General features: G+C 44.2%; 53 protein-coding genes and 1 tRNA gene (1 of these 54 only partly in view). 39 read left to right on the forward strand and 15 right to left on the reverse strand.

Translation table 11 applies throughout. The features are described 5' to 3' along the window. The 3 genes from R8N49_RS16110 to R8N49_RS16120 all read right to left on the reverse strand — a co-directional run. On the reverse strand, window positions 1-657 hold the 5' portion of the coding sequence (locus tag R8N49_RS16110; protein WP_137282718.1) for a carboxyl transferase domain-containing protein. Its footprint begins 951 nt before the window's first position; 657 of the gene's 1608 nt are visible here — the first part of the coding sequence; it begins with the start codon at window positions 655-657; its stop codon lies beyond the left edge, outside the window. A gap of 114 nt (window positions 658-771) precedes the next feature. Continuing rightward, complete coding sequence (locus tag R8N49_RS16115) at window positions 772-1941, reverse strand: isovaleryl-CoA dehydrogenase (protein WP_005373245.1); 1170 nt, start codon at window positions 1939-1941, stop codon at window positions 772-774. A 45-nt stretch (window positions 1942-1986) separates the two neighbouring features. Next, window positions 1987-2373 (reverse strand): MerR family transcriptional regulator, encoded by a 387-nt coding sequence (locus R8N49_RS16120; protein WP_005373242.1) that lies wholly within the window; start codon window positions 2371-2373, stop codon window positions 1987-1989. A 209-nt stretch (window positions 2374-2582) separates the two neighbouring features. Here R8N49_RS16120 and R8N49_RS16125 point away from each other — a divergent pair, with 209 nt between their 5' ends. From R8N49_RS16125 to choV, 14 genes are all read left to right on the forward strand, one after another. After that, a complete protein-coding gene (locus R8N49_RS16125; protein WP_046264876.1) occupies window positions 2583-3761 on the forward strand; it encodes a thiolase family protein in 1179 nt (392 codons plus the stop codon). A gap of 70 nt (window positions 3762-3831) precedes the next feature. After that, window positions 3832-5325 carry a CoA-acylating methylmalonate-semialdehyde dehydrogenase gene (locus R8N49_RS16130; RefSeq protein WP_213986365.1) on the forward strand — a complete coding sequence of 498 codons (1494 nt, stop codon included), beginning with the start codon at window positions 3832-3834 and terminating at the stop codon, window positions 5323-5325. A 93-nt stretch (window positions 5326-5418) separates the two neighbouring features. Further along, window positions 5419-6573: an acyl-CoA dehydrogenase family protein gene (locus R8N49_RS16135; protein WP_053307598.1), complete on the forward strand. Its 1155-nt coding sequence runs from the start codon at window positions 5419-5421 to the stop codon at window positions 6571-6573. A 29-nt stretch (window positions 6574-6602) separates the two neighbouring features. Continuing rightward, window positions 6603-7379 carry an enoyl-CoA hydratase gene (locus R8N49_RS16140; RefSeq protein ID WP_042523591.1) on the forward strand — a complete coding sequence of 259 codons (777 nt, stop codon included), beginning with the start codon at window positions 6603-6605 and terminating at the stop codon, window positions 7377-7379. Between the two features lie 10 nt (window positions 7380-7389). Continuing rightward, complete coding sequence (locus R8N49_RS16145; RefSeq protein WP_042523593.1) at window positions 7390-8520, forward strand: enoyl-CoA hydratase/isomerase family protein; 1131 nt, start codon at window positions 7390-7392, stop codon at window positions 8518-8520. A 19-nt stretch (window positions 8521-8539) separates the two neighbouring features. After that, window positions 8540-9436, forward strand: a complete 897-nt coding sequence (gene mmsB, locus R8N49_RS16150; protein ID WP_138940142.1) for a 3-hydroxyisobutyrate dehydrogenase — start codon at window positions 8540-8542, stop codon at window positions 9434-9436. 9 nt (window positions 9437-9445) lie between these two features. Further along, window positions 9446-10204: an SDR family oxidoreductase gene (locus R8N49_RS16155; RefSeq protein WP_054576059.1), complete on the forward strand. Its 759-nt coding sequence runs from the start codon at window positions 9446-9448 to the stop codon at window positions 10202-10204. 462 nt (window positions 10205-10666) lie between these two features. Further along, the gene (locus R8N49_RS16160; protein ID WP_373921224.1) at window positions 10667-12688 is read left to right on the forward strand and encodes a diguanylate cyclase; all 2022 of its coding nucleotides are present in this window, start codon (window positions 10667-10669) and stop codon (window positions 12686-12688) included. A 607-nt stretch (window positions 12689-13295) separates the two neighbouring features. Next, on the forward strand, window positions 13296-13895 hold the full coding sequence (gene betI / locus R8N49_RS16165) for a transcriptional regulator BetI (protein ID WP_017820329.1): 600 nt from the start codon (window positions 13296-13298) through the stop codon (window positions 13893-13895). Window positions 13896-13913: 18 nt separating this feature from the next. Further along, a complete protein-coding gene (betB, locus tag R8N49_RS16170) occupies window positions 13914-15374 on the forward strand; it encodes a betaine-aldehyde dehydrogenase (RefSeq protein ID WP_025767886.1) in 1461 nt (486 codons plus the stop codon). A gap of 180 nt (window positions 15375-15554) precedes the next feature. Continuing rightward, entirely contained in the window at window positions 15555-17270 is a 1716-nt protein-coding gene (betA, locus tag R8N49_RS16175) for a choline dehydrogenase (RefSeq protein WP_318190016.1), read from the forward strand. Between the two features lie 36 nt (window positions 17271-17306). Continuing rightward, on the forward strand, window positions 17307-18245 hold the full coding sequence (locus R8N49_RS16180) for a choline ABC transporter substrate-binding protein (protein ID WP_005382646.1): 939 nt from the start codon (window positions 17307-17309) through the stop codon (window positions 18243-18245). Window positions 18246-18318: 73 nt separating this feature from the next. Continuing rightward, on the forward strand, window positions 18319-19161 hold the full coding sequence (gene choW / locus R8N49_RS16185) for a choline ABC transporter permease subunit (RefSeq protein WP_005392552.1): 843 nt from the start codon (window positions 18319-18321) through the stop codon (window positions 19159-19161). Between the two features lie 2 nt (window positions 19162-19163). Then, window positions 19164-20342: a choline ABC transporter ATP-binding protein gene (choV, locus tag R8N49_RS16190; RefSeq protein WP_042523602.1), complete on the forward strand. Its 1179-nt coding sequence runs from the start codon at window positions 19164-19166 to the stop codon at window positions 20340-20342. Between the two features lie 96 nt (window positions 20343-20438). Here choV and R8N49_RS16195 read toward each other — a convergent pair whose 3' ends face one another. Then, window positions 20439-21095, reverse strand: coding sequence for an NAD(P)H-dependent oxidoreductase (locus R8N49_RS16195; RefSeq protein WP_064354707.1), 657 nt, complete (start codon window positions 21093-21095; stop codon window positions 20439-20441). 243 nt (window positions 21096-21338) lie between these two features. On the opposite strand from R8N49_RS16195, the gene R8N49_RS16200 reads away from it, so the two are divergent. Next, entirely contained in the window at window positions 21339-21773 is a 435-nt protein-coding gene (locus R8N49_RS16200) for a globin (protein WP_017633662.1), read from the forward strand. Between the two features lie 41 nt (window positions 21774-21814). On the opposite strand, the gene R8N49_RS16205 is transcribed toward R8N49_RS16200, so the two are convergent. Both R8N49_RS16205 and R8N49_RS16210 read right to left on the reverse strand, forming a co-directional pair. Next, a complete protein-coding gene (locus tag R8N49_RS16205) occupies window positions 21815-22597 on the reverse strand; it encodes a slipin family protein (RefSeq protein WP_005373196.1) in 783 nt (260 codons plus the stop codon). Between the two features lie 10 nt (window positions 22598-22607). Beyond that, the gene (locus R8N49_RS16210; protein ID WP_186585387.1) at window positions 22608-23984 is read right to left on the reverse strand and encodes an NfeD family protein; all 1377 of its coding nucleotides are present in this window, start codon (window positions 23982-23984) and stop codon (window positions 22608-22610) included. Between the two features lie 498 nt (window positions 23985-24482). On the opposite strand from R8N49_RS16210, the gene R8N49_RS16215 reads away from it, so the two are divergent. The 3 genes from R8N49_RS16215 (at window position 24483) to R8N49_RS16225 (ending at window position 28368) form a co-directional block, all read left to right on the forward strand. Then, on the forward strand, window positions 24483-25451 hold the full coding sequence (locus R8N49_RS16215; protein ID WP_182015896.1) for a cytochrome-c peroxidase: 969 nt from the start codon (window positions 24483-24485) through the stop codon (window positions 25449-25451). Beyond that, complete coding sequence (locus R8N49_RS16220) at window positions 25444-27801, forward strand: ATP-binding protein (protein WP_186585386.1); 2358 nt, start codon at window positions 25444-25446, stop codon at window positions 27799-27801. Before R8N49_RS16215 ends, R8N49_RS16220 begins: the two co-directional genes overlap by 8 nt. Before the next feature lie 99 nt (window positions 27802-27900). Further along, a complete protein-coding gene (locus R8N49_RS16225; protein WP_025767882.1) occupies window positions 27901-28368 on the forward strand; it encodes an OsmC family protein in 468 nt (155 codons plus the stop codon). Between the two features lie 76 nt (window positions 28369-28444). On the opposite strand, the gene gdhA is transcribed toward R8N49_RS16225, so the two are convergent. Continuing rightward, window positions 28445-29797, reverse strand: a complete 1353-nt coding sequence (gene gdhA, locus R8N49_RS16230; RefSeq protein ID WP_025767881.1) for an NADP-specific glutamate dehydrogenase — start codon at window positions 29795-29797, stop codon at window positions 28445-28447. Between the two features lie 303 nt (window positions 29798-30100). Between gdhA and R8N49_RS16235 the strand changes: the two genes are divergently transcribed. Both R8N49_RS16235 and R8N49_RS16240 read left to right on the forward strand, forming a co-directional pair. Beyond that, window positions 30101-31111, forward strand: a complete 1011-nt coding sequence (locus tag R8N49_RS16235) for a DUF2804 domain-containing protein (RefSeq protein ID WP_053307607.1) — start codon at window positions 30101-30103, stop codon at window positions 31109-31111. Between the two features lie 7 nt (window positions 31112-31118). Further along, on the forward strand, window positions 31119-31976 hold the full coding sequence (locus tag R8N49_RS16240; RefSeq protein WP_005373167.1) for a sterol desaturase family protein: 858 nt from the start codon (window positions 31119-31121) through the stop codon (window positions 31974-31976). Window positions 31977-31992: 16 nt separating this feature from the next. Here R8N49_RS16240 and R8N49_RS16245 read toward each other — a convergent pair. Beyond that, a tRNA-Gly gene (locus tag R8N49_RS16245) sits at window positions 31993-32067 on the reverse strand. Window positions 32068-32438: 371 nt separating this feature from the next. Here R8N49_RS16245 and R8N49_RS16250 point away from each other — a divergent pair. The 3 genes from R8N49_RS16250 to R8N49_RS16260 all read left to right on the forward strand — a co-directional run bounded on the left by R8N49_RS16250 (window position 32439) and on the right by R8N49_RS16260 (window position 34213). Further along, window positions 32439-32957: a DUF4136 domain-containing protein gene (locus tag R8N49_RS16250; protein ID WP_005382627.1), complete on the forward strand. Its 519-nt coding sequence runs from the start codon at window positions 32439-32441 to the stop codon at window positions 32955-32957. Window positions 32958-33101: 144 nt separating this feature from the next. Then, the gene (locus R8N49_RS16255) at window positions 33102-33482 is read left to right on the forward strand and encodes a hypothetical protein (RefSeq protein WP_231972281.1); all 381 of its coding nucleotides are present in this window, start codon (window positions 33102-33104) and stop codon (window positions 33480-33482) included. Between the two features lie 50 nt (window positions 33483-33532). Next, window positions 33533-34213 (forward strand): DedA family protein, encoded by a 681-nt coding sequence (locus tag R8N49_RS16260; RefSeq protein WP_042522560.1) that lies wholly within the window; start codon window positions 33533-33535, stop codon window positions 34211-34213. 124 nt (window positions 34214-34337) lie between these two features. Here the strand turns inward: R8N49_RS16260 and R8N49_RS16265 are convergent, their stop codons facing one another. From R8N49_RS16265 to R8N49_RS16275, 3 genes are all read right to left on the reverse strand, one after another. After that, window positions 34338-34661 (reverse strand): hypothetical protein, encoded by a 324-nt coding sequence (locus R8N49_RS16265; RefSeq protein WP_042522561.1) that lies wholly within the window; start codon window positions 34659-34661, stop codon window positions 34338-34340. An 86-nt stretch (window positions 34662-34747) separates the two neighbouring features. Next, a complete protein-coding gene (locus R8N49_RS16270; protein WP_017633653.1) occupies window positions 34748-35206 on the reverse strand; it encodes a hypothetical protein in 459 nt (152 codons plus the stop codon). A gap of 328 nt (window positions 35207-35534) precedes the next feature. Continuing rightward, window positions 35535-36176: a murein L,D-transpeptidase catalytic domain family protein gene (locus R8N49_RS16275; RefSeq protein ID WP_025767877.1), complete on the reverse strand. Its 642-nt coding sequence runs from the start codon at window positions 36174-36176 to the stop codon at window positions 35535-35537. Between the two features lie 822 nt (window positions 36177-36998). Here R8N49_RS16275 and R8N49_RS16280 point away from each other — a divergent pair. Beyond that, complete coding sequence (locus R8N49_RS16280) at window positions 36999-37574, forward strand: imm11 family protein (protein WP_025767876.1); 576 nt, start codon at window positions 36999-37001, stop codon at window positions 37572-37574. A 139-nt stretch (window positions 37575-37713) separates the two neighbouring features. Here R8N49_RS16280 and R8N49_RS16285 read toward each other — a convergent pair whose 3' ends face one another. Continuing rightward, complete coding sequence (locus R8N49_RS16285) at window positions 37714-40074, reverse strand: EAL domain-containing protein (RefSeq protein WP_025767875.1); 2361 nt, start codon at window positions 40072-40074, stop codon at window positions 37714-37716. Between the two features lie 473 nt (window positions 40075-40547). Here R8N49_RS16285 and rbsD point away from each other — a divergent pair, with 473 nt between their 5' ends. From rbsD to vctC, 13 genes are all read left to right on the forward strand, one after another. Next, a complete protein-coding gene (gene rbsD / locus R8N49_RS16290) occupies window positions 40548-40967 on the forward strand; it encodes a D-ribose pyranase (protein ID WP_005382620.1) in 420 nt (139 codons plus the stop codon). A 23-nt stretch (window positions 40968-40990) separates the two neighbouring features. Beyond that, entirely contained in the window at window positions 40991-42496 is a 1506-nt protein-coding gene (rbsA, locus tag R8N49_RS16295; protein WP_005373147.1) for a ribose ABC transporter ATP-binding protein RbsA, read from the forward strand. Continuing rightward, window positions 42493-43476: a ribose ABC transporter permease gene (gene rbsC, locus R8N49_RS16300; protein WP_005382618.1), complete on the forward strand. Its 984-nt coding sequence runs from the start codon at window positions 42493-42495 to the stop codon at window positions 43474-43476. The genes rbsA and rbsC overlap by 4 nt, the downstream gene beginning before the upstream one ends. A gap of 87 nt (window positions 43477-43563) precedes the next feature. Continuing rightward, window positions 43564-44442 (forward strand): ribose ABC transporter substrate-binding protein RbsB, encoded by an 879-nt coding sequence (rbsB, locus tag R8N49_RS16305; protein WP_186585385.1) that lies wholly within the window; start codon window positions 43564-43566, stop codon window positions 44440-44442. Window positions 44443-44665: 223 nt separating this feature from the next. After that, window positions 44666-45583, forward strand: a complete 918-nt coding sequence (gene rbsK, locus R8N49_RS16310; RefSeq protein WP_017820311.1) for a ribokinase — start codon at window positions 44666-44668, stop codon at window positions 45581-45583. A gap of 35 nt (window positions 45584-45618) precedes the next feature. Further along, window positions 45619-46641: a substrate-binding domain-containing protein gene (locus R8N49_RS16315; RefSeq protein WP_025767871.1), complete on the forward strand. Its 1023-nt coding sequence runs from the start codon at window positions 45619-45621 to the stop codon at window positions 46639-46641. Between the two features lie 499 nt (window positions 46642-47140). Further along, complete coding sequence (gene pnuC, locus R8N49_RS16320; protein WP_213986367.1) at window positions 47141-47872, forward strand: nicotinamide riboside transporter PnuC; 732 nt, start codon at window positions 47141-47143, stop codon at window positions 47870-47872. A gap of 10 nt (window positions 47873-47882) precedes the next feature. Beyond that, on the forward strand, window positions 47883-48614 hold the full coding sequence (locus R8N49_RS16325) for a nucleoside phosphorylase (protein WP_017635382.1): 732 nt from the start codon (window positions 47883-47885) through the stop codon (window positions 48612-48614). 134 nt (window positions 48615-48748) lie between these two features. After that, entirely contained in the window at window positions 48749-49429 is a 681-nt protein-coding gene (locus R8N49_RS16330; RefSeq protein WP_186585383.1) for a Crp/Fnr family transcriptional regulator, read from the forward strand. 163 nt (window positions 49430-49592) lie between these two features. Then, entirely contained in the window at window positions 49593-50501 is a 909-nt protein-coding gene (locus R8N49_RS16335; protein WP_005376635.1) for a siderophore ABC transporter substrate-binding protein, read from the forward strand. 22 nt (window positions 50502-50523) lie between these two features. After that, window positions 50524-51459 carry an iron chelate uptake ABC transporter permease subunit VctD gene (gene vctD, locus R8N49_RS16340; RefSeq protein ID WP_017820306.1) on the forward strand — a complete coding sequence of 312 codons (936 nt, stop codon included), beginning with the start codon at window positions 50524-50526 and terminating at the stop codon, window positions 51457-51459. Beyond that, window positions 51452-52402: an iron chelate uptake ABC transporter permease subunit VctG gene (gene vctG / locus R8N49_RS16345; protein ID WP_005376631.1), complete on the forward strand. Its 951-nt coding sequence runs from the start codon at window positions 51452-51454 to the stop codon at window positions 52400-52402. Before vctD ends, vctG begins: the two co-directional genes overlap by 8 nt. Window positions 52403-52404: 2 nt before the next feature. Further along, window positions 52405-53160 carry an iron chelate ABC transporter ATP-binding protein VctC gene (vctC, locus tag R8N49_RS16350; protein WP_025767868.1) on the forward strand — a complete coding sequence of 252 codons (756 nt, stop codon included), beginning with the start codon at window positions 52405-52407 and terminating at the stop codon, window positions 53158-53160. A 42-nt stretch (window positions 53161-53202) separates the two neighbouring features. Here vctC and cueR read toward each other — a convergent pair whose 3' ends face one another. After that, window positions 53203-53589, reverse strand: a complete 387-nt coding sequence (gene cueR, locus R8N49_RS16355) for a Cu(I)-responsive transcriptional regulator (protein WP_005376627.1) — start codon at window positions 53587-53589, stop codon at window positions 53203-53205. 87 nt (window positions 53590-53676) lie between these two features. Continuing rightward, a complete protein-coding gene (locus R8N49_RS16360; protein ID WP_053349178.1) occupies window positions 53677-54645 on the reverse strand; it encodes a helix-turn-helix domain-containing protein in 969 nt (322 codons plus the stop codon). Window positions 54646-54761: 116 nt separating this feature from the next. On the opposite strand from R8N49_RS16360, the gene R8N49_RS16365 reads away from it, so the two are divergent. Beyond that, a complete protein-coding gene (locus tag R8N49_RS16365; protein WP_318190017.1) occupies window positions 54762-56768 on the forward strand; it encodes a TonB-dependent siderophore receptor in 2007 nt (668 codons plus the stop codon). 41 nt (window positions 56769-56809) lie between these two features. Continuing rightward, complete coding sequence (locus R8N49_RS16370; RefSeq protein WP_005376622.1) at window positions 56810-57091, forward strand: DUF2218 domain-containing protein; 282 nt, start codon at window positions 56810-56812, stop codon at window positions 57089-57091. An 88-nt stretch (window positions 57092-57179) separates the two neighbouring features. On the opposite strand, the gene R8N49_RS16375 is transcribed toward R8N49_RS16370, so the two are convergent. Continuing rightward, the gene (locus R8N49_RS16375) at window positions 57180-57431 is read right to left on the reverse strand and encodes a YgjV family protein (protein ID WP_005376619.1); all 252 of its coding nucleotides are present in this window, start codon (window positions 57429-57431) and stop codon (window positions 57180-57182) included. Window positions 57432-57671 lie beyond the last annotated feature (240 nt).

Here is a 57671-nt window from a genome sequence, read left to right on the forward strand (position 1 = left end):
TACAAGAGGTGGACCTGCCAAGAAAATCGTACCTTGTTCTTTGACTATGATGGAAACATCACACATCGCAGGAACATAAGCGCCGCCAGCGGTACATAGCCCCATGACCACAGCGATTTGCGGGATACCCTTGGCTGACATTCGGGCTTGGTTATAGAAAATACGACCGAAGTGGTCTTTGTCTGGGAAGACCTCATCTTGGCGGGGTAGGTTAGCGCCGCCAGAATCGACTAAGTAAACACACGGCAGTTGGCATTTTTTTGCAATTTCTTGTGCGCGTAAGTGTTTTTTCACCGTAAGTGGGTAGTAACTGCCGCCTTTTACCGTCACGTCATTGGCGACGATCATGCACTCGGTGCCGTCAATTACGCCAACACCCGCTACTACGCCCGCGCATGGAACGTAATCTGGATACACATCCCAACCCGCGAACTGGCCAATTTCTAAGAAGGATGAACCGGGATCGAGGAGGGCAAGAATGCGCTCACGTACCGGAAGTTTGCCTTTCTTCTGCTGATGCTCGCGGGCTTTCTCACCACCACCATCTTCTATTTGGGCAGTCACGGTATAAAGTTGATCTACAAGTGACGCCATAGAGCGGTAGTTTTCCTGATACTGCTCTGAGTGGGTATTAATATTGGTCGTCAAACAAGCCATAAATAGCCGATCTCCATTCGGTAGACGGGTGACACCACCCGCCTTTATCTATGTTGAATAAGATTTAGGTTGAATAAGGAATTTATTTAGATTCAGAACGCCTAGGTATGTTGATTAGGCGCTTTCGTTAAACAATTCGCGACCAATAAGCATGCGGCGAATTTCTGAAGTGCCCGCACCGATTTCATACAGCTTGGCATCTCGCAACAAACGGCCCGTATCAAACTCGTTGATGTAGCCGTTACCGCCAAGTAGTTGAATCGCATCCAGTGCCATCTTGGTTGCCAGCTCTGCGCTGTAGAGGATCGCGCCAGCAGAATCTTTACGTGTGGTTTCACCACGATCACAAGCGGCAGCGACGGCGTAAACATACGCTTTAGCGGCATTCATTTGTGTGTACATATCCGCGATTTTTGCTTGAACTAGCTGGAATTCACCGATGGATTTACCGAACTGTTTACGGTCGTGAATGTAAGGCACAACGATATCCATACACGCCTGCATGATGCCAAGTGGGCCGCCTGCAAGCACCACACGCTCGTAGTCGAGGCCGCTCATCAATACTTTCACGCCTTGGTTTTCTTCGCCGAGAATGTTTTCCGCAGGGACTTCGCAGTTTTGGAAGACCAGCTCACACGTATTCGAGCCGCGCATACCCAACTTGTCGAGTTTTTGTGCTTGAGTAAATCCAGGGAATCCGCGTTCCACAATAAATGCCGTGATGCCTTTGGAGTGCTGGCTTGGGTCGGTTTTTGCGTAGACAACATAGGTGTGTGCATCAGGGCCGTTGGTGATCCACATTTTGTTGCCGTTTAGCAGGAAAATATCGCCTTTACGTTCGGCTTTAAGCTGCATAGAGACCACATCAGAGCCGGCGCCGGGTTCACTCATAGCAAGGGCGCCGATATGTTCACCGGAGATGAGCTTAGGTAGGTATTTCTCTTTTTGCGCTTGTGTGCCGTTACGGTGGATTTGGTTGACGCAAAGGTTGGAGTGGGCGCCGTAACTTAACGCAACCGAAGCGGATGCTCGGCTGATTTCTTCCATAGCGATAACGTGGGCGAGATAGCCCATGCCTGCACCACCAAACTCTTCGCTGGTGGTCACACCTAAAAGACCCATGTCACCTAATTTGGACCAAAGATGGTTTGGAAAGTCGTTAGTTTGGTCGATAGATTGCGCTAGCGGCGCAATTTCTCTTGCAGCAAAACTATTGATTTGCTCGCGAAGCAAATCGGTATTTTCGTCATAAACAAAGTTCAGGGAAGAGTAGGTAGATTTCATTGCGTGTCCTTGCCTTTACGTCACCTACATCCCAGAGTTGAGGTGTTAGGTGACTTTTTCGCCTTTCATGGATCTCAGTGTGTTTTGGCATCGCAACTGCGCAGCATTTAACTCCATCATTACCGCTTGAATGTCGTTTGCTTGCTGTTGCAATGCTGCCTTCTTCTCTTCGATCAACCGAATCATATAGTTCAACTGCTCAGTACTTTGATCGGTATCGTAGAGTTCAAATAACTCTTTGATATCTGCAAGAGAAAAGCCCAATCGCTTACCTCGCAAAATCAGTTTTAGTCGAATTCGATCACGACCATTGTAGATTCGAGTGTTGCCTTTACGTTCTGGAGTTAGGAGACCTAAATCTTCGTAGAAGCGAATGCTTCGAGTAGTAATGTCGAACTCTTTCGCGAGCTCGCTGATCTTAAATGTGTTCATTCCTTAACCTTACGACTTTCGTATAACATTTACATGAATATACAATTCGTTAACGTTAAAGTAAACAAACAACATCCACTCTTGAGCCTTGATATCACTCGCATTTACTCGAAATCAAAGAATCACTCGAACAAACAATAACCTCAAACTTGACGTTAACGTAAATGTTAGTATAGTTATGACGTAAACGTCAACAAAAGGTTAATGGAATGAAAAATGAAACATGGATTGTTGCCGCTAAGCGAACGCCTATCGGCTCTTTTCAAGGTGCATTAGCTTCAACAGATGTCACGGAACTCGGTGCGAAAGCCATTCAAGGGGCGCTAGCCGAAAGCCAACTCGATGTGCACAAAATAGACGAAGTGTTGATGGGGTGCGTTTTACCCGCCGGTGTGGGGCAAGCGCCTGCAAGACAAGCAAGCCTTAAAGCTGAAATGCCACAATCGATTGGTTGTACGACACTGAACAAAGTTTGTGGATCGGGTATGAAAACCGTGATGCTGGCATATGACCTTATTCAATCTGGTAATGCGCATGCTGTCATCGCTGGTGGCATGGAAAACATGTCGTCTTCTCCTTATCTATTAAAGAAAGCGCGTGATGGTTTCCGTTTAGGTCACGAGCAAGTGCTTGATCACATGTTTTATGACGGTTTGCAGGATGCCTACCAAGGCGAGCTGATGGGTGTCTTTGCAGAACAGACGGCGCAAAAGTATCAGTTCAGCCGTGAAAGTATGGATGCCTGGGCGCAGCAGTCGGTGACTCGTGCGCAGCAAGCAATCGAGCAAGGTTTGTTCAAAGAAGAGATCGTGCCTGTTAACGTAAAAAGTCGGCGCGGCGAAACCTTGGTTGTAGATGATGAGCAACCGAGCAAACTCGACGTCACTAAAATTCCTACCTTACGCCCTGCGTTTGCCAAAGATGGCGGCGTAACCGCAGCAAACTCTAGTTCCATTTCGGATGGTGCGTCGGCAATGATCTTAGTCGATAGTGAGTTTGGTCGTCAGGAAAACCTTCAGCCTCTAGCCAAAATTGTCGCGTACAGCACGCATGCAAGACAGCCTGATGAGTTCACCATCGCACCAGTCTTCGCGATTGAATCGCTGCTGGAAAAAACGGGCTGGGACAAATCAGACGTGGACCTTTGGGAAATCAATGAAGCTTTTGCTGTCGTGACTCAATACGCGGTGAAAGCTCTCGAACTGGACGAGAGCAAAGTGAACCCTCGCGGAGGGGCGTGTGCGCTGGGGCATCCAATAGGCGCAAGTGGCAATCGAATCCTTGTCACTTTGATTCATGCGCTAAAACAAACTGGTGGTAAGCGTGGCGTTGCATCGCTTTGTATTGGCGGCGGCGAAGCTACCGCTATCGCGATTGAAATCTGCTAAATCACTCTCAACAAAGTTTCACTTACATAACAGTAGTCAGTAACAAGCTGAAAAATACAAGGATGTCATCATGACAGAACAAGTAAAGCAGTATATCGGTGGTGAATTTGCCATCTCCGATTCAAAACAATGGCTAGATGTAACCAACCCGGCAACCAACGAAGTGATTGCACAAGTACCTTGTGCCACGGAATCGGAAATGAATGCGGCGATTGCCAGCGCAACAGAAACGTTCAAACGCTGGAAAGAAGTTGCAGCGCCGGAGCGTGCTAGATTGATGTTGCGCTACCAACATCTGTTAAAAGAGCAACACGATGAGTTGGCGATACTGCTTTCAAGTGAGACAGGCAAAACCCTCGCGGATGCAAAGGGTGACATTTGGCGTGGGATTGAAGTCGTAGAACAAGCGGCGAACATTTGTAGCTCAATGATGGGCGAAACGGTTGAGAACGTCGCGACCAATATTGATGGTTACTCTTACATTCAACCGCTCGGCGTTTGTGCTGGCATTACACCGTTTAACTTCCCTGCGATGATTCCATTGTGGATGTTCCCGATGGCGATCGCTTGTGGCAACACCTTTGTTTTGAAGCCGTCAGAGCAAGTGCCACTAACGGCAATGAAACTGGCGGAGCTGTTTGAACAAGCTGGCGCACCAAAAGGCGTATTGCAAGTTGTTCACGGGACCAAAGAGCAAGTCGACCGCATTCTGACTGATCCAGCTGTTCGTGCGATCTCTTTTGTTGGCTCTGTGCCCGTTGGTGAGTACATCTACAAAACAGGTACAGACAACCTGAAACGCGTGCAGTCATTTGCAGGTGCTAAGAACCACATGGTCATCATGCCGGATGCAAACAAACAGCAAGTCATCAATAACCTAGTTGGCGCGTCAGTTGGTGCTGCAGGCCAACGCTGTATGGCGATTTCGGTTGCCGTATTTGTCGGCGAAACCAAAGAATGGATTCCAGAGCTTAAAGAGGCGTTAGCTCAGGTTCAGCCTGGCGCGTGGGATGATGAAACCGCCGGTTATGGTCCGCTGATTAGCCCTCAAGCGAAGCTGCGAGTGGTGAATCTGATTAATGAAGGCAAAGCGTCAGGCGCGAATTGTGTTCTGGACGGGACAGACTGCCAAGTGCCTGGCTTTCCGAACGGTAACTGGGTGGGGCCAACACTATTTACCAACGTGACCACAGACATGTCGATTTATCAGGAAGAAATTTTCGGGCCTGTGCTGTTAACTATGGAAGTGGATGACCTAGATGAAGCGATTGAACTGATCAATGCAAACCGCTTTGGTAATGGTACGTCTATTTTCACGGCGAACGGCGCTGCCGCGAGAAAGTATCAACACAATATCGAAGTAGGTAACGTAGGCATCAACGTGCCGATTCCAGTGCCATTGCCATTTTTCTCATTTACTGGGTGGAAAGGCAGCTTCTACGGCGACCTGCATGCTTACGGTAAACAAGCGGTTCGCTTCTACACCGAGACGAAAACTGTCACCGCGCGTTGGTTTGAAGATGACATTCCAAGCGGTCCAAACATGACCATTCAACTTAGCTAATTACTGGATTAGCGACACCTCTAGCCAAGCGCCACCGTTTAAGTGGGCTTGGCTCGGATACAAATGCAACGAATTAGACCTTAGGACTTCAAGATGGATTTTGAATTAAACGAAGATCAACTCGCGTTTGCCGAAGTAGCAAAGCAGTTTGCAGACCAAATGTTAGCGCCTCATGCGGCCGAGTGGGATGAAAACCATCACTTCCCTAAAGATGTACTGCGTCAGGCGGGTGAGCTGGGCTTTCTGAGCATCTATACGCCGCCAGAGCATGGTGGCTTAGGGTTATCTCGTTTGGATGCGGCGATCATTTTCGAGCAGTTGGCTATGGGTTGTACCGCGACTACTGCGTTTATGACCATTCACAACATGGCGACGTGGATGATCACCAGCTTTGCCAAAGCAGAAGTGGCGCAGCAATTTAGCGCGGATCTAATTTCGGGTGAAAAGCTCGCTTCCTACTGTTTAACCGAACCTAATGCCGGCTCTGACGCCGCTTCTCTAACGACTAGCGCAGTGCGTGATGGCGATGAGTTTGTCCTCAATGGAGCAAAAGTGTTTATCTCGGGTGCGGGTGATACAGATGTATTGGTCGTGATGGCGCGTTCGTGTGGTGAAGGAGCGGGTGGCGTTTCTGCATTCGTTGTTCCTGCTGATTGCGAAGGCATTAGCTACGGTAAAAAAGAAGCCAAAATGGGTTGGAACTGCCAGCCAACTCGCATGATTACCTTCGAAAATGTCCGCATTCCTGCCGACTATCTGTTGGGTGAAGAGGGCGAAGGTTTTAAGTTTGCCATGCTTGGTCTGGATGGCGGCCGAATCAACATTGCTACTTGTTCCGTCGGCACGGCACAACAAGCACTGAACGAAGCCAAACAATACATGACTGAACGCAAACAGTTCGGACGTTCACTGGCGCAATTCCAAGCCCTGCAATTCAAGTTGGCTGATATGGCTACTGAGCTGGTTGCCGCGCGTCAAATGGTGCGACTTGCTGCCGCAAAACTCGATGCCCAACATGCAGAAAAAAGCGCGTACTGTGCAATGGCAAAACGCTTTGCCACCGATGTTGGCTTTAAGGTATGTGACCAAGCTCTGCAGATTCACGGAGGATATGGCTACATCAAAGAATATCCAGTAGAGCGCCACTTCAGAGATGTTCGCGTTCATCAAATCCTCGAAGGCACCAACGAAATTATGCGTTTGATCGTTGCAAGACGTTTACTCACCGAGGGCGTTGAGCTGGTTTAGATTGATACTGTTTAAAGGACGAAATGATTATGATTGCACAAATCAAATTGGAACGTGAAGCGCACATTGCCAAGCTCACGATTAGTAACCCGCCAGCAAACACCTGGACGCTGGAGTCTCTAAATCAGCTAAAAGAGTTGGCGATTGAACTTAGCAATGATCGCTCTATTTATGCGTTGGTATTAACAGGCGAAGGTGAGAAATTCTTTTCTGCTGGAGCGGATCTCAACAACTTTGCATCCGGCGATAAATCGCAAGCAGCAGATATGGCGTTCGCATTTGGTGAAGCGTTTGAAGCGCTTTCTGCATTCGATGGGGTTTCCATCGCGGCAATTAATGGTTACGCGATGGGTGGCGGTTTGGAAGTGGCAATGGCGTGCGACATTCGCATCGCAGAAGAACAAGTACAAATGGCACTTCCTGAAGCGTCGGTAGGTTTGCTGCCGTGTGCGGGTGGGACACAAAACCTGACCGCGTTGGTAGGTGAAGGTTGGGCGAAGCGTATGATCTTGTGTGGTGAGCGTGTGACGGCCGAGCGAGCGGAAAAAATTGGTTTAGTCGAAGAAGTGGTGGCGAAAGGCCAAGCACTGGAAGCGGCTATGGAACTTGCACAGCGTGTTGCGAGCCAATCGCCGAAATCCGTGTCTGCATGCAAAACGCTTATTCAAGGCCGACGCAGCCAAACTCACGCGGCCGGATTGGTCTTGGAGCGTGAACTCTTCTTACAGCTGTTCAATACACAAGATCAGACTGAGGGTGTGAATGCCTTCTTGCAGAAGCGTAAGCCACAATGGACAAACAGCTAGCGGAGGCCAAATGACAGGTACAGTAAATGTTTCACAGATAGAATGTGCTGACGGTTCTGCCATTGGTGTGTTGGAGCTTGATAATCCAGCTGCTCTCAACGCGCTGAGTTACGTGATGATCGAGCAGCTCTATAACCAACTGGTAGAGTGGCAATCGAACGACAGCATCGTCGCGGTATTCTTGCATGCTCAAGGTGAAAAAGCGTTTTGTGCTGGTGGCGATATTCAAGCGATCTACCGTGCACTTGAAAACAAAGAGCAAGACTTTGATTCTGCATTTTCAGCGATGGAAACCTTCTTTGACCTCGAATATCGCTGTGACCATCTTATTCACACTTATCCAAAACCGATCATTGCGTGGGGACATGGTTATTTGATGGGCGGGGGAGTTGGCCTGTTTATGGGAGCAAGTCATCGCGTTGCAGAAACCACCACACGCTTTGCAATGCCAGAGATTAAAATTGGCCTTTACCCAGATGTAGGCGCGACGTACTTCCTGAACCAGTTGCCAAAACATTTGGCACTGTTCTTAAGTTTGACGGCTTGCCAAATTAACGCAACAGATATGAAAGCGTTGGGGTTAAGCCAATGGATTGCACAGCCAGAAAACAAGCAAGTGCTGCTGGATCTGCTTGCATCGGTAAGTTGGAAAGGTGAAGCGAACATCAACGAAAAAATCGCCACTACGCTGCGTTCGGTACACGTGGACGAGCCAACCGAAGGGATGTTGATGCCCTATGCGGAATTGATTGAGCAGTTATGTTCGGGTGACTTAGCGTCAATTGTTGATGCAATCAGCCGTGCTAACGTTGATAACAAGTGGTTCGTCAATGCGCAGAAGTCACTGAACTATGGCAGTCCGTTGTCGCTCAGTATCACTTATCAGCAGTTAACGCAGTATCAAAACCTCTCTTTGAAAGCGTGTTTTGATATGGAATTTAACCTAACACTACGTTGTGGCTTAGAAGGTGATTTTAGAGAAGGGGTTCGTGCGCTGATTATTGATAAAACCAATCAACCGACTTGGCAACATCGCACGGTTTCTGACGTAACGCCACAAGTTTTGGAGCGCTTCTTCTCGCCAATTGACTCAGCAGAATACCCACTGACCGCATCGTCGGTAGCTATAGCGGCACTTTAGTACAAGGAAGAAATACGATATGGACAAAATTGCATTTATTGGCCTTGGTAACATGGGTGCGCCTATGGCTAAGAATCTACTCAAAGCGGGCTTGAACGTCGAAGTATTTGATTTGAACCCAAACGCAGTTGAGGAGTTGACCGCATTGGGCGCTTCAAGTGCCGATTCCGTTCAGCAGGCAGTACAAGGTGTTGACGTGGTTGTCACTATGCTGCCAGCGAGCCAACACGTTCAAAGCGTTTATCTTGGTCAAGATGGCATCTTAGATAGCGTCGAATCAGGTACCTTGCTGATTGATTCTTCCACCATCGATCCGGCGACTGCTCGTTTGGTTGGCGAAAAAGCATCGCAACTTGGTATCAGTTTTGTTGATGCACCAGTATCTGGTGGCGTTGCGGGCGCAGCAGCAGGTACGTTAACTTTCATTGTTGGCGGCTCACAAGAGAACTTTGTTCAAGCCAAAGCGGTGCTTAGCCACATGGGTAAAAACATCTTCCATGCAGGCGATGCTGGAGCTGGTCAGGTGGCGAAGATCTGCAATAACATGATGTTGGGCATTTTGATGAGCGGCACCTGTGAAGCACTCAATTTAGGGATGGAAAACGGACTCGATCCCAAAGTGCTTTCCGACATCATGTTGCAAAGTTCAGGGCGTAACTGGGCGCTAGAGCTGTATAACCCTTGTCCAGGTGTGATGGAAAATACGCCTGCAAGCAATGGTTATCAAGGCGGCTTTATGAGCCAGTTAATGGCTAAAGATCTGGGTCTTGCGATGGAAGCGGCAGTTGCCTGTCAAACATCAACGCCAATGGGCAGCTTGGCTCGTAATCTGTTTAATTTTCACAACGGTCAGGGCAACGGGCAAAAAGATTTTTCAAGCTTGTTTGAGTTCTACCAAAAGCAAAATCAGGCCTAAGGAGCGCTTATGGAGTTAGCAAATAAGGTCATTGCGATCACGGGGGCAGGGCAGGGGCTGGGTAAACAAATGGCACTGTCACTGGCGGAAAATGGCGTTCATCTTGCGCTTATCGACCTCAATTCAGAGCAACTGGCTGAAACGAAAGCGGAATGTGAATCTCTCGGCGTTACCGCTCGTTTTTATGTGACGAACGTGACTGACGAACAGCAGGTGTGCAGTGCTTTTGAGCAAATTGAGGCAGATTTCAAGCAGCTCAATGGCGTTATCAATAACGCAGGTATTATGCGTGATGGTATGTTCATTAAAGTCAAAGATGGTCAGGTTAACACGATGTCGCTGGAACAATTTCAGTCTGTTCTAGATGTGAATGTAACAGGCACTTTCCTGTGTGGCCGTGAAGCGAGCAAGGTAATGCTGAACACCGATAGCAAAGGGGTTCTGATCAACATATCCAGCGTTGCGCGTGCCGGGAATATTGGTCAAACCAACTATTCAGCATCTAAAGCGGCGGTAGCCACCATGGCAACGGTGTGGGCGAAAGAGTTAGGGCGTTTCGGAATTCGCTCAGTGGCGATTGCTCCGGGTGTCATCAAAACTGCCATGACAGACCAAATAAAACCTGAAGCGATGGAACGTTTAATCGGAATGATTCCGGTTGGACGTTTAGGTTTGGCGGATGAAATTTCATCGACCATAAAATACGTGTTAACCAACGAATTCGTGACCGGAAGAGTGTTCGAAGTCGATGGCGGAATGCGAATGTAACCCCTTCTGCAACATAAAAAAGGGGAGCGAGTTTGATTGTCCGCTTCCTTCCATTTTCTCCTTTCTTTTATTGCTTCTATCTGAAAAATGTATTGGATGCATGGTCGACTGCTATCTCATCGAACGGTATAAAAATTGATTCTATTTCTAATGTGAATGGTTAGTTCTATATTGCTTGTCATGTAAATGTATCAACTCACAACTAAGACGATCTTTTGTCTCACTAACGAGATCGTCATTCTTGGTGTGTAAAAAACATTCTTATTGGTCATATTGTAACCGAAAACTATTTCGGCATCTAAAGATGGTGATTTATTATTCAGCGCAAAATACATGGGAATATGAGGCTGACTGAATAACCTTCAGTTGTCTTAATAATAAATAATCAGAATTCTCAATTACACTGAAGTAACTACCCATTAGGGAAGAGCAATAATGTCACTATTTCATTCGCTTAGGACGATGCCGCTATTATTGGGGTGTCTGTGTTTTTCTGTTCAGGCCTCCACAGAAAAGGTGGAACAGGAAGGTAAGTTTTTACAGTCGTTAGAAGGCATCGAAAATCAAATTTACGCATTACCTCAGAGTTCTTTAGCTTTGATTGAAGCGTTAGAAGAAGAGTCTTTACTACAAAACCAACCAACAGCGCTGTTGGTGCGTTACTGGCTTGCCAAGGCCACGGTTTTAGAGCTGCTAGGGCGCGTAGAAGAGAGTCAGAGTGTCGTTCAAAAAGGATTGGAGCTTGTGCGTCCACAGAGCCATGAGTATCTCCTGTTTAAGTTGATTCAGATGCGAACTATGGTTGGAAAGAGCGATATCGATACCGCGCTTTCTGCGTTGGATAGCTTGTTGGAAACATCGCGTGAGAATGGTGATAAGCAACTTGAATCAGAAATCCTGTTGCTAAAAGGACGCTATTACGATGAGCAAGGTGAGTTTAAAAAATCCTATGCTGCACTTATGTCGTCCATGGATGCGGCTGAATCTTCAGGTGTTCACGGGCTGGTCGAACGTGCAGCACTAGAGCTAGGTGACGTACTTGTCAAAATTCAGGGTTACGACCGATCTGAGGCGCTTTTGGAACAAGCATATCGCTATTTTAGGGATAGGCGTATGTCGTTCAATGAGTTGTTGAGCGTTTTGACGATAGCGAAACTTCATAAAGCACAGTTCCAATACGAAGAGGCGATAGCGTCATATCAGCGAGCGTTAAAGCTGGCTCAAATTATCGGTGATGGACGCTTTAGATTTCGAGTTAACCTTGAACTTGCAGCTTTATATCGCGAGACGAAACAAGAAAAGAAGATGGTTAACCACTTGAAGCTGGCGGAGAATTTACAGTACAGAGAAACGTCTAGCGCGTATTTGGCAACATTTAAGTTGTTACAAGCCGAATATATGTTAGAGCAGCAGCAATTTGAAATACTTTTAGCGATGATCGCGCCAATGCTGCCGGAGATTATAGAGAGTCGATACGTCAAGCAACAGCAAATGGAGCTACTAAAAGTCGCCGCTATGGCCTATGCGGGAAGCAATGACTTTAAACTAGCATTCGAAACTTACGGTAACTATCACGATAAATTTATCCAATTTAGCAATCAAAGAGAAGTTGAAAATCTTGAGCGCCAGCAGACGTTATTTGAGTTGGAACGACTTGAATATGAGAACGAAGATCTCAACTGGAACAATGTTTTGCAGCGTATGGAGCTAGAAAATAACCGTCGTACTTTTTACTTATTGGGTGAAGCGCTACTTGCGCTCATCGGTGTTCTATTTTTGATGGCGGTAGTATTTCTCGTCGTCAATCGCTCGCGTTTGAGAATGCGTCGCCTCGCAAAGACAGACACATTGACAGGGTTGTTCAATCGCCGTTTTTTAGAGGACTGGTTCACTAAGCCAGTAGAAGTGAGGCGTGAGCGAAAAGAGAAACCGGTACCTCAATCTAAGCAAAAAAAAATACAACACTTTGTTTTTGAGCAAGTCGAGCAAGTTAAGTACGGTTATCTAGCTTTAAATAAATGGGTAGATAGCAAACTCGATAAACAGAAAATGGTGCCAAATAAGCCACAATCGGGGCCAGTAACTTTAGCGTTAATCGATGTGGATTATTTCAAGCAGGTAAATGATACCTATGGGCATGTGTTTGGAGATACCGTACTAACGGGCGTTGCCAAAGTGTTGGAGGAAACTGTACGTGAGAACGACATTGTTGCTCGCTTTGGTGGTGAAGAGTTTGTTGTTGTTATGCCCAATACAGACCATGAAAACGCCCTTATTACTGCCGAACGTTTACGTAGCGCTTTATCCCTACATGGCTTTGTTACGGAACAGAAAGAAGAAGTGAGAGTGACCTGTAGTTTTGGAGTCGTTACCACTGAAGATAATGAGATGAGCTTTAAATCACTTTGCGATCAGGCCGATAAATTGCTTTATCAAGCGAAAGCGAACGGACGCAACTGCGTGAAAGGTCGCTCGCTAGCGTAACAGAAATCAAAAGTTCAGGCTCATCGCACGATGAATCTGAACTTATCCCTCCCATTTACTTTGATAGCCAAGTGACTTTGAGATCCTTGCTTCGAATATAAAACGCTGAATCTAAAATCTTAAAGTCACTTGGCGATATTACTTAAAAATGGCTTAAGGAGATATCGAATCGCATATTCATGGCGTTCAATATAACCTCTCTTTTTGCCTCCTTCACCTTCAAAGTGCGAATGCCACTTGTGTCTACAAAACTATAACAAACTAGAGTGTCTATTCTTTGTACAAACAAACCATGTACAGGTGAAATGATTAGTGGTCGATATAAATTTTTTGTGGCACAGATTTTTGTTGTTCAAAAATCAACTCGTTCATCATCGTTTTAAAAATGGATCGACATTTAAGTGGCTGATTTTGCTTGCTTTATTTGTTTGTTCTTAAACTGAAATCTAGTTATCCCGACAAGTTCTTACCGAGCAATTTTTCGTACACCCTCAACTTTTCATCCTTTTTTACTAACATTTTTCTTTAAAAATAATTTGAGTTCGAATTAATTTTCAGGCATTTTATATTTAACTAACCGTTCAATTAAAAATAACAGGGACGCAAAATGCCAAAGGTGGGGATGCCTGAAATCAGAAAACCGCAGCTTGTGAAAGCGACAATGTCAGTGATTGATAGAGTCGGTTTACACGCGGCGAGTATTTCGTTAATCAGCAAAGAAGCCGGTGTATCAACGGGGATTATCAACCACTATTTCGGTGGTAAGCACGGATTGCTGGAGGAAACGATGCGCGAAATCTTGCGTCAGCTTTCGTCCACTATCACACAGAAGTTACGTGAGCTGCCAAGTGATGCTCATCACCAAAGAATTAACGCCATCATTGATGGTAATTTTGTCGGCTATCAGGCAGAAAACCAAGTTGCCAAGACTTGGCTGGCGTTTTGGTCGTACTCAATGCATGACGAGCAGCTCAAGCGTTTGCAGCGTGTCAACGAACGACGTCTATTGTCCCACCTAAGAAAAGAACTCAAAGCATTATTAAATGCAGAGCAGGCTGAATTGGTTGCTCATGGTATTGCATCACTTATTGATGGAATTTGGCTGCGCGGAACGCTCAACCCGCAAGGCATTGATGCAGAAAGAGCGAGAATCATCATCAACGATTATCTCGAAAAACAACTTACGTTTTATTCTGAAAAAATATAAAAGTTACAGGTCTTCAAAATGGAAATGAAAGCACACTATATCAATGGTGCGATGTACGACGGGTGTTCAGATGAACACTTCACCACTTACAATCCGGCGAATGGTGAGCCATTGGCCAACATTAAACAAGCGAACCAAGACGATCTTCAAGCAGCGATTGAATCGGCAAAGAAAGGTTTTGCTGCATGGTCGGCGATGACTGCGATTGAGCGCAGCCGTATTTTACACAAAGCCGTTGCCATTTTACGTGAGCGTAATGACGAGCTGGCTGCATTGGAAGTGGCAGATACTGGTAAGCCCATTCAAGAAGCTATCGCGGTTGATGTCACAACAGGTGCCGATGTTCTTGAGTACTACGCTGGCCTTGCTCCAAGTCTACAAGGTGAACAGCAGCCGCTCAGCGACGATCAGTTTTTCTATACACGTCGTGAGCCATTGGGCATTTGCGCGGGTATTGGCGCTTGGAATTATCCAATTCAAATTGCGATGTGGAAATCGGCGCCAGCACTGGCTGCGGGCAACGCAATGATCTTCAAGCCATCAGAAGAAACACCATTAACGGCGCTTAAGCTCGCCGAAATTTATTCAGAAGCGGGCATGCCAGATGGCGTATTTAATGTCGTGCAAGGGGATTACCGAGTAGGACAGATGCTAACGGCGCATCCTGATATCGCAAAAGTGTCATTCACGGGTGAGTCAGGCACCGGTAAAGTCGTCATGAGTGACAGCGCTAAGACACTAAAACAAGTAACGATGGAGCTTGGTGGTAAGTCTCCACTGATTATTTTTGATGATGCGAAGTTAAACGATGCCGTTTCTGCGGCCATGGTGGCGAACTTCTACACCCAAGGTGAGGTTTGTACGCACGGTACACGTGTATTTGTCCATGAAGGTATTTATGACGACTTTATCGCACAGCTTAAAGCCCGAACCGAGCTGTTAGTCGTCGGCGATCCGCTTGATGAGAACACGCAAATTGGCGCGCTAATCTCTAAAGATCATGAATCGAAAGTTCTAGGAGCGATTGAAGCCGCGAAAGCGAGTGGCGCGACGTTACTGACTGGCGGCTACAAAGTAACAGACAATGGCCTAGCCAATGGTAACTTTGTTGCTCCAACCGTATTTGTCGATTGCGATGATGACATGAGCCACGTTCAACAAGAAATCTTTGGCCCGGTAATGTCAGTTCTGAAATTCCGCGATGAGTCGGAAGTGATTGCGCGTGCAAATGGCACCGATTATGGCTTAGCGGCAGGTGTATTTACTCAAAACCTATCTCGTGCGCACCGTGTGATCCATCAAATTCAAGCGGGTATTTGTTGGGTGAACACATGGGGTGACTCACCTGCGGAAATGCCAGTTGGCGGCTACAAGCAATCAGGTGTTGGCCGTGAAAACGGAGTCGAAACCCTTAAACATTACACACAAACGAAGAGTGTTCTGGTTCAGCTAAGCGACTTCGAAAGCCCTTACAAATGATACTACTCATAGTAGATAACTGACCACTTTAGCTTGTTAAAATGCTCGATAACTACGTTGTCAATTTTGATTGTAGGTTAACTACTTATCAAAATTTCCGCCTTGTTCTCAAGCATTTTTCCTACGCTAATTTCGTTCACTTATCTACGGTGATGAGTATTAACTCCTAGGAGAATAAAAATGCAACAACACTACGATTACATCATCGTCGGTGCGGGTTCGGCCGGCTGTGTGTTAGCGGATCGCTTAAGTGAAAGTGGTCAAAATTCGGTCCTATTACTCGAAGCGGGTGGGTCGGATAAAAGTATTTTTATCCAAATGCCAACAGCGCTTTCTTACCCGATGAACACTGAAAAATACGCGTGGCAGTTTGAGACGGTTGAAGAGCAAGGGTTGGATGGTCGCCAACTTCATTGTCCTCGCGGAAAAGTTCTGGGCGGTAGCTCATCTATCAACGGCATGGTTTACGTTCGCGGACACGCTTGTGACTTTGACCAGTGGGAAGAGGAAGGCGCGAAAGGCTGGAATTATCAGTCGTGTTTGCCTTATTTCCGTAAAGCAGAGTCTTGGATTGGTGGTGCTGATGAATATCGGGGCGATCACGGTCCAGTCGGCACATGTAACGGCAACGATATGAAGCTCAATCCACTGTACCAAGCTTTTATTGATGCAGGCAAAGAAGCGGGCTACCCAGAAACAAAAGATTACAACGGTTATCAGCAAGAGGGCTTTGGCCCAATGCATATGACCGTCGACAAAGGCGTACGCGCTTCGACCTCTAATGCATACTTAAGCCGCGCTAAAAAACGCAAAAACTTCACCCTAATGAAGAGGGTGACGGTTCATCGAGTTTTATTAGAAGAAACTGGTGCAGAAGGCAAGAAAGCGGTAGGCGTTGAATTTGAAAAGTCAGGTTCAATTCAGCAATGTTTTGCGAATAATGAAGTGATTTCGAGTGCGGGTTCGGTTGGCTCCGTTCAGCTGTTGCAGCTTTCAGGCATTGGCCCTAAGGCAGTATTAGAAAAAGCGGGCATTGAGGTGAAACACTCGTTGGAGGGGGTAGGTAAAAACCTGCAAGATCACTTAGAAGTGTACTTCCAATATCACTGTAAACAACCTATCACGCTCAACAGCAAATTAGGTTTGGTGAGCAAGGGCTTGATTGGCACTGAGTGGATATTAACTCGCAAAGGCCTTGGTGTGACTAACCACTTTGAATCGTGTGCATTTATCCGCTCTCGAGAAGGGCTAAAGTGGCCAAATATTCAATATCACTTCTTGCCAGCGGCAATGCGTTATGACGGGCAAGCTGCTTTTGATGGTCATGGTTTCCAAGTGCACGTTGGACCTAACAAGCCAGAAAGTCGCGGGTCGGTCGAAGTTGTCTCTGCGAATCCGAATGATAAGCCGAAGATTGAGTTTAACTACATTTCCACTGAACAAGATAAGCAGGATTGGCGTGATTGTATTCGCCTTACTCGCGAGATCCTCAATCAGCCAGCCATGGATGAGTTTCGTGGGGATGAGATCCAACCCGGTCTGAACATCACAACGGATGAACAGATTGATGAATGGGTGAAGCAAAACGTCGAGAGTGCTTACCATCCATCTTGTACCTGCAAAATGGGCGCAGATAATGACCCATTAGCCGTCTTAAATGAGCGATGCCAAGTACGCGGTATTCAAGGCTTGCGTGTGGTGGACTCTTCTATTTTCCCAACTATTCCGAACGGTAATTTAAATGCGCCAACGATTATGGTGGCAGAACGCGCCGCGGACATGATTTTGGATAACGCCCTAGAAACGTCGAACAACGTACCAGTTTGGATTGCACCGGACTGGCAAGAGATGCAACGAATGCATCCGCCAAAAAGAGATCTCGATTCGATCTCATAAAATGAAAAAGTCAGTAATCATTACAAGGAATTCAACATGTCTAAGATGACAAAAATCTTCTCAACAATTGCACTAAGTACTTTAGCAACAGGCGCTTACGCCAACCAATGTGAAACGGTTCGTTTCGCAGATGTAGGTTGGACTGACATCACTGCGACCACTGCCGTTACATCAGAGTTACTTAAAGGGTTGGGGTACAAAACGAAGACTGATCTTCTGTCTGTGCCTGTAACTTACTCCTCTATGGCTAATGGCGATATCGACATTTTCCTAGGTAACTGGATGCCAACGATGGAAGGTGATATCGCGAAATACCGTGATGCAGGTACTGTTGAAACCGTACGCGCGAACCTCGTTGGCGCAAAGTACACGCTAGCGGTTCCAAAATACGTTTATGACGCAGGCGTAACCAACTTCGCTGACCTAGTAAAACATGCCGACAAATTTAAAGATCGCATTTACGGCATTGAACCAGGAAACGATGGCAACCGCTTAATTCAGTCAATGATTGATAGCAACGCATTCGGCCTAAAAGATTTCAGCCTAGTTGAGTCCAGTGAAGCTGGCATGGTGTCTCAAGTATCACGTGCCGCACGCCGCAATCAATGGATTGTGTACCTAGGTTGGGCGCCGCACCCAATGAATAGTAACGTTGAAATGGAATATCTAGCGGGTGGTGATGACTTCTTCGGTCCTAACTACGGCGGCGCGAACGTCTACACAAACGTACGTAAAAATTACCTCGCTGAGTGTCCAAATGTAGGTCAGCTAGTGAAAAATCTAGAGTTTAACCTAGAAATGGAAAATGAACTGATGGAAGCGATTCTTAACCAGAAACAGAAGCCATCAAAAGCAGCGCAAGCATGGTTGAATGCAAACCAAGAGCAAATTGAAGCGTGGCTAGAGGGCGTGAAAACGGTAGATGGCCAAGATGCGCTAACAGCTATTACAAACTACTTAAAAACAAACGCTTAATAAGCAGTATTTGAGCTCGTTTTTTTTAAAAAGTGGGCAGTTTTGCCCGCTTCATTAACACAAAGGTTTTATTTTGAATTTTATTACGGACAACAAACTACCGTTGGGCCAATGGATGGAAACTGGCGTCGATTGGTTAACCATCAATGCATCGGGTTTTTTCGATGCAATCTCTATTACACTTGAAACGATCATTCTTTTCGTGGTGGACATTTTTAAATGGATGCCACCTGCAGCGCCAATCATTATGACGGCGGCAATTGCTTGGTTCTTACATCGCAGCATTCCTCTTGTCGTATTTATCGTGTTGGCCTTACTCGCAATTCTCAACCTTGGTTACTGGCAAGAAATGCTGGAAACCTTTGTCCTTGTGTTTGCAGCGACAACGATTTCCGTATTAATTGGCGTGCCGTTGGGCATTATGGCGGCGCACCGTCCTTGGTTATACACCTTGTTGCGGCCAATACTCGATTTAATGCAGACCGTCCCGACATTCGTTTACTTAATTCCAACCTTGGTTCTGTTTGGCTTAGGTATTGTCCCTGGTCTAATCTCGACCATCATTTTCGCTATCGCTGCGCCAATTCGATTGACGTACCTCGGCATTATTAAAGTGCCGGAGGAGCTACTTGAAGCGGGTAAAGCATTTGGTGCCAGCCGTATGAAGCTACTGTTTAAGGTGGAGTTACCTGCGGCATTGCCAAGTATTATGGCTGGCGTTACGCAGTGCATTATGTTGTCTCTGTCTATGGTAGTCATTGCGGCGCTTGTTGGTGCTGATGGACTTGGTAAACCAGTCGTACGCGCACTGAATACGGTAAACATCTCGCAAGGTTTTGAAGCTGGTTTAGCGATTGTACTCGTTGCCATCATTCTTGATCGCTTGTGTAAAGCACCAAACCAGAAGGAGGCATAATCATGGACGCTATTACTATTAAAAATCTTGATGTCGTTTTTGGTCAGCAACAAGCACAGGCGCTAGCACTACTAGATCAAGGGAAGTCTCGACAAGAAATCATTGATGAAACTGGCCAAGTGGTTGGGGTTGATAATGTTTCGCTGAACGTGAAACAGGGTGAGATCTGTGTCTTGATGGGGCTTTCAGGCTCGGGTAAATCAAGTTTGCTGCGAACGGTTAACGGATTGAACGATATTTCTCGTGGCTCTCTGAAAATTAAAGATGGCGACGATATGGTTGAGCTCTCTAACTGTGACGAACAGAAACTGCGCCACCTTCGTACGCACCGCGTGTCCATGGTGTTTCAGAAGTTTGCATTGATGCCTTGGTTAACGGTGTTAGACAATGTAGCGTTTGGTCTAGAGATGCAAGGCATTGGTAAAGCAGAGCGTCGTAAAAAGGCGCGTGAACAGCTCGAAATGGTCGGTTTATCTGAGTGGGAAACCAAATTCCCGCACGAGCTTTCTGGTGGTATGCAGCAGCGTGTTGGCCTAGCGCGAGCGTTTGCGATGGACACTGATATCTTGTTAATGGATGAACCGTTTTCAGCACTTGATCCATTGATTCGTGCTCAGCTTCAAGATGAATTGATTCTGCTTCAAGAAAAGCTAAACAAAACCATTCTTTTTGTAAGTCACGACTTGGATGAGGCGCTTAAAATCGGCAACAACATCGCCATTATGGAATCAGGAAAGCTGATTCAACATGGCAAGCCAGAACAGATCATTCTTGCTCCAGAAAACGATTATGTGGCGGACTTTGTTGCTCACACTAATCCATTAAATGTACTGAAGGGACGTTCCTTAATGCGTGACGATTTGGTTCGCGAAGATACGCGTGTTCTGATTTGCCCTGACAAAGATATTTGGGTGATACAAGAGAGCAAGGGGTTAAGTTTAGCGGATAAAGATAAATCGTTGATTCAATGGAAGAGCGACTCTTCGAACCTTGACGAAGTTAATGAAAACTCTCTGGTTCAGGTTAGTCCAGAAATCAGTATGCGAGAAGCGATTGAACTTAAACAGCGTAGCAATCAGCCTCTGCTTATGGTTGAAGATAATAAGTTGGTTGGTGTGTTAAGCGACAATGAGCTTTACGATGCATTGCTTGGTAATTTTAAGTCAGAGCAAGTTGCGTAACGTTGACGCAGAACCAAGTAAAAAAGAGCCGCACATTAATGCGGCTCTTTTTAGTTTAAACAATGATTTAAGTCGCTAAGCTAAGACAATGGTCGACTATAGAGTCGTAATTACGTCATCCATTGCAAGGCGTGCTTTTGGAAGACCATGATTATAATCTTCCCCATCTTTATGGTAGCCAATTGCCAGCGCAACTTCACAAATATGGCCCTCGAGCTCTTCTTTAAACTCTTCTCCAATCAGAGCCGGATCGACACCTTCCATCGGTGTTGAATCAATGCCTAGTCGTGCCAATGTGTGTAGTAGGTTGCCTAGTGCCAAATAGACTTGTGCTTTTGTCCAGTTTCCGTTGAAGCCATTTTCGTCCGTATTTGCATCGGCAAAAGCGTAAGCACCCATAAAGTTGTTGTACATCTCCGCTGGCAAGTGGCCAGATGTTACTTCTGCATCCACACGCTTCGCAAATTTCTCTTTAGTAAATTTAGGATCGTAAGCAAACAGAATCGTATGTGATGCGGCTTTCGCGTGTGGTTGGTTAAACTGATGCATATTTGCAAACGTATTGTGGAAACGTTGCTTCGCTTCATCACTTTCAATAACGATGAATTTCCATGGTTGTGAGTTGATAGAAGACGCCGACAAACGCAGTGCTTCTTTGATTATCGCCATGTCTTCTTGAGAAACGCGCTTGGTTTCATCATATTTTTTTGCAGTGTAACGGCTATTTAGATCGGTAATGATTTGATGGGACACGTTTATATCCTCTTTATGTGATGACAGATGAGGATGCACTAGCATCGACAACCATGCGTACCTCGAATATGGGTTCATGATAATGGATATTTTTTCATTGATAAGAGGGTGTTTATTTAAATCACTTTTTACTTTTTGTTGAAAATCGATGTGAGTTGATCGATTTGAAACTTAAAAGTCCTTATTTGGAAGCTTTTATTTGATATTAAATTAAACTCATATTGAGGCGTAGGGGAAAGCAACATGAACGTGATTGAAGTTTTTAATGATAGCTATGAACGTTGTACTTCAGATCAGGAGTTTTTCGACTTGTTCTACAAAAATTTATGGTCGAAAAGTGCCAACTTTAGACAGAAGTTTGACGGTATAGACATGCACCAACAAGTGAGAATGCTTAGAGGGTCTATCGTATTTTTTATGATGGCAGATACCTCGACCGAAGCGCACAAAATGGTGGAAAAGTATGGGAAAAAGCATGCAAGTGCAGATATTGGTATAGAGCCGCAGGATTTTGATGTTTGGCTTGAGAGTTTGTTAGAAACGGTTCGACAGTGTGATTCCGGGTACGATGCCGATGTTGAAACCGCTTGGCGAACATGCTTTAAAACGGGCTTAGAAGTAATGAAACAAGAATGTGATAAAGAAGATGGGCACATCCTTAAAGCGAGTACCAAATAAGGAAGTAACGTGAGTGGTCGTTACTTCCTAGGGGCAGAATCTTACTTATCTTGTGTCTCTTTATTCTTTTTCACCGCTTCGGCGATATCACTGACAGCTTCGACAAGATTGATCGGCATTGGAAAAATAATAGTGGATGTTTTGTCTGTAGTGATTTCAGTGAGTGTCTGCATGTAACGTAATTGCAGTGCATTCGGTGCTTCGTTGAGCATTTGCGCTGCTTCTTTTAATTTATTTGAAGCCTCTAACTCACCAGTAGCGTGAATGATCTTCGCCCTACGGTTACGTTCTGCTTCTGCCTGACGGGCTAGGGCTCTGACCATGCTGTCATTTAAATCAACATGTTTGACTTCAACCGTAGCAATCTTGATTCCCCAGTCATCAGTCTGTTGATCGAGAATGGATTGTAAATCCTTATTGAGGCGTTCTCGCTCTGATAGCAATTCATCGAGTTCATGCTGACCCAATACCGAGCGCAGCGTGGTTTGTGCTAACTGGCTGGTGGCATCGCTGTAGCTTTCAATATTGTTAATCGCCATTTGAGGATCGACTACGCGAAAATAAACGACCGCGTTGACGCGCACAGAAACGTTATCTTTGGTAATTAAATCTTGTGTCGGCACATCCAAAACGACAGTACGTAAATCAACCCTCACCATTTGCTGAATAAATGGGATAAGGATGATCAAACCAGGTCCTTTGACTTCTTGAAATCGACCAAGAAAGAACACAACCCCACGTTCGTATTCTCTCAAAACCTTGAACATTTGGGTCGCTAGTGCGAACAGCAGCACCACGATCACCGCAACGGTATAGAGCATCATAAAGCGCCTCCTATTTATTTTGGCGGTCATCAGGCATCACAGTTAAGGTCAGCCCTTTAACATTAACAATGGTGACGTGATCACCTTGTTTGAATTGTTGATGGTCTTTGGCTTTAGCTCGCCATAACGCACCGTTGAGTTGAACGCGTCCTTCGCCATCGATAAAGTCATCGCTTACCACGGCGACCTTCCCAGGGTATGTCTCTAAACCCGTCGTTACACGCCGGCGACGAATTTTAAGCAGCAGGCCGACAGTCAGCACGATTAGAGCTACGGAAAATATGGCAATACCAAAAATCAAAGGAAGGGCGACCTGGAATCCTGGTAACTCACTGTCCATGAGAAATATTGAACCGAGAACAAAGGCGACAACGCCGCCTAAGCCCAAAATACCAAAGCTCGGGCTGAATGCTTCCGCTATCATTAGTGCAATACCGAGTAACAGCAGACCAAGACCTGCGTAGTTGACGGGCATCATTTGTAGTGCGTACATGGCAAGAAGCAGACAAATCCCACCTAGCACACCGGGTAAGCCAATTCCTGGGTTGTAAAATTCAAGAAGTAAACCGTAGATGCCGATGAGCATTAGAATGTAGGCAACGTTTGGGTTGGTGATAACGGCTAACATTTCTGCTCGCCAATCTGGCGTTCTTTCAACCCATGTTGGATTTTCAAGTGACAATGTCACAGTGCGATTGTTTACTTTAACAGTTTGCCCATCTATGGCTTTGACTAAGTCTTCTGGCGAATTGGCGATGTAATCGATCACGTTTAATTCTAATGCTTCTGTTGCATCCAAGCTCGCCGCCTCGCTTACTGCTTTCTCTGCCCATTCTGCATTTCGTCCATGAAGTTTTGCTAAGCCTTTAATGTAGGCTTTGGCGTCGTTAATTACCTTTTTCTCCATTGCGGTTTTAGCGGGAACTTTCTCTGAGCTTTCGTTGGTTCCTTCTGGCGTTTCTTCCGCGTTTTGATCTTTGCCATCATCCGATGAAGGAGGTTGAGGCGCACCACCTAACGCGACGGGCGTTGCAGCTCCGAGGTTTGTCGCTTCAGCCATGGCGGCTACGTGACTAGCGAGCAAGATGTATGTTCCGGCACTGGCGGCTCTAGAACCAGATGGGCCGACCCAAGTCGCAATGGGAGTCGAGGAGGTGGTAATCGCATGAATAATATCTCGCATTGCGCTATCTAAGCCGCCTGGTGTGTCCATCTCTAAGATCACTAAACTGACACCGTTTAGTTGAGCTTCTTCTATTTCACGAGATAAATAGTCGCTAGTAGCAGGCCCTATAGCGCCTTTGACAGGAACAATCCAAACGGTATTCGCCAGTGCTTGACTGGCCATCAAGAGTAAAGGTAAGAACCATATCCATAGTCGTTTCATGCAGTCCTCCTTGTGTGGTCACAGGGACTTTTTGAAATCCTAATTCAAGTATATCCAAATAACTTAGAGATGCTTGAGTATAGGTTCTAATGAATAAGTTGCCGAGGCTAATTAGGAGACTACTTTTTTATATATAAACGCTGTGTGAGATAGTAAACTAAAGCAAATTATTGGTAATTGTGACGTTTATGTTTATTGTTCAGCGTTTGATTAAGTTGGCCGTTATCTGTGCCGTATTCTTTACTATTTTCGATCTGATCTCGTATGGAGAGGTGACTTGGTTTCAACGGTTTTTGGCTTTTCTACACTAAACTCAGATTTCAATACGTTAGCTACTCATAAGGCGATAGGTTTCTTCCTATTCGCCTTATTACTCCCTCTTCAACCAAAGCCTTAAACAAAGCAATACTTAACTCGGTTTTTCAACTTCCTGTCGGTGGAAAAAATGCCAAAATGCAACTAAATTCATATCAATGACAAGTTTAAGGTATGTAGTTGATGAGGCAATTCAGCGCAATCGCACTAGCTGTTGTAACACTCATTTTGAGCCAAACAACAATCGCAAGAAACGCGAAGATGTTAGGTGATATCTCTCTAGTTCAGCCCATACAGGGTGATCCTAATGTAGATATTAAGCTAGCGAGAATTGGCTGGCATCTCTTCCGCGATCCTCAATTATCGTCAAATGGTAATGTCAGCTGCGCGACATGCCACAATCTGCAAACCAATGGCGCTGAAAATACACCAGTCTCTACGGGGGTGAAAGGTGATGGAATTAGAAATTCTATAACAGTGTTTAATGCGGCGTTAAATTATCGTTTTTTATGGGATGGTACGGAAAACACCTTGATGGCTCAGATTGATGGTCCAATCCATAATCCAATGGAAATGGACTCAAACTGGCAAACAATACAGCAATATGTAAAAGAGAGTGAACATTATCAAGCTCTATTTAATCGTGACGGTGAATTGCCGATTAACGTTCATAATATCAAGTCCGCTATTGTGGAGTTTGTTGAAGGGCTGCAGACGCCTGGCGCACCATTCGATGCTTACTTATTGGGTTACACGCATGTACTGAGTGAACAGCAAATCAGAGGTTGGAAAACATTTCAGACTTCAGGTTGTGTGCAGTGTCATCAGGGCAAAAATATCGGCGGAGCGATGATCCAAAGGTTCGCCTATTTCAAGGATAAGCCAGTAGTAGAGGACTCGGGCAGGCAACTCGTTACGATAGAAGATGAAGAGCGATTCTATTTTAGAGTAGCCAGTTTACGCAATGTCGCGCTAACGAGTCCTTATTTTCATAATGGGCAAGTCGATAAGTTATCCGACGCGATACAAATCATGGCTAAAACCCAGCTCGGTATAACGATGAACGATGAGAATGTCGCGGACATTGAAGCATTCTTGCAGTCGTTGACAGCACCTAGACCCATAATTTTAGAGGTGTTGGAAAATGAATAAATTCAAACTGATCAACTTTTGCTTTTTTATTGGGATACTGACGTGCTGCACACTGGCGTATATGTCGTATATGAATTCAAAAAACGCTCAAGAATTTCATGCAGGGCTAATGAATATCGGACATGAGTTGATTGAAGAGCGTGATGTTATCGTGAACCGATATGCCGTTGAAGATAGGAAAAACTATGAGTTAACAACATCTTTAGTAGAGATAGAAATCGCAGCACAGGCACTGTTGGAATCATCAAAGGCATCTGTTTGGTTTCCCGTGACACCCAATCGTATAAAAGTTAGGGATACGCTTGAACAGTTTAAGGAGCGAGTGCTTCAAACAACGTTGAAGCTTGATATGTTAATTGGTGTTCAGGTAGAAAATCGGTATGCATTACTCATGTTGTTCAATTTATATCAGCAAGATGTTTCTACCGAGCGCGGCCAATCATTGGGTGGCAGTCGTTATTTTGAATTTCTCAACCAGTTGCTTCTAACACAAACTGAAGTTGAGAGTGAAAAGGAAGCGAACTTCCTTAAACGGCTTCAAACGAGTGATAAAAGAATTGAATTGCTGACGAATGAACTGCTTGATCACACTTATATTGAGTTTGTCGAAAGCTCAGAGCATCGGTTACTCAATATTGCTCAAAGTGAGGCGCGTTTTACGTGGCTGTTTGTATTTATCGCGGTGATGTTTCTAGTTAGCGCGTTTGTTTATCAGTCGCATCACCGAATGCATAACTTAAAACAGTTGAATCTTGAAATTGAAGAGGCGAGAAACAAAGCCGAGCGAGCGGCAAAAGCGAAATCAAATTTTCTCGCTGCAATGAGTCACGAACTAAGAACGCCGATGAATGGCGTACTAGGGCTTTCTCAAATGATTGCAGAAGAGACCAAAGAGCCGACGACGAAAGAGCACATTAGGGTTATTCTTGACTCTGGCCAGCATCTGATGACTATCCTCAACGATATTTTGGATTTTTCTAAAGTTGAAGAAAACAAACTGGAATTTGAGCAAGCTAAGTTTAAGCTCGATCAAGTGCTTTCTCCGGTGTGTAGCGCAATAAAACCACTTGTTGATGAAAAAAATATCGAGTTAATCTTGGAAAACGAGATTTCTGAATATACTGAATTTACTGGGGATTGTGCGCGTTTACGACAGATCTTGTTTAATCTCGCCGGTAACGCGGTGAAGTTTACTAATGAAGGGCACGTGCTGGTTAGAACTGAGTTAGATGAATCGAATCAGTTGTTGGTCATGCGCGTGAGCGACACCGGTATTGGTATTGCGCCAGACAAGCACGAGCATATTTTTAACTCGTTTGAGCAAGCAGACTCATCAACGACTCGAAGGTTCGGCGGAACAGGGCTTGGGTTAGCCATCGTCAAAAAACTAACCGATTTGATGGGTGGCCATATTACTCTGAAGAGTATAGAAGGCGTTGGAAGTCAATTTATCGTTGAGTTGCCGATTCCTTGGGTAGAATCTGCTCCGAAAAAGCAGCAAGAAGCACCGAAACCTCGCGCAAAATCACACCATTTAAAGATACTACTTGCTGATGATAACCGTGTGAATGCCATTGTGGCAAAGGGGTTTTGCGAAAAGCTTGGGCATGAAGTGGATGTTGCAGAAAATGGATTAATCGCGGTTAAAAAGGCGAAAGAGAACGAGTACGACCTGATCTTGATGGACAACCATATGCCCGAGATGAATGGCGTTGAGGCGACACGCGTTATCCGAAAAGAGTTAGGTATCAAGACATTACTCTTTGCGTACACGGCAGACGTATTTCGTGAAGCTCACGATAGCTTTATTGAAGCAGGAGCAGACCATGTGCTTACGAAACCGCTACAGCATGAGAGCTTTTCAGACGCTCTCAAACAGTTTGCCGCCAGACTCGAACCGAAACAGAATCCGCCACTAACGAGTGACAGCAATGTGCTTCAGTTGCAGCGTAAGCCAATCGAGAACTTAAGGTTAACAGAGGAAGAACTCTCCCGCTCAGGCATGTTTGCTTCTTTACGAGATGAGCCAGAAGCGCTCGACGAGCTGCTAAAAAGCATTATTGTCGATTTTGAGACATCTGTTGATGAGCTTATTGAATACTTTATGGCTGAAGACTTTGCTTCATTAGAGCTGACGTTGCACAAAACGAAAGGGATGGCACTGAACCTAAGTTTACCTATTTTGGCGAGCCAAACGGAGGCCCTGGAAACTCAACTTAAAGCCAACCAAAGTCCCGAGATTGAGCAGTTGCAGATGCTGATCAATCGGTTACAGGTCAACATCCATCAGTCTCATAGACTTTTGGATGATATCCAGAAGAACAATGCCGATCCTCAACAGATTTTATAGTCCCTGTGAGTGCGATGCTTTCCTTAACTCATTTTGTTGTGGTTTACTGTGGCAAGGACGGATAGTGTTGATTCGTCGTCGGAAAATCAGGGAGTTAGAATGAGTAAGCATTCCGCTTTAATCAAATGGCATCGTAAAGCTGGCGAAGAGTTTAAGGATAATAAGTATAGTAGGGCACACATTTGGCAATTTGATGGAGGGTTGCAAGTCCCAGCATCTCCATCTCCCCACGTAGTACCATTACCACTATCCGTAGAAGAAAACGTTGATCCAGAAGAAGCGTTTGTCGCGGCACTTTCTAGTTGTCATATGCTCGTTTTCCTGTCTATTGCAGCAAAGCGGCGTTACGTTGTGGACAGTTACTTCGATGAAGCGGTAGGGGAGCTTGAAAAAGGCGAAAACGGAAAAGAGTGGGTATCAAAGGTAACGTTAAACCCTAAGATAACATTTTCAGGTGAAAAACAACCGACACCATCTCAATTAGAAAAACTGCACCACATGGCCCATGAGAATTGCTTTATCGCCAACTCCGTTAAAACAGAAGTGACAACGCTTATTGCGAATTAAGTGGAGCTCTTTATCAAAAAGCGCGGCCTATTGCGGAGTTATATTAAGCCAGCAGTCATCCTGCTGGCTCGTTCATCTAGACGACACCTTGCTCAATCATTGCATCAGCGACTTTTCTAAAGCCTGAAATGTTGGCGCCTAAAACTAAATTTCCAGGTTGGCCAAACTCTTTACTGGTTTCGTTTGCATTGATGAAAATATTTTTCATGATGGTTTGCAACTGACTATCCACTTGTTCAAACGTCCAGTTTTGCATGCTGGCGTTTTGCGCCATTTCAAGTTGACTGGTTGCAACGCCGCCTGCATTGGCTGCTTTGGCAGGCCCATAAGCTATGTCCGAGTCCACGATAATATTGGCAGCATCACGGGTGGTTGGCATGTTCGCCCCTTCACTAATCAAAATACATCCGTTTTCGATAAGAGCCAGTGCGTCGTCTGACGTTAATTCATTTTGAGTCGCACAAGGGAAGGCAGCATCAGCCTGATATCGCCAAACAGCATGCCCTTCATTAGGATAGTCGCCCTCTGGTGTGTATTCTGCTTCAGGGTAAGTTTCTAAATATTCTTCTAAGCTTGCTCTTTTCACTTCTTTCAGTTGTTTGAGGAGCTTAAGATCAATACCGTGCTCATGATAGATCGTACCTCGAGAGTCGCTGCATGTAACCGGCGTTGCTCCCATATGGTACAGTTTTTCAATGGCGTAGATAGCCACGTTGCCAGCACCAGAAACGAGGCAAGTTTTCCCTTTCAATGAATCGTTGCGGTCGTTGAGCATGCATTCTGCAAAATAGACGGCGCCATATCCTGTCGCTTCTTTTCTGGCGAGTGAGCCCCCCCAAAGCAGACTCTTGCCTGTAAGCACACCTTCGTAGCGCCCCGTCAATCGTTTGTATTGACCAAACATATAGCCAATTTCGCGCGCCCCGACGCCGATATCGCCTGCGGGAACATCGGTGGCAGGACCGATATGACGGTACAACTCGTTCATAAATGATTGGCAAAATCGCATGATCTCGCCGTCGGATTTTCCTTTAGGATCGAAGTTTGAACCGCCTTTGCCGCCACCGATAGGAAGGCCAGTCAGTGCGTTTTTAAAGATTTGCTCAAAGCCGAGAAATTTTATGATGCTCGCATTGACTGAGTGATGGAATCTCAATCCTCCTTTGTACGGCCCCAAAGCAGAGTTGAATTCAACTCGATAACCTTTGTTTACTTGTACATTTCCAGCATCATCAACCCAAGGAACTCGAAACATGATTTGACGTTCTGGCTCGACGATCCTCTGGATAATCGCTTGTTCCTTATATTTATTATTGCCTTCTATTACCGGCGCGAGAGAAGTTAATACTTCTTCTACCGCTTGGTAAAATTCTTTTTGCGCAGGGCTACTGTGTTGCAACGCAACAATAGTATCGTGTATGTATGACATAGATTTCTTCCTTGATGTGAATAAGCAATCAGTTTATATGAATGTATTTCCATTAAATAGTGATTTTGACCAAGATTCAATGGTTGTAGTGGTCTTTCCTGCGGATGAGAATGTGCAGCTTCTAACCCAGGCAGTGTTGGTTGAGATAGGTAGGGCGAGCTAAGTAAGCGGGTGGTTGAGTGATCAGTTTCACATATAACAAGCAGAAATCACTTTAGTCGATGTTGTTGTGCAGTTACGCAAATTGTTTATGTTAACGTCATGTTAAAGTTTGTGTGTGATAACTTGTGAAAAGACAACTATATGGATGAGCTTAAGGTTCTGAACTCGTTTATTCAGCAGAATGGTCTACCAGCGTTTGGCCACCTTGATGGAATTCCAACATCGTTACAGCTAGATAAATTTACTTACCTCGATGAGATGGATAAGCCAGTGTCTAAGTGGCGCCGTTACCGCGATTATAAGCAGTTTCAGTTCGTCAATTTGGTCACACCTGATTACGTCATTGGAGTAGCGATTGCTGATATACGGTATTTAGCATCCGGCTTTTGCTACCTGTTTGATATTAAAAAGAATAAGTTGATTGAGCAACAATGGTTGAAACCTTTTAATATAGGTTATCAAACTCAGCCTTCCAGTTGGTGCAGTCTTGCCCATCTTGCTAACAAAAGAGTTCAGTTTTCTATTAAGGATGGTATTTGGCACGTCCACTTTGTGACAGAGTCAGTCAATGCGGATCTCTATTTACGTCCAGAAAACATGAGTTTGCCATTAATGTTGTGTACGCCAACAGGTTATGCGGGTTGGACATATACTCAGAAGCACAATGCGTTAGCAGTAGACGGTAACTTGTTCATATTAGGAAAAGAGCAAGATCTTTCAGAGGTGGCTGCTGGTTACGATTTTTCCGCTGGGTACATGCGGCGAGAAACAAGTTGGCGCTGGGCGAGTATCAATTGCTTTGAGGATGACAGGCGTCTGGGGTTGAACTTGGCAGCTGGCGTTAATGAAACTGGCTATTGCGAAAATGTATTGTGGATTAATGGTCAGCGTCACTTTTTGCAACCTGTGCAGTTTCAGTTTTCACGAAGTGATGAAGGGCAAAAGTGGCATATTACGTCTGAAGATAAACGAGTTAACTTACAGTTCACGCCTTTGAATCGACGCTCAGAGAAGAAAAATTTTTGGCTTCTCAAAAGTAACTTTCGTCAGTATATCGGTTATTTCTCTGGCTATCTTATCGATGGAAATGGCATCAAACATCAGTTAGAAGAAGTTATGGGTCTTACTGAAGATCACTATGCAAAATGGTAGAAACACAATGGATTGGACGCAGTTGATGGACCGCCCAGAATTACTTCTGATGATTCTGGCTCCAGTTTTCTTTTTCTGCATGCTTGCCGAATATTGGTTCGGACAAAGAAGGGGACGCTTGCCTGAAAGCGCGACGTATTACTTCCCTGAAGTAGCGTGTAATTTTGTTCTTGCGGGCTTACACCAAGCGACAGACATACTCACGGGTTTACTGATTGCTCAGTTGTATTTGTGGTGGTTCGATTGGCGTTTGTTTGATATCGAAATGAGCGTCTCAGCTTTTCTTTTACTTGTTGTCCTGCAAGATTTTTTCTATTACTGGTTTCATCGGGCTAGCCATCGTATTCGTTGGATGTGGGCCGCGCACGTTGTTCATCACAGTTCGGAAAGAATGAACTTCAGTACCGCCTTTCGTCAAAGTTTAATGTATCCGCTAGCGGGGATGTGGATTTTTTGGTTGCCCTTGGTGATTATTGGTTTTGAGCCAAAATGGGTTGTCTTCGTTGTGTTGTTTAATCTGGGCTTACAGTTTTTTGTTCACACCCAATCAATTCGTTCGCTCGGGCCACTAGAGTGGGTATTTAACACGCCGTCTCATCATCGCGTTCATCATGGTGTGAACCGTCAGTACATCGACAAAAATTATGCGGGTGTATTAATTATTTGGGATCGAATGTTCGGAACGTTTGAACCAGAGGTGGAAACGGTTCGGTATGGGGTTTCTAAACCTGTAAACAGCTTTAATCCCATCCGTGTGACGTTTGCAGAATGGAAAGACATGTTTTATGACGTAACTCGACCAAACTTATCATGGAAACAACGCTGCCGCCGTTTGTTCGCTCCGCCATCGGATTTTTATGAGTAAATTGGGATAAAGAGATTGGAGCGGGCAGCGGGAATCGAACCCGCATCATCAGCTTGGAAGGCTGAGGTAATAGCCATTATACGATGCCCGCGCATCGATAGGACTCAGTTAATATGCCACACTGGACGAAAAAGAAAAGTCTTTTCTCATCAAATGTTTGTCAGTTGCCTAAAAAAGTAGCGGACTGATGTTAAAGTGTTCATTGTCTCTGGTTTTTTGTGGCACTCGCGATTTCGCTACTAAGCTTAGAGGCTTCCAATTAGGTCGTAAACACCGAATTCTTAGGTGTTTAGATGTTGATGATATTCAAGATTTTCTGTGTAAAGGTTAATCTCGTTTATTGAACAGTCACGTTTCATGGTCAAGACTAAATATTGAAATGATTACTTTTTACTGTTGATGCGTATGTATAACACAGGGTAATTCTGCTGAAACAGTCAGCTTAACCAAAGGAGATTTAACATGATGAGAGGTTTGATATTAGGGCTGGTGGTGATGCTGGTATCTGCTTGTACTACCGTTACAACCGATGTGGATAAACAAGCCGACTTTTCAGCTTACAGAACGTTTGACTTCGGTGCTCAGGCGGAAGCTCCTACCAGTATTGATGGTCGACGTATTGAGCAAGGGCTTGCTGAACAGCTTGAGGGTAAGGGTTTAATTAAGGTAAATAGTGGCGGTGACCTTTACGTACATCATGATATCGTAGAAGAATCCGAGCTTGTTTCTTCAGGATCGTCGGTGAGCTTTGGCTATGGCTGGAATAGCTTTGGTGTGATCACTTCAAGCCCAGAAAGATATAAAGAACGTAAGTATGGGAAGTTGGTGGTTGAACTGGTTGATGCAAAGGCTAATCAAGTCGTTTGGAAAGGCGTTTCAAGTCGTAAACTGTCTGAGTCAATGAGCTCTGAGAAAAGAGAATCTCTCATCCAAGAAGAAATCGCGAAGATGTTTGAAAGCTACCCTTACGGTGAAAAATAATTAGTATTCTTAACGATTAAGAATACTAATTGCCAATAGTTACGCACAGGGTTAAAAGAACTTATCATTTTGGTTCTGGTTACCTTTGTGCGTACGACTCTGATTGCTTTACTCGGACTACTTTTCTGCTTGTTGGCTCCGAGCATGAGCCTTGCGCACTCACACCCAAATTTTCTTTCCTTTCATAACCAGAATATTGCTGTTGACGCTAAGTCGAAGCACTTTTCAGAACATCCTATCTCTCCAGTACAACAAGACTATCCGAGCTTAAACAGCCGGAATAGATTGAGGGTTAGCCATGCTAAGGAAATGAGCTCGAACGACGATGTAGAACCCGAATGGTTTGAAATGCTTGATGTAGCATGGTGGGCGCATCGTTCGGCAATTTACTCGATGAAGCGGCTAAAACGCATCGGCAATGAGGCTTTAGGTTGTTGTATTGAAAGTATTTTTACTCACTTTAAATACAGAATCGGAGTGAGAAAAGAATCGAATTTCATATACCGCTTTATACATGCTCGCTAACACATTCCATGTTTTTGCAACTTTTGGTTAATTATGCTTAGGAGCGGTTTATGTTTGATTTGATCATTCAGGTCTTGAGTGCTTTTTGGCATCAAGATTTCACGGCGTTAATGGCGCCAGGCAGTGCAGGTTTGGTTTATTTTGTTGTTGCTGTGATTATCTTTTTGGAAAGTGGTTTTATTCCTGCTGCACCTTTCCCATGCGACAGTGTCGTCGTATTATCCGGTACGCTGGCGGCGGTTGGCGTCCTTGACCCAATTATGATCATGTTGGTGATAGCTGTTAGTGCGGGGTTGGGAAGTTGGGCGGCTTATTTACAAGGCAAGTGGCTAAATCGCTTACCTAAGGTCCAAGGCTGGGTGAGTGCGGTTCCTCAAAAGCGTTTGGAACAAGTCGACGTATTACTCAGTAAACATGGATTGATTGCGCTTTTGTGCGCGCGGTTTATTCCGGTTGTTCGTTCCCTATTGCCATTAATGATGGGGTTGCGAGTGAAACGTATTAGTAAATTCCATTACTTTGCGTGGCTGAGTGCGATTTTATGGACGCTGATATTATGCGGTTTCGGTTCATTACTTCCTTTGCTACCGGAAAATATGAGCAAAGCAATCACAATGCTATTAATGGCGGCCCCCATAATTACTCTTGTGATTGGAGTGCTTAGTTTCTTGTTTGTTAAAGCACGTCGAGCGTTCTGTAAACCCAAGGATGTGTCTGAGTTTTCTCAGTAAGTTTACTTGATTTGCACTTTTAAGCTTGTATGCAGATTAGACATCTAATCGACAGGCTTTTGTCAGTAAAAAGAAAGGCGCATACATTGCGCCTTTCTTTTTGAGTGTCGTTAGGGTTTCGAATTTAATAGCCAATGCTATATAGGTATTCGCCAACTTCTTTGCACTGAGACTTGTAGATGTTCTCTACTTCAGACTCATTCTTATCTGCTGCTTTAAATTCGAGTTCGGCAGACGATAGCTGGTCAAAGCTGTAGTCTCTCTCAGACATTAAGTAGTGTCTGAACATCGCTCTGTGTTCCGGAACTGCAATACGTGCGTTAGAAACGTTGGCACACTCTAACAGAGTGTCGTTACTCATTTCTTCTGGCTTAGTTTCTGTGTTTGCAAAGGTTGAGCCCGCTGAAAATAGTAATGCTAGTGCGATGGTTGTAGCGATTCTTGTCATTATATGGACCTCAAATTGGTTCTAGTAACAATGAGCATATTGGCTCTTATCGTTACATTTTCGTGTTCTCTGTATGTCATAAAAAGTTAAACAACAGAGAAGGCGTTGCGACCATGAGTAAAGACGTACATTAAGTTCGCTTCCTTTCTTCCTGAGAGGCGATAAAGAGAGCGTTGACTCATGAGTCCGCCATAACTGTCTAGAGGTAAGCGAGATGCTTGTTTTGCCAACTCCAGTAGTGGTGGAGAAGAGAAAGCAATAAGTAAAAAATAATCAGGAGTAAAATCTGATGATAAAACGCCATCAGTAGCTGATGTTCGGCGACAGGAGACAAGCCCGAACAACTCGCGCTTTATATGTAGGTAGTAACTTTCTGAACCCCAAGAGCTCAGAGAAGCTGAGGCATGAAAATCAGTGTGTGCTAGCTCAAAATCGTCTTGTTGAGAGAGTTTAAGTAGGCGCTCGGAAGTGTAATGTTTGGTGTGGTGCCACTCATGCGCATATGAAGCTGTGATGAGCCCTGAGAGCAGGGACAAAGAAAGCATCAATAATATATGGTGTAGATAACGCAAGAAGTAACCCTAAACATATAAAGCCACAGTTACCCACCATGATTAAGGAATCTTAGTGGAACTATGATAACGACGAAAGCCAGTGTCTGATGAACTCAGCGTATACTAACGAGATGGAAGGGGGATGAACAGAGTTTTCTGATCGCACTTAGGTATATCAGCGAATAACACAATAGTTTTCGCTTTCGAGTAAGCGAAAATGGAAAGAGAGTCGTTGCACAAGGACGATTAAGCTAACAGGATTATTACTGGGGAAGAAATAGAATCTTCTTTTGTCTTCCCCATATGTGTCGCATCGGTATTACGCGCTTGCGTAAATAACGCTGCCGCCTTTTATAGTGTCAATGATCTCGCGAGACAACTTCTTTGGTAAAGCAGGGCAACCCCAACTGCGTCCGAGGTATCCATTCTTCTTGATAAAGGAAGGGTTTGCGTAATCGGCACCGTGCACGACAATGTAACGCTCGCGAGCTTTGTCGTTTAATCCAGAGCTTAGCCCATCTAATCGAAGTGAATAGCCATTTGAGCCGTAGTAAGTGGTATCAGTCAAAAAAGTGCCCAATGATGTTTTTCGCGAGTTCACGACATTTGAAAACTGTGTCGCTGTTTTCTTTCCGCTGTTCACGCCGTGAGAAACATACGTATTGTAGATTAGCTTCTTTTTATCTAAATCAACCACATAAAAACGCTTTTCAGTTGATGGTTTACTATAGTCGATGATCGTTAGTACCGACTTCTTTCTATCGGGTGTCTTCTGATAAGCGATGTAAGCGTCACTGAACAACTTAAAGTCTACTATGCCATCTAGCTTGGCTTGTTTAAACACATGTTCAACTTGCTTTGGTCGTAAATGATCCCTGGGTTCGTTATCTGATTGTTTTGCAAAAGCAAAAGGTGAGACAGACAACAGCGCACATGTAAATAATAAAATTAACTTTTTCATCTTGGCTAAATAAAACTCTATGGTGTTACAAATTTACCGATTGCTTCATGCATTCGTTAAAACAACATGCACATCAATATAATTCTATTCCCAATGTTTCTTATTGCACGCTTAGGTGCTTGATATTGGGTTGACGATAAGTTTTCGAGTTAAAAACTAACTAATTGAAACTTATATAAAATATGAAGTTTAACGATGGTTTCTATAAACTTCGGCGTAAATAATATCTGATATATGTAATTAATAAAACTGTGTTTAAGGATATTTGTGAAGTTGCTAATTTATAAAAACGGCGTTTTATTTTTCGTACTTTAGAAACTCTTTTTATTTCAATGTGTTTTCTTTTTCTACGCTTTATCCAATACCTCAAAAGTTTGTGATTTAACTCGTAACAAATCGTAACGCCGAATCGTTATGTGTATAAGTGCATTTATAATGTATGAATAAACAACAGGGTGGTAAGAAAAGGCAGTAAAACAGCGGTGAATCGGTTGTTTTTAATTCACGATTGACAAAGCCAAGTCTAAGTCGTACAAAAATTGAACTTGTGAATGTATCGTTTAAGTGAGAGTGATGAGCTCGAAAAAAGTGAAGTGATGCGTGCTATTGTTTATTCTCTAATTTATTCGATTACATAAGGAAGGGTACATAGTAAAAATTTAAAAAATAATTCTATCGTGTGGATTAAAATATATAAATAATAAAACTTAGAAATTAAAAGATAAGAACGCCAGATCTGAATTCATTAAATTTTTGAACATGAAAGTAAACTCTATTTATTATGTTTGGTTTGAAAGCGCTCAAATTGATTTAAGGACGGTTATGACAGCATTTAATAAAGTGTTTATTGTCACTCCCAATGTTAATGATTTTGCAATGTTGCGAGAGTCGCCATTGGAAATGTCTCTTCAAGTAACGGCAAGCAAACCTATCCAACTCTATGGAGAGTCTGTTAAAGCCAGTTGGAAAAGTATTGATATTGAATGGTTAGACGTTAAGGGTGAAAAGCCATTACCCAGGCCTGATATTGCAGCATGGGGATCTTTTACTCTTGCTGTATCCGCTTCTATTGCGGATAAGCTCGATGTGTTGAGCGAGAATGTCGAATTTTTACCATTAAATCTACAAGGAAAGCCTTGGCGAGCATTAAACATTGTCACTCAAATTGATGCCATTGATACCTCTGCTACCGAGTATAATCTTCGTCATGGTAAGCTAAGTCGTGCTAGACCGTTTAAGAAACTCGTTTTGAATAGGGAAGCCGTTAATGAATCTGACTTGTTCAGAGTAAAAGGTGCTGGGCTCAGAACGTTTTGCACGGACAAAAAAGGTGGCTTGTACGATAGCGTCAAAGCGCTGAATTTGACCGGTTTGGATTTCAAGGAAGTGCTGGTTTAAAAACGAATAAATAGTGATTTACTCGACTAAAGTCATAGATATAGGTATGGGGGAACAAAAGCTGAGCATCTATCAATGAAGCTCATATATAACTAAATACAGCCGCCACAGTTGTGACAGCTGTACGTCTCCCCTTAACTTATGTTCTTGAAACCCTAATTGAGCTGGCCATGGACGCATCAAATCGACTGTCGTCATTTGCCGATTGCCACCACAAGCTCAATTGTTCTTTAGTCATTGGTTTGCCAAATAAATAGCCTTGCATATAGTCGCAGCGGTATGCCGATAGCCATTCATGCATCATATTGTGTTCAATACCTTCTGCTGTAACCGTTTTATTCTGGGCATGGCATAGCTCAATAATAGGTTTGATCACATGGCCGTTGTTGGTCTTCATCAATGTAACGAGGAACTCTCGATCAAATTTGATTTTTTGAACCGGATACTGAACGAGCTGAGTTAACGATGTGTAACCAGAACCAAAGTCATCAATTGCAAGACGGTAGCCACGTTTTGATAGCTCATCAAGTAGAGCCGTGCCTTGTTGTTCTGCGGCAAAGGTTTCGGTTATTTCTATCTCAATACATTCTGGTTTAACACTGTGCAGTGTCGCTTGTTCATGGATGTAGTTTGCCATTTCTATCGAGTTTAGCTCTGCTGATGAAAGATTGACCGAAAGAACAATATTCTTACCGAAAATATTCCTTAATTGATGGTATTCCGCCGTTGCATTGGCGAAAACCCAGCGGTCAATTTTATCAAATAATCCGGCTTGCTCAGCAATTGGAATAAACTCCTTTGGAGGGATAGGGCCGATACCTTCGGCTTCCCAGCGCAACAAGACTTCTAACCCCTCAATTTCGTTGCTTCGATTGTTCATATAGGGTTGAAAAACAAGGTGAAATTCTTCCTCTACATTGCTTTTTCGGAGCGCACGTTCAAGTTGACTTCGTCTTTGAGACTCAATATTGAGAGCGGCTGAATAATAGGCGTATTGATTTTTCCCTGCCCGTTTTGCTTGATACATAGCCGCATCGGCACTGGAGAGTAACTTCGCGATGTCAGTACCGTCTTGAGGATATTGTGCAATACCTACGCTTGCCGTAACGGGAAATGAATTACTCCAAGATGAACTGAGATTACTAATCGGTTTTAGTAACTCTGATGCAAGCAAATCAGGCAAGCGTTTTACCTCTTGATTTGAGCTCAGCAAAATTGCAAATTCGTCACCAGATAACCTGGCGGCAAAGCAGGGGCTGTTGTAATCGTGCGAGAACTTTTGACAGGCATTCTTGATGTGTGATGAGAACACTTTTAATAAGTTATCTCCCAATTCATGCCCGTATTTATCATTCACGTATTTAAAGTTATCAAGATCGACGTAAACAACCCACAGAAACTGCGAAGGGGAGAGAAGTTCACGAGTGGCAAGCTCATGAAAACGATGGCGATTGGCGAGTTGCGTCAGGTGATCCGTTTCAGCTAGGCGTTTTGTCTTTTTATAGATGACATTAAGTTCCTCATACATATCAAAAAAGCGTGCAGAGAGGCGTCCTATTTCATCGTTTGTTTCTAGCTTTTCAATATTGTCACGTTGATTAGATTCAAGTTCGTTCAGCTGCTTATCAAGGCGAGAAACAGGGCGCAACACATAGCGGTACAACACCAAAATGATTAATGTGATGGTGAAAAACGCCGCTACGCCAAAGGAGAAAGCAAGTTCTAGCCACACTTTATCGACTTTATTCCACATTAAATATTCGGCAGGAGAAAGCACGGCATAAAAGTGCGGCAGCAGCTCAATGGTTTGAGCGAGAGGAATATCAAGATAAATGGGTTTGTCGGCGAAAGTAATCACGCTGTGTGTGTCAAACTCGATGTCATGCTTAATCTCGTTAAAGGCTTCAAGTGATACGGAAACTACCACAAAAAACACATTTTTCGAGTCAAAGCTCAAAGGGTGAGTCCCCGTTCTTTTGTCGACGACCTCATATTGAAGAAGAATGCTTTGTCCACTGGAGTTATAAATAAAGCCAGTGTGACTGAAAGCCTCTCTCTCATTGAAACTTCGTGATATGTACTCTAACACCTTTGGGTCGACCACGCCCGATGATTCGTAATATTTGTTTTCTGTGTAGTAGAGAAGGTTTTGTTTGCCGTCGAGGATCGCCATGCTCGCATCGCCTTTGTAACCATGGCTCAATACTTCAGCGGTCTCGTCTAATCGGTTAAACAAGACTCGTTCACGATAGGGGTTGTTATGATTTACCAAATAGTCTTGTAATACATCACTTTTACTGAGCGTATAGGCATAACTATTAAGAAAAATATTCGCTTGTCGAAACTGCCCGGCGAGCTTTTCCATTTGCAACTGAATATAGCTGTCTTCCCGCTTGATGAGCGTCACTTTTTGAATGCTATAAATAATATAGCTAGATACTAACGCGCTTAATAAGATCACTGGCGCGACAAGCAAAATGACTCTATTGCTTAACTTCATTATGGTTCTTAGTTTCCGTTTGTGTCCCTACAAACGTCGCGTACCAGGTAAGGTACTGAACGGATGATGTGTTTTGGCAAATTGTAACCAGATTGTAAGGTGAGCGTTCTCCAAAATCAGGCAGCTATCTAAGAATTGTGATGACGTGAAAGGTTTCGAGCTTATTAACTAGAGGTTTTCTCAGTAGTTGGACGTCTCTTTTCCTTCCTCCCTGTATAAAACCTAACCGTAATGACAGGTAAATACCATCATCGAAACGTTTCGATGGTAAAGTGTGACTCAAGTGCACTTTTCCTATTCAATGACAATTGAATTACAGATCATTCTCACACCTTATCGATCTCACACTGGTCAAATTGCGATGACGAATTATTATTTCATCGAAACGTTTCGATGAGTTTTCTGTTAATAACGAAAACACTTTAAGACAGGCGCTCATGGTTGTATGAACGTGTAACCGAAAGGTCGATGAGATGAAAAAAAGTACCCTAATTAACTCAGATATTTCTTACTTGGTGGCGACGCTAGGCCACACCGACGAGATCACGATATGTGATGCTGGTCTACCAATCCCAGAGCATGTTCAGCGAATCGATTTGGCGCTAACGCATGGGGTACCAAGTTTTCTTGATACTGTTCGCGTAATTCTATCTGAGTCCCAAATCGAAGGGGTCATCATTGCGGAAGAGTTCTCTGATGCAAGCCCAGTTTTGCATGAAGCGTTGCTCAACGAACTGAGCAAAGAGAGTGAAGAAACGGGCAAATCTATTGAAGTGAGCTACGTGTCACATGAAGCGTTTAAAGCACGCACGGCGCAAAGTCGCGCTATCGTAAGAACCGGCGAATGCTCGCCATATGCGAACGTTATTTTCCAAGCGGGCGTGGTTTTTTAAGCCAGAGATATTGAGGACAGATTATGACTCAAGCCATTCTACAACTAAGCGAAATTGAGAAGGCGTTTCCGGGCGTAAAAGCACTCGACAAAGCAAGCCTGAATGTTTATCCAGGCCGTGTTATGGCGCTGATGGGTGAAAATGGAGCAGGCAAGTCAACGTTAATGAAGGTGTTGACAGGCATTTACCACATGGATGCGGGGAGCATTCAATATCAAGGTCAGCCGGCGGCCTTTAAAGGTCCACGCGATTCACAGGAAGCTGGTATTAGCATTATTCACCAAGAGCTGAACCTGATTCCTGAACTGACGATTGCCGAAAATATTTACTTGGGACGAGAGTTCACTGGCTCCTTAGGGCGTATCCAGTGGGGCAAAATGTATGACGAAGCTGACAAGCTTTTAAAACGTCTGAATGTAAAGCACTCATCAAAAACATTGCTTGGCGATTTAAGCCTTGGTGAACAACAAATGGTGGAAATTGCAAAGGCACTTTCGTTTGAGTCGAAAGTCATCATTATGGATGAGCCAACGGACGCATTGACCGATACCGAAACGGAATCACTGTTTAAAGTGATTAATGAGCTCCGCGAGCAAGGATGCGGCATCGTATACATTTCGCATCGTCTTAAAGAAATCTTTGAAATCTGTGATGATATTACAGTGCTTCGTGATGGTAAGTTTATCGGTGAGTGCAAGGTGTCCGACACTGATGAAGATGGCCTAATTGAAATGATGGTTGGCCGAAAATTAGAAGAGCAATATCCACGTATTGATGTCCAACATGGCGAAACCTGTCTTGAAGTCATTGGTTTGACTGGGTCTGGCGTTCAGGATGTGAGCTTTACTCTCAAGCGCGGTGAGATTCTCGGAATTTCTGGCTTGATGGGCGCAGGCCGCACTGAACTCATGAAAGTCATTTACGGCGCATTACCTAGTGAGCATGGTGTTATCAATCTTGACAACAAAACTATTAACCCGGTTAGCCCGCAAGATGGCTTAGCAAATGGTATCGCTTACATCTCTGAAGATCGCAAAGGCGATGGTTTGGTTTTAGGTCTTTCAGTTAAGGAGAACATGTCACTTTGTTCGCTAAACCAGCTGACCAAAGGCTTCCAGATTCAACACAGCGACGAAGTGATTGCAGTGGAAGATTTTATTAAGTTATTCAACATTAAAACCCCAACGCGAGATCAAATCATCGGCAACTTATCTGGTGGTAACCAGCAAAAAGTTGCGATTGCGAAAGGGTTAATGACGAAACCTAAAGTTCTGATTCTGGATGAGCCAACACGTGGTGTTGATGTCGGAGCAAAAAAAGAGATTTATCAGCTCATCAACAAGTTTAAGGCCGAAGGCATGAGCATCATCTTGGTTTCTTCCGAGATGCCTGAAGTGCTCGGCATGAGCGACCGTATTTTAGTGATGCATGAAGGTCGTATCACTGGCGAATTTGATGCGAAAGACGCCGATCAAGAAAAATTACTCGCCTGTGCCGTAGGCAAAGAGATCAATGAGGAAGCAGCATGAGTACGAATACCATGAGCAAACCAACCGAAACTGGCAACAAGAAGTTGTTCACAAAAGAGTGGCTGATTGAGCAAAAATCACTGATAGCTTTGATCTTTCTGATCGTTGTTGTGTCATTTTTGAACCCGAACTTTTTTACGGTCGACAACATTCTCAACATTCTTCGTCAAACCTCCGTGAATGCCATTATCGCAGTGGGTATGACATTAGTTATTTTAACAGCAGGCATCGACTTAAGTGTTGGTTCGGTATTGGCATTGTGTGGTGCCTTTGCGGCAAGCATGATTGCGCTTGAGGTTCCGGTGCTGGTGGCGGTTCCAACTGCTTTAGTCGCAGGTGCAGCGTTAGGTGCGATCAGCGGTATCATTATTGCGAAGGGTAAGGTGCAGGCATTTATCGCTACGCTGGTTACCATGACGTTACTACGCGGTGTGACCATGGTGTACACCGAAGGTCGTCCAATCTCGACAGGCTTTACTGACACCGCAGATGCGTTCGCATGGTTTGGTACTGGCTACGCGCTAGGCATTCCAGTTCCTGTTTGGTTAATGGTGGTTGTGTTCGCTGCGGCTTGGTATTTACTTAACCACACGCGCTTTGGTCGCTATGTTTACGCACTAGGCGGCAATGAGTCTGCGACTCGCCTATCAGGTATCAATGTAGACCGAGTGAAGATTGGTGTCTACGCCATCTGCGGTATGTTAGCAGCGCTTGCAGGCATTATTGTAACGTCTCGTCTTTCTTCGGCGCAGCCAACAGCGGGTATGGGCTACGAGCTAGACGCTATCGCAGCGGTTGTTCTTGGCGGTACCAGCTTGATGGGCGGTAAAGGCCGTATCATGGGTACCTTGATTGGTGCGCTGATCATCGGTTTCTTGAACAATGCACTTAACCTACTTGATGTTTCTTCCTACTACCAAATGATTGCAAAAGCAGTGGTTATCTTGCTTGCGGTATTGGTAGACAACAAAAACAAGTAATTCATAACAATCTGTATATATAAAACAGTGAATACAAACCGAGTCAGGGGACGTGTACTGGCTCACCCTACACAAAGGACTAGAACGATGAAAAAACTTGCAACTCTTATCTCTGCTGCACTTCTTTCTTCAACCGTATCGGTAGCGGCGCAAGCTCAAGATACCATGGCGATTGTGGTTTCGACGCTAAACAACCCGTTCTTCGTAACGATGAAAGACGGTGCGGAAGCAAAAGCGAAAGAATTGGGGTACGACTTAATTGTACTGGACTCGCAAAATGACCCGAGTAAAGAACTGTCGAACATCGAGGATTTAAGTATTCGCGGCGTAAAAGCAATTCTTATCAACCCAACGGATTCTGATGCAGTGTCTAATGCAATTCGTATGGCGAACCGTTCTAAGATCCCTGTGTTGACATTAGACCGTGGTGCAAGCCGTGGTGAAGTTGTGAGTCACATCGCGTCGGACAACGTAATTGGTGGTGAAATGGCAGGCCACTACATCATGGAAAAAGTAGGCGAAAAAGCAAAAGTCATTCAACTTGAAGGTATTGCGGGCACATCGGCAGCGCGTGAGCGCGGTGAAGGCTTTATGAATGCCGTGAAGGGCAGCGATATGGATCTTCTTGCTAGCCAACCAGCTGACTTTGACCGCACAAAAGGTCTAAACGTAATGGAAAACCTGCTAGCGGCTAACCCGGATGTACAAGCGGTATTTGCACAGAATGATGAAATGGCGCTAGGTGCACTTCGCGCAGTTCAAGCTTCTGGCAAAGATGTCGTTATCGTTGGTTTTGATGGTACGGAAGACGGCATTGCAGCAGTTAACCGTGGCAAACTAGCGGCAACTATTGCTCAGCAACCAGACCTTATCGGTGCTTTAGGTGTTGAAACGGCTGACAAAGTTTTGAAAGGTGAAGAAGTAGAAAAGTACATCCCAGTACCACTAAAAGTAGTCACTAAGTAAGTTTCAAGTTCCAATAAATCATCCTAATTTTTGCTCTCTCCTCCGTTTATATCTGTCGTTTAGGAGGTGAGGGCAAACTTACCCAAAATACTGCAAAGTGTGGGGTATAGATGCCTTTGGCTTTTTATCGAGACTCCTTCATCAGGAAGAGAAGTTAAAGTCATCTAATGTATTTTCCTAAACAGTTTTTAAAAAGGGTTCATTCAGAACCGAGGATAACCGTATGAATAAGTTAGTGGTGTTAGGTAGTGTAAACGCTGACCATGTTCTTCAAGTGCCTTCTTTCCCTCGCCCAGGCGAGACGCTGCATGGTCGCAACTATCAAGTTATCCCAGGTGGCAAAGGTGCCAACCAAGCCGTCGCGGCGGCGCGATTAAATGCAGACATCGGTTTTATCGCTTGTGTGGGCGACGACTCATTCGGCATTAACATTCGCGAAAACTTCAAAATGGACGGCATCGATATCACTGGTGTGAAGATGCAGCCAAATTGCCCGACAGGTATCGCGATGATTCAAGTGTCGGACAGTGGTGAGAACAGCATTTGCATTTCAGCTGAAGCGAACGCCAAACTGACAGCAGAAGCGATTGAGCCAGATTTAGAGCGTATTCGCCAAGCAGATTACTTGCTAATGCAATTGGAAACGCCGATGTGCGGCATTGAGAAAGCTGCGCGTGTAGCGAAAGATGCCAAAACCAACGTAATTTTGAATCCTGCGCCAGCTCGTGAATTGTCAGATGAATTACTGTCTTACATTGACGTGATTACGCCAAATGAAACGGAAGCTGAAGTTCTGACAGGTATTACTGTAACAGACAACGAAAGCGCGCAAGAAGCGGCGAATGTGCTACATGGTAAAGGTATAGAAATTGTCATGATCACACTCGGTGCAAAAGGCGTTTGGCTAAGCCAAAACGGTCGAGGCGAAATCATCTCGGGTTTCCGCGTTGAAGCGACGGATACTACCGCTGCGGGCGATACATTTAATGGGGCATTCGTCACTGGTCTCCTAGAAGGTTTACCTTTAGAATCAGCGATTAAGTTTGCACATGCGGCGGCTGCAATTTCTGTGACCCGCTTTGGCGCGCAAACGTCGATTCCAACCCGCGAAGAGGTGGACGCGTTTCTCGCTGAACAATAAGGCGCACAACGCCTCATTAAAATAGGAGTAGTAACATGGCGACGATGAAAGACATCGCAAAACTGGCAGGGGTTTCCACTTCAACAGTGAGCCATGTTATTAACAAGACGCGTTTTGTGAGCGAAGAGATCTCTGAACGCGTTAACAATGCCGCAAAAGAGCTTAACTACTACGCGCCCTCTGCGTTGGCGCGTAGCCTCAAAGTCAATCGTACCAAAACCATTGGTATGCTCGTGACAACCTCAACCAACCCATTCTTTGGCGAAGTCGTAAAAGGCGTCGAACGCAGCTGCTACCAAAAAGGCTACAGCCTCATTTTATGTAACACCGAGGGTGATAACGAACGTATGCGTCAATCCATTAATACGCTATTGCAAAAGCGTGTCGATGGTTTGATCTTGATGTGCTCGTCGCTAGAAGGAGAGCGTATCGATGTATTTGAGCGTTACCCAGATATCCCAGTTGTGGTAATGGACTGGGGGCCGATGCTATTTACAAGCGATAAAATCCAAGACAACTCACTTCGTGGCGGTTACTTAGCGGCGAAATACTTAATTGATTGCGGCCATACCGAAATTGGGTGCATCACAGGCCCTTTGATTAAACACCAAGCGCAAATGCGATACGAAGGTTATAAGCGAGCAATGAACGAAGCTGGCTTGGAATTTAATGCCAATTGGATCATTGAGTCTGACTTCGAATGTGAGGGTGGGTATCAAGCGTTCAAAAAAATGGCTCAGCGTGGCGCATTACCTAGCTCGATTTTCGTCTCTAACGATATGATGGCGATGGGGGTGATTAACGCCGCAAATGAGCTCGATATTAAAGTGCCGGACGACCTGTCCATTATTGGTTACGATGACATCCATATCGCGAAATTTATGTCGCCATCGCTAACTACCATTCATCAGCCTAAGTACCGTTTGGGGCAGGCTGCCGTTGAGACTCTTGTCCGAAAGTTGGATGAAAAGTCAACAGAGGCACAGGTCGTACAATTAGAACCGACTCTAGTGGAACGAAAAAGCGTCAAGAGGTTAAAGTCAAACGTCACTGAATGACGTGTGATGTTGAGCTAAAAAATTAAAAAAGTCGTTTCTCTTTATACGATAAAGCCTTACTATCGTCGTTGATTATAAATAAAACTATTAATTGTTGTCTGGCGGATTAGTCAAATTTTATCAAAAGGTTACGCTAAGTTATCTGTAAAACACCCTTGGTTTCACCGAGTTAATGTTATTACAGTTGTATTGATTTTTTTTGTGAGCTGCTATCAGCTACTGGTTAATGAAGCATTTGAGTACGCAATTGGCTTTATTATTACACTTTTGGCGTCAGCTTTATTTGCATCAGCTTCTGCATTCAAAAAACGCTATCTAGGCTTGGATTCATAGGCACGTCTATTTCCAACATCGTTCAATAGCATCATTTATTGCTTTCAAGTAAACATTGAACTGAATTATGATCGAGTGCATCAAGAGGAGGACAAATGTCCTCCTTTTTGTTGGGGATCACACTCTAATATAAGCGTACTCCAAACAAAATAATAAAGGACATGTTATGGACCTCTTTGCCTTACTCGATATTAATAATACTCTCGTTAACATTCCGATCGGCGACGGCTACGCAATGAGTTGGGTCGAAGCTTTCGGTACCGTTTTTGGACTGCTTTGCATTTGGTTTGCCAGCCAAGAAAAAACCATCAACTACTTATTCGGTTTGCTGAATGTCACGCTTTTTGCCGTTATCTTTTTTCAAATTCAGTTATACGGATTATTGCTTCTTCAATTGTTTTTCTTCTGTGCGAACATTTACGGCTGGTATGCGTGGACCCGTCCAAACGCACAAGGTGAAACGCTGGAAGTTCGCTGGTTAAATAAACAGAAACTTATTACTACTGCCTCTATTAGCGTTGCATGTATCGCATTATTAACGATCTATATCGACCCATTTTTCTTTGCGCTAGCAAACATTGCTGTTGATAGCTTGAATCTCTTTGGTGCTGGCTTGGCTGAACCGGTGCTTGAACCTGACGCGTTTCCGTTCTGGGATGCGACCATGACAGTACTTTCTGTTGTTGCACAAATTCTGATGACACGTAAATACGTCGAAAACTGGATTCTATGGGTCGTGATTAATATTATCAGTGTGGGTATCTACGCGACGCAAGGTGTTTACGCAATGTCTGTTCAGTACGCGATTCTTATGTTCATCGCTGCCAATGGCACGCGTGAGTGGGCTCGTAGCGCTAAGCGCAATGGCGATAAAACCTTAGCGCACGCTGCTGCGTAAGGAACGAAAAATGGCCAAACAACCTCATATCGGAGTGGATGAAACACAAATCGCTCCCCTCGTTATTGTATGCGGCGAGCCAGATCGAGCGAATCGTATCGCGGCATTATTTGATGATGCAGAAATGGTGTCGGAAAACCGCGAGTACCGTGTGTTTACCGGCAACTACAAAGGCAAGCCTGTTTCAGTGTGTAGTACAGGTATAGGTGCGCCATCGATGATCATCGCAGTGGAAGAGCTAAAACAGTGCGGTGTGACTCATGTGGTACGCGTTGGATCGGCGGGGGCAATGCAATCAGGCATTCATCTTGGCGAGTTGATCATTGCCGAAGGCGCGGTAAGAGATGAGGGCGGCTCTAAAGCGTATGTCGATTCGTCTTATCCAGCCTACGCAAGCTTTTCACTGTTAAAGGAAGTTGAGCGTTACTTGTCGATGCAAAAAGTGCATTATCATTTTGGTGTGGTGCGTTCTCACGACAGTTTCTATACCGATGACGAGGATGCAATATGCCAACATTGGAACAAGAAAGGCATCTTAGGTGCAGATATGGAAACCTCTGCGCTGTTTACGGTCGGTCGACTACGAGGCCTTCATGTGGCTTCGATATTAAACAACGTGGTGCTGTATCAACAAGATGTGAAAGAAGGTGTTGGTCAGTACGTTGATGAGGCCAAAGTAATGATGCAAGGTGAGAAGAGTGCCGCGATTACGGCATTAGAAGCCTTGGTTGCTCAGCGTTAGCCAGTCTCTATCTCAGTAAGTCACATAAACAGAATAGATGTAAAGCGACAGGTCACTGTCGCTTTTTTATTTGGAGTTACGGGGTACAATCCACCTTAAATAGTTGTCCGTAACTTTTTCTGAGAGAGCAGAAAATGAAAATCAGCCCTTATCCGACTGGTCGCTTCAAAACATACCTTGAAGAAAAGAGTGCCACCTTTCGCGATTTGATTTATCAATGCCAAATAAATTCGCGTTACTTTGATGCTGGGGAAGCAATTCTCCGCCAAGGTGAGCAACTTCAGTACTTGTATGTTGTGCCAGTAGGTCGAGTCTCGATGAACATATTGGCCGCAAATGGACGACGTTTTCAATTAGGGGAAGCTAACTGCGACTATCATATTTATGGTGAAATGGAGTTCTTCACTCAGACTCCTTGTCAATGGAATGTGATAGCAGATGAACATATGCAGGTTGATGTTATCTGTATCCAAAAACTAACCGAAGCACTGCAAAATCATCCCCAAATGATGGTGTTCTTCGCTTCAGCATTGGCTGAGGATTATCAAGACTCCATGGATATCTACACTAATCGTTTGTTGCATCCCATTACTTACAACATTGCCTATGATCTTCTCGTCCGTAATCAGACGGATAAGTTGCTTGGTGGTTTTGATAAAGTGAACCAAGAGGCTGAGCGGTTTGGCACCTCAGGCCGAGTCTATCGACGTGCAGTTAAGGACTTGATTGAAAAGGGATTGATTACCAAAACAGACAACGGTTTGGAGATTATTGATGAGCTGGCACTCAAAGCGTTTATTGATGCGCATGAATGATACGCCCAGGTATTGAAATTGATGAGTTTTATAAGTCTTTGATATATCTAAGTCTTGAGTAAACGTAACTAATGTAAAGTACCTTAAATTTTGTTGAATGCATTAAAGAGTAGCGTTATATTGCGAACGCGTATGATAATAGATCTCATTAAGGCTTAACAAAATGAAAAAATTCGTCGGTGCGGCTATGCTGTCGTTATTTACTGTTTCTCCTTCTTTTGCTGCTAAAGTTGTGATTGACCACTACATGGGTCAAACAGAGCTAGAACAATCCCCAGAGCGTGTGGTTGTGATTGGCTTTGGCCCGCTAGATGCGCTGGACAACTTTGGTATCGATCCTGTTGCAGTATCTAACTCTTCTAATCTTCCTAGTTACCTTTCAAAATACAGCAAAGATAACTACACCTCTGCGGGTAGTTTGTTTGAACCTGATTTTGAAACCATCTACATGCAAAAACCGGATTTGATTTTGGTTGGTCCGCGAGCGTCTGCGAAATATGAAGAGCTGAGTGAAATTGCCCCTACAGTTGTTTTTGCGGCGAAAGAGAACCAAGGCTATTGGGAAGGCACGCAAGCGCAATGGCGCAATATTGGTAAGATCTTCAATATCGAAGAAAAAGTAGAGCAGAAAATTGAAGCGCTAGATGCTCAATTTAAAGCAATCCGTGACTACAACCAATCGAACAAAAATGATGCATTAACGATTTTGAGCATGGGTGACAACATCAGCGCGTTTGGTGCCCAGTCGCGATTTGGCGTCATTTATAACGACTTTGGCTTCTTGGAAACGGTTGAGCACGTGAAAACGGGCACTCACGGAGATGTCATTTCTTATGAGTTTATTCGTGAAGCTAACCCGAAAAATATTCTCGTGGTTGACCGAAATTCTCTGACAGGTACGCCGGATAACGATATTCGTAAATCCATGGATAACGACTTAGTCAAAGCGACTGCGGCATATAAAAATCATAAAATCACTTATTTAGATGTGGACGCGTGGTACTTGTCGATGTCTGGTGTGACAGCAACAGAAAAAATGGTCAGTGAGATAAAGCAAACCGTTGAACTGTAATCCAAGATAGCAGAGGTTAACTTTGAAGAAGTTATTGCTAACCCTTGTGGTTTTAAGCACGGTTTCGTTATTTGTTGGGGTGGCAAACATGACGCCCCAACAACTCTTTTCAGGTGATGAGAAAGCATTAGAACTTTTCTTTACCAGCCGTATACCACGTTTATTTGCCATATTGCTTGCTGGTGCTGGCTTGAGTATTGCGGGTCTTGTCATGCAGCAAATCAGCCAGAACCGATTTGCGGCACCTTCTACAACTGGTACGATCGAATGTGCCATGCTGGGCTATGTACTGAGCGTGGTTTTCTTTGGTAATGATAATCACCTTTGGCTCGTGTTCGGCATCTCGGTATTTGGGACGCTGGCGTTTGTTTTCTTTATTCAGCGCATTCAATTTAAGAGCGTGGTTTTTGTGCCACTTGTCGGGATTATTTTCGGCAATGTCATCCAATCCATGACTACGTTTATCGCTTACAAATATGATGCACTTCAAAGTCTGAATGCTTGGACAGTCGCAAACTTCGCCAACATCTTGCGTGGTGATTTTGAACTGCTGTACATCGCGGTACCAATGGTTATCCTCAGCTATCTTTTTGCCGCAAGGATCTCTGCCGTAGGTATCGGAAAAGATTTCGCGATTAACTTGGGTTTGAATTATCAGCAGGTTGTGACGATTGGCGTGCTATTGGTGTCCATCATGTCAGCAAGTGTCGTGATGATTGTTGGCCAGTTGCCATTCTTAGGGCTGATTGTACCGAATCTCGTGAGTCACTTTTATGGCGATAACCTCAAAAAGAACATTCCGCTTACGGCCATGTATGGGGCCATTTTAGTGTTGTGTTGCGATTTGGTGAGTCGTTTAATTATTTTCCCTCATGAAATGCCAATCTCTATCGTGATTAGCATATTGGGTGGCGTGGTATTCATCGCAATGTTGTTGCGAGGTAAGCAACATGCGTGATTCAACGAAAATCCTGCTGCTAGGTGGCATTGCGATTCTTTTCGCGTGTCTGTTTATTGGTATTGGGCTAACGGCTGACAACTACCAATATTTTTTGTCTCGTAGAGTTCCTAAAGTATTGGCGATAGTGCTAGCGGGTGTGGCCATTGCTCAGTCTTCACTTGTATTTCAAACCATTACGCACAACCGAATTTTAACGCCAAGTATCATGGGTTTTGATGCGCTGTATGTGTTAACCCAAATTTTGATCGTGTTGATTTTTGGTGGGTTGAGTACCTTAGTTCTTAACTTGTACGTCAATTTCGCGATTGCAGTAATTGTAATGGTGTCGTTTTCGCTACTGCTGTTTGGGTTTTACTTTTCAAAAGGCAGCAAGAACTTGATTACGTTGCTATTGGTCGGCTTGATCTTTGGTCAGCTATTTTCCAATGCGGCGTCATTCTTTTCTTTGCTGATGGACCCAAACACATATGCAATTGTTCAGTCGAAACTGTACGCCAGTTTCAATAATGTCAAAGTGAACTTGGTTTACTTTAGTGCTCCGGCTTTGATGTTTGCATGTTGGTTGTTGTTTAGGATGCATCGCACTTTAGATGTGTTTTGGCTCGACCAAGACAATGCGAAAAGTTTGGGTGTTGATGTACCTAAAGTGACGAGAAATGTGTTTATTATCTCGGCGGTTTTGATTGCTATTTCTACGGCTTTGGTAGGGCCAATCATGTTCTTTGGTTTACTAGTGACCAACTTAAGCCGAGAAATGTTCCGAAGTTACCAACATAAAACGCTATTGGTCGGATGTTCGTTTCTATCCATCAGTTCATTACTTGCTGGGCAATGGATAATCGAAAACGTGTTCAGTTTTGAGACGACGTTGAGTGTCGTAATTAACTTTATCGGCGGTGCGTATTTCTTATACCTGCTGCTGAAAAACAAAGTTGTATAAATATGATAGTAATAGACAAATTAACGAAGGCTTTCGGTTCAAACAAAGTCGTAGACGAGGCCAATACTCAGTTTGAAAAGGGCAAGGTAACATCGATTATCGGTCCAAATGGCGCGGGAAAGAGCACGCTGTTATCTATGGCCTCGCGCTTAACGGAGCGAGATGGCGGTAGTGTTATCATTGATTGCAAGGAAATCGCGGAATGGGACACAAAAGAGCTAGCGAAAAAACTGGCAGTACTTCGCCAAGCTAACTCGATTACAATGCGGTTTACCGTAAAAGAGTTAGTCTCTTTTGGTCGTTTCCCATACTCTAAAGGAAATCTGACTAAAGAAGATCATGAGGTCATAGAACAAGCGATCGACTACTTAGATTTGCAAGATATTCAAGACAAATACTTGGATGAATTAAGTGGTGGTCAGCGACAGCTTGCATTTATTGCTATGGTGATTGCACAAGATACAGATTATGTCTTTCTTGATGAACCTCTTAATAACTTAGATATCAAACACTCTCTTCAGATCATGAAAGTTGTGCAGCAGTTAGCCCATGACATGAATAAAGCCATGGTGGTCGTGATTCATGATATTAATTTCGCGGCGTGTTACTCAGATGTCATATTGGCGCTTAAGAAAGGTAAAGTTGTGGCGAGTGGTGCGGTTGAAGATGTTATTCAAGCGTCTACGCTAGAGGACATCTATGAAACGCCATTTAACATCATAGAGTTAAACGGTAAGCGCATGTGTACTTATCATTAAGCGAGCTAGTTCGTTTTTAACGAGATCAATAGATAGGCGGGCTTACTTGGTGAGCTCGTCTATGATTGGGCATCGGCTCTCTGCATCTCCAGGACAAGAAGAAACCCAACCTTCAAGTTGCGTTTTGATCTCCATGAGGTGTGCAATTTTTTCTTCAACCTCTCTCAGTTTGTCCATGGTTCTTGCTTTTACTTCGCTACTTTTGCGATTGGGGTTATGAGCAAGTTGTACGAACTCTTTGCATTCTTGCAACGAAAAGCCTGCGCTTTTTGCGCGTGATACCAAGTTAAGCTCTTGAATATGATTATCTGAATATTCGCGATAGCCAGAGTCGCTACGCGCTGGTGGAGATATGATCCCTTTGTCTTCATATAATCGAATCGACTTAGATGAAAGCCCAGTGAGCTTCGCGACGGCACCAATATTCATGTTTAACCTCCATAACGTTTAAGGCGAGTATATACCGATGTTGTGGATAAGACACTCCTAAATAACAGTCAGTTACCTAGAGTCCCCTTACTCTTTAATCACTTCATGTGGTGGCACACCAAATGCCTTTTTAAAGGCATAAGTGAAGTTAGAAGGGTGGTGGTATCCGGCTTCATAGGCGGCTTCTGTTATCGTCACTAGGCCACGTTCCAAATGTTGCCTAGCAATCTCAAGACGTCGAAAACGAATGTAGCCGTTTATGGTCATATTAAGTGATTGTTTAAATCGACGCTGCAGGTTTGAAACACTCATTGAGAATTGGCTCGCCAACTTTTCCAAGCGTAGTTCTTGATCAAGGTGAGTTTCAATATAGCTGACAATATCCTCAATTCGACCATCAATGTGTCGTTCAATACTGCTGTTTTTAGCACTGAAATTCTTAGGAATTTGCTTGGTGGCTTGATGTAATATTTGATAGATCAAGCTTTCGACCTCTAGCTTTTCTTGGAACTCTTGCGGTGTTTCTCTATTTGTTAACGTTTCGGCCAACTCGCATAGCGTCTGGTTAGGCTCCAACTGTTGAAACGCCTGATGAGAGTTAAAAAAGGCTCGATGACTACAATTTTGCTCAAGGCGGGCCTCTAGCCATTGGGGCTTAACCAATATGTTGATCTTATTAATGAGGTTATCTTTGAGCAGTGAACGACGAAAATTTGCAGGTTTGAGTAAGTTCACCACTACACCCTTAGGGCCGTCGCTCGCGTCTAAATCAAATTGCAAATCGTCGTAGCCAAACGAGAGTCTACCTTCTAAAAGAATAGTGACCAGCAGTGAGGCGTGTGCAGTAGAAACAATATTCGAATCAATAAGTTCTAGACAACGCCCGCCATGAACAAAAATTTGATCATTATACTGATATGATAGGAACTTACCTTCGGCCAGTTGAGTTTGACAAGGTTGGCCTTGCGTGACAATCCATTGTTTCTCTGTCGCCTTTAGTCTTTGGGTTAAAGCTATCTTGGCAATTTTAGTTCGTTTTGTTGTGACTTCCTGCATTTGACACTTCCTCATAACACTTGTGCGATTTCGCATAACCAAATCGCCTTTGTATTTATAAAACTCATGCTTATTATACCTGAGAATTATTATCATTAATATTTAGGAATGAAGTTATGGAAAGCCCTGCTTGTTCACCTATCAAGCTTTCAAGCCTTTGCCTTGCAGTGGGAATGGCGCTATCAACCCCTGTTTTAGCTCAAGATACTGAGTCACATTTTGAAGAGGTCGTTGTATGGGGAACGAAAGTTTCCAGCAACACTGAGTCGATGTTTGCGGACGACATGTCACTGAAGCAAGCGGATCATATGTCTGATTTACTGCGCGATATTCCCGGTGTAGATGTTGGTGGAACACACGCTGTGAATCAACGTATTACGATTCGTGGTTTGAGCGAAACCGATTTGGACATTCGTCTTGACGGTGCTTCTCAGCATGCGAGCATGTTCCATCATATTGGTAACTTGACGTTGAACCCTGACATTCTCAAATCTGCGGACATTCAGGTAGGTAATAACTCTGTGACTCAAAACGGGTTAGGCGGTTCGGTCTACTTTGAAACGAAAGACGCTCGTGACTTACTTCGTTACGATGAAAAGTTTGGTGCGCGTGTTTATGGCGGCTATGCATCCAACGACAACCAACAAGGTTCGTTGACACTGTACGGACTTTTGTCCGAAAACATTGATGCGATGGTCTATGGCCATTACGTTACGCGTGATGATTTTGAAGATGGTGATGGCAATAAAACCTATGGTGCTGCAGGTGATGTTTACAACATTCTGGCTAAGCTGGGGTATGAACTAAATGACATCCATCGTTTTGAGCTCTCTTATGACATGTACCGAGACAGTGGAGATTACAGTCCGCGTCCTGATATGTCTGGTAGTGCAAATAATAGCCTGTCGAGCAAGTTACTTATCCCTACGGATTATGACCGCGATACCGTTACCTTGAGTTACGAGTTGCGAGGCGAACAACACCAAGGAAACGTCACTCTTTATAATACCGAGACAGAAATTAAACGTGACGAAACGGTGATGGCCCCTCGTTGGCCCTCGAACCGTTTATCAAAGAACACCGCCAAAAACCAAAACTTTGGTTTGAATGGCAAATTCCAGTCAGATGTTATGTTAGGTGAGTTTGATAATCGAGTCACTTATGGCTTCGACTACATGGATAAAACGTCTTCGAGTTACTACGGTAGTCGTAAGTTTATGGACGAATCGGCGATTTCAACCGCACTGTTTGTAGAAGATCAGTTCTTCTTCTCTGATGCCTTCTTTATTACTGCAGGTATGCGCTTTGATGATTACAAACGCAAAGCTGAGACAGGAACCAGTAATTATGATGATGTAACTTGGGCTCTAGCAGCAGAATGGGCGGTGACGCAAGATTGGACGTTGTTTGCGAGTGCACGCTCTCTATTTAAAGGTCCAGAGCTAATGGAAACCTTTATTGCTTACCAAGACGTTGCATTTTTAGAGGATGGGTTAAAGCCAGAAACGGGATTGAACACGCAGGGTGGTGTTCGTTTTGATAAAACCTTTGATAAGCATTTCTTTGGGGCGAATATTACGATATTCCAAACGGAAATTGATGATTACATTGCAGACCAGTACCAAAACGCGACTCAAACTTACCTGATTTACAACTTAGGTGATGTTGAGATTAAAGGCTTTGAGGCAAGTGCTTCTTATGGTTACGACAAGTTTAACAGCAAACTTTCTTACTCTAAGTCGGACACCAAAAACAAGAATACTGGTGGTCCTGTTGCTGGGGGCAATGGGCGTAGCATTGATATGGGTGATAGCATTGCTCTAACTTTGGATTACCAGTCAGACGCTTTAGAAACGATCTTCGGGTGGAACTCAATGTTTGTTCTAGAGGAAGACAACGTCTTTGATGGTCAGCCAAAGAAAGCAAGTTATGATGTGCATAATCTATACGCTCAATGGGTGCCGTCTGATATTGATGGACTGTCGGTGACCTTTGGTATTGATAATGTATTTGACGAGTTGTACAGCTCTCATGCGTCTCGTTCGGGTACTGCACGTGGCTTCACGCTTGATGACTACGAGCCGGGTCGCAACTTCAAGCTCTCTGCAGCTTATCAATTCTAACAAGGTTCTTCATAGGACGTTTCAAAGTAACGAGTAAGTTCATGATTAAAGAAAGCACCCGAATAGATAGTGAACACGCTGACAAATACTTAGTGACGCTTTGTCGGCATTTTGGACGAAAGGTTCCTGCTACTTGGAATGAAAATAGCGGTTTGGTGACATTTCCGACGGGAAAAGCGGAGTTTAACCTTTGTGCATCTAGCCTAACTATAACCTGTGAGGCGGATTCAGAAGAGAAACTGAATACGGTTAAGGCGATCATTTCATCGCATGTGGACATGTTTTCTCGTCGAGAAACATTAGCACTTAGCTGGGTTCGTTAGCGCTCGTTTAGGGATGCTGTGATAGAAGTGGAATATTAAAAGCAAAAGCCCGCAATCTTATGATTTGCGGGCTTTTATTGTTTGAATGCTATTGCGCTTTCTCAGGCTCTAGGCTTTTTTTTTCCTGCTGCATTTTTGCTAGGAAGTAGATGTTAACGCAAGCAATAAAACCGTTAGTTAATACTACAGGCCAAGAATCAATCATTAGTCCGTAAGCGGTAAATAGCGCACAACCAATAAAGTTAAGGATACGAAGCTTAACAATATCTTTCATAGTTAGCGAAATAGCGACCATGATTGAAGCTGCATAACCTAAAATCTCAACCATATTCATGTCCATTTTTTGACCCTCTTAAAATCTGCCGAATTTTGTCGGTACCAATTCTTCTCATCTTGAGATTAATGAGGAAGCTCCATGCCTCGAATGGTCTTTTTTTGTTGTATGGACGCACTATATCAATGGAAAAACCGTGATAAAAGCCTCAAATCAAGGTTAAGAGAAGGTTAGCGATTACGCAAACGTTTAGGACTGGAATTACTGATAATTTTACTTATTGTGTTGATTGATAATAACGATGAC

This window comes from Vibrio sp. 1978, assembly GCF_033344345.1.

Excerpts from the sequence above, each read along its gene's own strand:
- R8N49_RS16225 (WP_025767882.1), top strand. The coding sequence starts at position 27,901 with ATGAGTAAGCATTCCGCTTTAATCAAATGGCATCGTAAAGCTGGCGAA.
- R8N49_RS16360 (WP_053349178.1), bottom strand. The coding sequence starts at position 54,645 with ATGCAGGAAGTCACAACAAAACGAACTAAAATTGCCAAGATAGCTTTA.
- betA (WP_318190016.1), top strand. The coding sequence starts at position 15,555 with ATGCAACAACACTACGATTACATCATCGTCGGTGCGGGTTCGGCCGGC.
- R8N49_RS16285 (WP_025767875.1), bottom strand. The coding sequence starts at position 40,074 with ATGAAGTTAAGCAATAGAGTCATTTTGCTTGTCGCGCCAGTGATCTTA.
- betI (WP_017820329.1), top strand. The coding sequence starts at position 13,296 with ATGCCAAAGGTGGGGATGCCTGAAATCAGAAAACCGCAGCTTGTGAAA.
- R8N49_RS16280 (WP_025767876.1), top strand. The coding sequence starts at position 36,999 with ATGACAGCATTTAATAAAGTGTTTATTGTCACTCCCAATGTTAATGAT.
- R8N49_RS16145 (WP_042523593.1), top strand. The coding sequence starts at position 7,390 with ATGACAGGTACAGTAAATGTTTCACAGATAGAATGTGCTGACGGTTCT.
- R8N49_RS16235 (WP_053307607.1), top strand. The coding sequence starts at position 30,101 with ATGGATGAGCTTAAGGTTCTGAACTCGTTTATTCAGCAGAATGGTCTA.
- R8N49_RS16265 (WP_042522561.1), bottom strand. The coding sequence starts at position 34,661 with ATGACAAGAATCGCTACAACCATCGCACTAGCATTACTATTTTCAGCG.
- R8N49_RS16365 (WP_318190017.1), top strand. The coding sequence starts at position 54,762 with ATGGAAAGCCCTGCTTGTTCACCTATCAAGCTTTCAAGCCTTTGCCTT.
- R8N49_RS16115 (WP_005373245.1), bottom strand. The coding sequence starts at position 1,941 with ATGAAATCTACCTACTCTTCCCTGAACTTTGTTTATGACGAAAATACC.
- R8N49_RS16370 (WP_005376622.1), top strand. The coding sequence starts at position 56,810 with ATGATTAAAGAAAGCACCCGAATAGATAGTGAACACGCTGACAAATAC.
- R8N49_RS16240 (WP_005373167.1), top strand. The coding sequence starts at position 31,119 with ATGGATTGGACGCAGTTGATGGACCGCCCAGAATTACTTCTGATGATT.
- choV (WP_042523602.1), top strand. The coding sequence starts at position 19,164 with ATGGACGCTATTACTATTAAAAATCTTGATGTCGTTTTTGGTCAGCAA.
- R8N49_RS16335 (WP_005376635.1), top strand. The coding sequence starts at position 49,593 with ATGAAAAAATTCGTCGGTGCGGCTATGCTGTCGTTATTTACTGTTTCT.
- R8N49_RS16275 (WP_025767877.1), bottom strand. The coding sequence starts at position 36,176 with ATGAAAAAGTTAATTTTATTATTTACATGTGCGCTGTTGTCTGTCTCA.
- rbsD (WP_005382620.1), top strand. The coding sequence starts at position 40,548 with ATGAAAAAAAGTACCCTAATTAACTCAGATATTTCTTACTTGGTGGCG.
- R8N49_RS16125 (WP_046264876.1), top strand. The coding sequence starts at position 2,583 with ATGAAAAATGAAACATGGATTGTTGCCGCTAAGCGAACGCCTATCGGC.
- R8N49_RS16210 (WP_186585387.1), bottom strand. The coding sequence starts at position 23,984 with ATGAAACGACTATGGATATGGTTCTTACCTTTACTCTTGATGGCCAGT.
- R8N49_RS16120 (WP_005373242.1), bottom strand. The coding sequence starts at position 2,373 with ATGAACACATTTAAGATCAGCGAGCTCGCGAAAGAGTTCGACATTACT.
- R8N49_RS16255 (WP_231972281.1), top strand. The coding sequence starts at position 33,102 with ATGAGCCTTGCGCACTCACACCCAAATTTTCTTTCCTTTCATAACCAG.
- R8N49_RS16155 (WP_054576059.1), top strand. The coding sequence starts at position 9,446 with ATGGAGTTAGCAAATAAGGTCATTGCGATCACGGGGGCAGGGCAGGGG.
- R8N49_RS16375 (WP_005376619.1), bottom strand. The coding sequence starts at position 57,431 with ATGGACATGAATATGGTTGAGATTTTAGGTTATGCAGCTTCAATCATG.
- R8N49_RS16315 (WP_025767871.1), top strand. The coding sequence starts at position 45,619 with ATGGCGACGATGAAAGACATCGCAAAACTGGCAGGGGTTTCCACTTCA.
- R8N49_RS16220 (WP_186585386.1), top strand. The coding sequence starts at position 25,444 with ATGAATAAATTCAAACTGATCAACTTTTGCTTTTTTATTGGGATACTG.
- R8N49_RS16330 (WP_186585383.1), top strand. The coding sequence starts at position 48,749 with ATGAAAATCAGCCCTTATCCGACTGGTCGCTTCAAAACATACCTTGAA.
- rbsB (WP_186585385.1), top strand. The coding sequence starts at position 43,564 with ATGAAAAAACTTGCAACTCTTATCTCTGCTGCACTTCTTTCTTCAACC.
- mmsB (WP_138940142.1), top strand. The coding sequence starts at position 8,540 with ATGGACAAAATTGCATTTATTGGCCTTGGTAACATGGGTGCGCCTATG.
- R8N49_RS16140 (WP_042523591.1), top strand. The coding sequence starts at position 6,603 with ATGATTGCACAAATCAAATTGGAACGTGAAGCGCACATTGCCAAGCTC.
- gdhA (WP_025767881.1), bottom strand. The coding sequence starts at position 29,797 with ATGTCATACATACACGATACTATTGTTGCGTTGCAACACAGTAGCCCT.
- R8N49_RS16200 (WP_017633662.1), top strand. The coding sequence starts at position 21,339 with ATGAACGTGATTGAAGTTTTTAATGATAGCTATGAACGTTGTACTTCA.
- R8N49_RS16215 (WP_182015896.1), top strand. The coding sequence starts at position 24,483 with ATGAGGCAATTCAGCGCAATCGCACTAGCTGTTGTAACACTCATTTTG.
- pnuC (WP_213986367.1), top strand. The coding sequence starts at position 47,141 with ATGGACCTCTTTGCCTTACTCGATATTAATAATACTCTCGTTAACATT.
- vctC (WP_025767868.1), top strand. The coding sequence starts at position 52,405 with ATGATAGTAATAGACAAATTAACGAAGGCTTTCGGTTCAAACAAAGTC.
- R8N49_RS16250 (WP_005382627.1), top strand. The coding sequence starts at position 32,439 with ATGATGAGAGGTTTGATATTAGGGCTGGTGGTGATGCTGGTATCTGCT.
- R8N49_RS16130 (WP_213986365.1), top strand. The coding sequence starts at position 3,832 with ATGACAGAACAAGTAAAGCAGTATATCGGTGGTGAATTTGCCATCTCC.
- R8N49_RS16160 (WP_373921224.1), top strand. The coding sequence starts at position 10,667 with ATGCCGCTATTATTGGGGTGTCTGTGTTTTTCTGTTCAGGCCTCCACA.
- R8N49_RS16180 (WP_005382646.1), top strand. The coding sequence starts at position 17,307 with ATGTCTAAGATGACAAAAATCTTCTCAACAATTGCACTAAGTACTTTA.
- R8N49_RS16135 (WP_053307598.1), top strand. The coding sequence starts at position 5,419 with ATGGATTTTGAATTAAACGAAGATCAACTCGCGTTTGCCGAAGTAGCA.
- rbsC (WP_005382618.1), top strand. The coding sequence starts at position 42,493 with ATGAGTACGAATACCATGAGCAAACCAACCGAAACTGGCAACAAGAAG.
- vctG (WP_005376631.1), top strand. The coding sequence starts at position 51,452 with ATGCGTGATTCAACGAAAATCCTGCTGCTAGGTGGCATTGCGATTCTT.
- betB (WP_025767886.1), top strand. The coding sequence starts at position 13,914 with ATGGAAATGAAAGCACACTATATCAATGGTGCGATGTACGACGGGTGT.
- rbsA (WP_005373147.1), top strand. The coding sequence starts at position 40,991 with ATGACTCAAGCCATTCTACAACTAAGCGAAATTGAGAAGGCGTTTCCG.
- R8N49_RS16260 (WP_042522560.1), top strand. The coding sequence starts at position 33,533 with ATGTTTGATTTGATCATTCAGGTCTTGAGTGCTTTTTGGCATCAAGAT.
- R8N49_RS16270 (WP_017633653.1), bottom strand. The coding sequence starts at position 35,206 with ATGCTTTCTTTGTCCCTGCTCTCAGGGCTCATCACAGCTTCATATGCG.
- R8N49_RS16325 (WP_017635382.1), top strand. The coding sequence starts at position 47,883 with ATGGCCAAACAACCTCATATCGGAGTGGATGAAACACAAATCGCTCCC.
- rbsK (WP_017820311.1), top strand. The coding sequence starts at position 44,666 with ATGAATAAGTTAGTGGTGTTAGGTAGTGTAAACGCTGACCATGTTCTT.
- R8N49_RS16205 (WP_005373196.1), bottom strand. The coding sequence starts at position 22,597 with ATGATGCTCTATACCGTTGCGGTGATCGTGGTGCTGCTGTTCGCACTA.
- cueR (WP_005376627.1), bottom strand. The coding sequence starts at position 53,589 with ATGAATATTGGTGCCGTCGCGAAGCTCACTGGGCTTTCATCTAAGTCG.